Origin of the sequence: Kitasatospora sp. NPDC090091 (assembly GCF_044747365.1) — a bacterium.
Classification (GTDB): Bacteria; Actinomycetota; Actinomycetes; order Streptomycetales; family Streptomycetaceae; genus Kitasatospora.
The window spans coordinates 358,603-416,273 of record NZ_JBIVDY010000006.1; the positions used below are offsets into that span (position 1 = coordinate 358,603).

Here is a 57,671-nt window from a genome sequence, read left to right on the forward strand (position 1 = left end):
TGGGGCCGGGACACCGACGAGCACGAGGCCGCCGAGCAGCTCTTGGGGTTCGGCGGGGGCGGGGGCGGGGGGGGCGGCGGCGCGGGCGGGGGGGGGGGGGGGGGGGGGGGGGGGGGGGGGGGGGGCGGGGCGCGGGGCCCGCCCCCCCCCCCCCGGCCGGTGGCCGGCGGACCGTCAGTCGAAGATCCGCTCGTAGATGCCGGGCTCGCCGACCGTGTACCCGGTGTCCCGCGGCTTGGAGGAGACCACCAGGTTGATGCCCTCCTTGCTGACGCTCCAGCCTTCGAGGCCGAGCTGGTCCAGCAGCTCGCGCATCTCGTCGGTGGAGTAGGAGGCCCGCAGCGAGCGCATGAACTGGTTGGCGTCGCCGCCCGCGTACTGCAGGACGAAGGAGACCATGCCCTCGTCGGCGTCACGCGCCAGGTCGTACAGCAGCACGGTGCCGCCGGGGCGGCAGACCCGGTTCAGCTCGGGCAGGATGCGGGCCGGCTTGTCCCACCGGTTGATCGCGCAGAAGCTGAACACCACGTCGAAGCTGTCGTCCTCGAACGGCAGCCGGGTGTACCGGGCCCAGTCGCAGGCGAAGTCGCCGCCGTAGGAGACCAGGTTGGCGAAGATGGTGTTCTCCCGGGCCACCTCCAGGAAGGCGTCGTTGCTGTCCAGCCCGGTGAAGGTGGAGTCGGGGTGCTGGGCGGCCAGGCGCAGCGACAGCAGACCGCTGGCGCAGCCGATCTCCAGCACCTCCTTGTCCGGACCGCAGTCCGGCCCGATCAGCTTCATCATGTGCTGCATCGGGATGATCATGGAGGTGCGCACGCTCCGGTCGTACGCGCGGCACTCGTCGGTGTCCTCGAACGGGTCGCCCTGCGGGGTGCGCTCGGCGAGGTCGAAGATCCGGCCCCGGCGGGTCCGGCGGGTGGTCTCAGAGCTGGACAATGGGGAGTCCCTTCCGGCCGTCGGTGCGGTCGATCTGCCACTTCAGGATCTCGGTGCTCGCCGAGGTCGGCTGCGGGAGCCGGTAGTTGGCGTCCGAGTAGAAGCTCTTGGAGATGTTGTCGATGTAGTACCAGCCCTTCGGGTAGGTCACCTGGATCGCCTCGTCGTCGACCTCCAGGAGCCCCTTGGCGACCAGGTCGTCGACCTTGTCCTTGAAGTACTCGTACGGGTCGACGCCGTGCCGCTCGCGGTAGACCGAGCGCTTCACCCGCAGCAGCTTCAGGCCGAGGACGAGGCTGCGGCAGCGCTGCTCGTGCTCGTCGGTGTAGGCGCCCATGACGACCGGGAGCTGACCTTCGTTGCAGCGGCTGATGTACGCCTCGATGTCCGGCTCGTTGAGGTACATGTGGTTGTTCAGGTACCCGTAGGCACCGGAGCCGATGGCCACCATGTCCCCGCACCGGCCCCAGATCTGGGACAGGTGGTCGGTCAGGTAGAAGGTGTCCGTCTCCAGGCCGCGGTACGGCTTGCTGCCGTCCTTCAGCACCGGGTAGGTCTTGACGCCGGCCGCCTCCCACTCGGGCCGCATCGGCTCGATGAAGTCGTTGTAGGTCAGCGCCAGGTAGCCCGCGTCCATCAGCGTGGTGTGCAGGTACTGGTACATCTCGTCGGCCTCGCGGGTGCTCGGGCACGGCGGGGTGGCGCCGCTCTGCAGCGCGAAGAACACCTCCGAGCCGGGCATGACCGCGTAGTTGTAGACCGAGAACGACGTCACCGGCAGGTCCATCAGGGTGCGGATGTCCTGCGCCCAGAGGTCGGCGGTCTGACCGGGGATGCCGATCATGTAGTCGATGCAGAGGTTCTCCAGGCCGCTGCGGTCGATCAGCTCGATCGTCTTGGTGGCCGACTCGCCGGTGTGCGCGCGGGCCCGGCCGAGGTAGCGCAGCAGCGGGTCGTGGAAGGTCTGCACGCCCAGGCTCATCCGGTTGACGCCGTGCTTGAGCAGCACGTCCAGCTTCTGCTGGTCGACGTCGACCGGGGTGGACTCGATGGTGATCGAGCAGTCCGGGCTGAAGTTGAGCCGCTGCTTCATGAAGCCGAGCAGGTCGTCGAGCTCCTCGGCGCGCAGCGTGGTCGGCGTGCCGCCCCCGAAGTAGCCGGAGGTGAACACGGTGTCCCGGACGTGCGGCAGCTGCGAGTACAGGTCGATCTCGTTCTTCAGCGCCCGGATGTAGCGCTGCACCAGGGTGTTGCGGGTGGAGAACTTGTTGTACGGGCAGCTGGTGCAGACCTGGTTGCAGAACGGGATGTGCACGTAGAACGACGTGGTCTTGGGGAACTTCTCCCGCGTGGCGTAGATCTGGTCCGCCGTCAGGGGCTTGACGTCGCAGGGGTACCAGCGGACGAACTCGATGTCCCGCTCCGGGTAGTCCCGCCAGAAGCTCGGGGTGTCGAGGAAGTTCCGGGTGATCGCTTCTTGGGTCATCTGCCTCTCCGGTCGTCAGGGTGCGCGGTGGTGCTCGACGGTGAGTGCCATCGGGCCGTCCGGGTCGACCACCCAGTCGGCCATCTCCGCGGCGTCGAGCCGTGCGCGCAGTTCGGCGCAGGTCCAGGCGCCGCGGAGGGAGTCCAGGTAGGTGCGCAAGCGGTACTGGCCGTCGGCCGAGTCGTCGGCGGCCATCTCGCGCAGGGTGTATTCGAGGATGAACGGGTCGGGGTCCCGGCGCAGGTCGTTGACCAGCAGCCGGCCGCCGGGGGCCAGGGCCCCGGCGAAGCCCCGCAGCAGCTCGGCGGGTTCGGTGCACTCGCCGAGCGCGTGGACGCTGTAGACCAGCGGGTACCTGCCGGCCAGGCCGTCCGGCAGCGGGCCGCCGGGCCGCCAGTGGCCGACCGGCACCGCCTCGCCGAGCCGCTCGCGCAGCGGGGCGACGGCGTTCGGGTCGGTGCACAGGACCCGCAGGTCCACCGGGCGGCGGGCCAGCAGGAGGCCGGCGAACCCGCCGTAGCCGGGTCCGACCTCCAGCACCGGGCCGTCCGAGCAGGCGGCCTCCAGCAGGTCGAGGAACTCCTCCTTGTACTGGTTGCGGGCGGCCACGTACCGGTCGTAGGCGAGCCGGTCCGCCTCGTCGGCGAGCCGATGGCGGGTCGGCGTCCGGACGTCCGGCAGCAGGCCGGTGGACATGCTGCTCACACCTCCCTCAGCAGGGCGTACAGCTCCCGCTCGGTCTCGGCGACGGCCCGCAGGGCCTCCCGCAGCTCCCCGGCGAGGCGTTCGCGGACCGGGCCGAGCCCGTCCGCCGCGGCGGCCCGCAGCCGGGGCAGCCGCTCGCCGAGCAGGGCGGCCCGGGCGAGGGCGGCGGCGCCGCCGTCCAGCAGCTCCGCCTCCCGTGCCCGGTAGGCCGCGCCGAGCTCGGCGAAGTCGTCGGTCCAGTCGGGCAGCAGCAGCTTGATCACCCGCGCCCACTGCCCGGCGCTGTCGGCGCAGAGCAGCGCCGCGTCGGCCAGCCGGTGGTCGCCGGTGAGCTGCGCCGCCTCGGTCAGGAACTCCTGGAAGAGGTTGCGGAAGGCGTTCCCGCCGGTGCCGGCCAGCTCGAAGTCGACGAAGGCGCCGGCCAGTTCCTCGACCACCGAGAGCGCGGGGGCGTCGCTGCGCAGCAGGTGCTGCAGCCCGGCCCCGTAGGAGTCGAGGCCGCGCAGCCCGAAGGTGGGCACCGGCGGGTGCAGCATCGCCCGGCAGGAGTACCGGATGCCCTGGCGGACGTCCTCCTCGGTGGGCTGCCGGGCCGTCTTCCAGTCGGCCCGCAGCAGCGCGTGCCGGGGCGGGAACGGCTGGTGGGCCGAGGCCCGGGCGGTGGCCAGCTCGGCCGTGGTCAGGGTCTGCGGCCGGGCGGGCCGGTCCGAGACGGTGACGGTGCCGGCCTGCGGGTCGTGCCCGAGCACCACGATCGCGTGGGCGCCGAAGTGCCGGGTGGCCTGGAAGTACGGCAGGTGGAAGAGGTCCACGTAGATCACGGCCGGGCGGCCCTGGTCGAGCTCGTCCCGCAGCTCCGTCCAGGCCCGGTCCGGGTCGTCGTCGACGGCGACGTCCACGTCCAGGCCCACGCCGGCGGCCATCCGCCGGGTGAACTCCGGGAACGGGCCGTTGCGGCCGCCGGTGAAGCCGCGTCCGCCGGGCGGCGGCGGCAGGTGCATGAAGCTGATGCCGCCGGCCAGGCCGAACAGCATCGCCTCGCTGACCGGCAGGCCGTGCGCGGCCAGCTGCTTGCGCAGCGAGGCGGTCTCGCAGTGCGCGCCGCCGTACAGCGGCTCCGGGGCGGTGGTGCTCATGCGACTCCTCCCGGGGAGACGGGCCGCTCGGCCCAGGCGGCCCAGGCGAGCGCCTCCGGGGGGACGGCGCCGGCCGGTGCCGCCTCGGCGGCCTTCGCCTCGGCGGCGATCTCGTCCAGGACCGAGCGGGTGTAGGGGTTGGCGTCCGAGGGCGGGTAGTCCAGCGCCGTCCCGACCAGGACGTTGCGGATCGCCGCCCGCACGATGTCGGTGGGCAGCCCGCGCCCGGCCAGCTCGGCGGCCAGCTCGGCGCAGGCCTTGAGGGCGACCTTGGTGGCGGCCCGGTTGGCGGGGCCGACGACCTTCTCCGGCCCGAGCACCACCTCGCCGAGGTCGGCCGCGAGCGTCCGCAGCAGCCCGATCCGGCGCGGCGCGGAGGTCACCAGGACGGTTTTGAGGCCGAGCGCCACGGCGGTGAACTGGCAGACCGGCTTGAGCCCGACGACCTCGACGTTCAGCTCCGGCAGCTGGTCGGTCGGCACGCTGGTCGCCAGGTTGACGAAGAGCGGCCGGCGGCCGACCTCCTCGGTCAGCGCGGCGAGCCGGCGCAGTGCGGCCTCGGTCTCCTGCGGCGGCACGCAGATCAGCACGGTGTCGGCGGCCGACAGGATCTCGCGCTGGTCCATGTCGGGCAGCGAGAGGGCGGCGGCCACCCGCCGGGCGACCGCGGGGTCGTTGTCGTTGAGCAGGACCGGGAAGCGCTCGGCCAGCCGGTCGGCCAGCACCGCACCGAGCCGGCCGAGGCCGACGACGGCGATCGTGCCGGGGTCGTTGTGCCGGGGTTCCGCCGGATTGCCGGGGCGCAGACCGAGTGTCACGAAACCGCCTCCAGGTCCTCGATGGTGAGACTGCCGGGCTTGAGCATCCGGTCCATCGCCCGGCGGACCTGGGCCCGGTCGATCGGTGCAACGTGCGCCGGCACCCCGAACTCCGCGGTGACCCGCTCGGCGACGGCCGCGCAGAGCGCCTCCGGGTCGCCGCCGACGGCCTCGACCCGGATCTCCACCTGCTCCCCGGCCGGGCCGGCCGCCCAGTACAGGCCCGCGCCCTCGGTGGAGAGCACGGTCTGCTCCAGCGCCAGCTTGTTGATCCGCCGCCCGCCGACGATCAGCTGCTCGCTGACCCGCCCGTGGTGGGCGAGCACCCGGCGCGGGCTGCCGCAGGCGCAGGGTTCGGTGGAGACGGTGACGAAGTCCCCGCTGCGGTAGCGCAGCAGCGGCATGGCCCGGCCGGCCAGCGCGGTGATGACCAGCTCCCCGGCGGTGCCGTCCGGCACCGGCTCGGTGGTCTCCGGGTCGATCACCTCGAACAGGTGCCGGTCCTCCGTCAGGTGCAGGCTGCCCCGCTCGCAGACCAGCCCGAGCGAGTTGGTCTCGGTGGAGCCGTAGGCGTTGGACAGCTGCACGCCCCAGAGCGCGGCGATCTTCTCCAGCTTGGCCGGCGAGCAGGTCTCGCCCACGTACAGGAAGGTCTTGAGCCCGATCTCCGCCGGGTCACGGCCGGTGTCCTTGAGCATGTCGTACAGCCGCAGCGCCCGGCTCGGCGTGCAGATCAGCGCGGTCGGCCGGACGGTCCACATCATCTCGACCATCCGCTCGAACGGGCAGACCAGGCTGAGCGTGCCCACCGGGACCACCGCGGCGCCGACCTGCTCCAGCGCCCGGTCCAGGTCGTACGAGGCGAAGGCCAGCTCGTACGGGATGGCGATGAAGGCGAGGTCGCCGGGGCCGAGCACGTGGCCGACGGACTGCTCGACCGCCACGTTGCCGCGGATCCAGTCCTCGTAGGTGATCATCGAGGAGGTCGGGCTGCCGGTGGTCCCGGTGGACTCGCCGTAGCGGATCAGCTCCTCGCGGCCCACCGCGAGCAGGCCGAACGGGTAGGAGCCGCGCAGCTCCGCCTTGGTGGTGAACGGCAGCGCCCGCAGCCCGGCGGCGTCGGTCGGCCGCACCGAGCCGAACTCCCCGGCCCACTTCTCCCGGTAGAACGGCGAGTTGGCGAAGGCATGGTCCAACTGGCGGCGCAGCAGCGCGAACTGGTGGTCCGGCACCTGGTCCGGGCTGAGCTTCTCGAACGCCGCCAGGTCGGCCAGCGCGGCCTCGCGGATCTCCGGATAGCGCAGGTGCGGCGGTCGGTCGGCGGTGGTCACCGGGCATCCTCTCCAAACATCAGCTGGGTCTTGATCCGGGTGCGGGGGTCGAGCCCGAAGGCCTCCTCCGCCCGTTCGGCCGGCAGCCGGTGGGTGACCAGCAGCCCGGCCTCCTCGCGGTGCCCGGCCAGGAACTCCTGCGCCCGGGCGAAGCCGCCGGTGCCGCCGATCGAGCCGACCAGGGTCAGGGCGTTGGCCACCAGCAGGTCGGTGCGCAGCGCCGCGCTGCGGCGCAGCCCGAAGCAGAGCACCCGGCCGCGCGGTACGGCGCAGGCCAGCGCGGTGGCGAGGCCGTCGGCGCCGCTGGAGCAGTCCACCGTGAGGTCGTAGCGGGCGGCGGCGGTGAGGGCGGCGTAGCCGCCGGCCGACCGGGCGGCCTCGTCCGGCTCGGGGGCCTCGGTGCGCACCCGGGCGCTCGGCAGCAGCTCGGCGACGGCCGCGGCCTTCACCGGGTCCGCCTCCAGCAGCTCGACGTCCCCGGTCCCGTAGGCGCCGGTGAGCAGCAGGTAGGAGGCCAGGCCGAGGGCTCCGGCCCCGATCACCAGGACCCGCTCGTCGGGGCGCGGGGCGACCCGGTGCAGGCCCTGGGCGGCGACCGCGAAGAACTCGGAGAGCGCCAGCAGTCCGGGCCCCAGGCCGTGCCGGTCGGGGTAGAGGTAGCGGCGGTCGACCGTCCGCAGCCGGGTGGAGAAGCCGTCCACGGTGAGGCCGAACTTCTCGATCCGGGCGCAGACGTTGCGGTCGGTGCCGCACCGCGGGCAGTCGCCGCACCAGCGTGAGCAGTCGCCGGTGACCCACTGCCCGAGCAGGTCCCGGGCGTCCCGGCCGGTGTCGACCACCCGGCCGGCCCACTCGTGACCGAAGCGCAGCGGATAGCTGCTCGGCCCGCCGTAGGTGCCGTCGTACAGCGCCTGGTCGCTGCCGCACAGGGTGACCCGGTCGACCTCGACCAGCACCTCGTCCGGGCCGAGCGGCGCGGTCGGCGGCTTGGCCTCCTCGACCTCGATCCGCCCGGGGGCGGTGAGCCGCAGGTCCGGTCCGGCGCTCATCGCGCACCTCCGGCGGGCGGCTCCTGACGCGGCGGCAGGTGCTCGTTGAGCTCGGCCTCGATCCGCTCGCTCTCGGCCCGCGCCATGGTGATGCGGTCGCGCAGGCTGATCGAGTTGAGGCCCCACCACAGGTACCAGTTGTCATTGCCGAGGACGCGGGTCTGGATCTCGTCCAGGAGCGCGTCGTCCTCGATGACCGCGCGGGACGCGTAGTACTTGGGCACGATGAATCGCTCCGTTCCGGTGATCATTCCCTCGGCGACGGCGGTGGCGTGCAGGGCGGTGCCCCGGCACACCCGCAGTCCGAGGGTCCAGAAGGCGTGCACGTCGGGCGTGGCCGGCGGGACGAGCTGCTCCATCACGTCGAAGGTCTCGCGGACGGAGTCCCGGTCGTCGCCGGGGCTGCCGATGAACAGGCAGTGCTCGACCCGGATGCCGGCCTCCACGAAGCGGCGGTGGGAGTCGACGATCTGCCGCTGCCGGAAGTTCTTCTTCAGGCCGCGCAGGATCCGGTCACAGGCCGAGTCGGTGCCGAACTCCACGTAGTAGCAGCCGGTCCGGGCCATCAGGTCGACCAGCTCGGCGGTGACGTTGCCCGGGTTCACCATGCAGGACCACGGCATCTCGATGCCGCGCCGGACGAACTCGCGCAGCACCTCCAGCGAGTAGTTCAACGGCAGGTTGAACACCCCGTCGACGATCTCCAGGACCTCCAGGCCCTCGTCGCGCAGCCGCTCCACCTCGTCGGCCACCCGGGAGACCTCGTCGAACTTCACCCCCGTGCCGTCGACCAGGAAGTTGCTGCAGAAGACGCACTCCAGCACGCAGCCCTTCTTGGTCTGGATGGTCGCCGGCACCTTGAGGCTGCGGTCGTGCGTCTCGTACGAGTAGCTGAAGTAGCGCTGGTCGTAGAGTGCCGGGTCGGGGCGTTCCGCCTTGCGGTAGTCGATCCGGAAGACCGGGTCGCGCCGGTGGTAGCCGCCGTCCGGCAGCGGGCGGATCACCCCGGGCACGTCCAGCGGCTCCTCGCCGCGGGCCAGGTGGTCCAGCAGCGGCTGGACCGACTCCTCGGCGAAGCCGGTGATCCCGTAGTCGGCCTGGACGAAGTCCATCAGGTCCTCCGGCACGGTGGAGAACCCGGGACCGCCCAGGAGCACGGTGACGCCAGGCAGTTCGTCGCGCGACCAGTCGGCGACCTCGCGGGCGAGCGGGGTGTAGACGACCGGCTCCAGCATGCTCTGCGAGTCGACGTTGCGGATCGAGATCCCCACCACGTCCGGCTTGAAGGACCGCACCGCGGCCCGCACCACCGGCTCGTCCTCCTCCTCCCACATCAGGTCCAGCGTCTCGACCTGGTGCCCGGCCTCCCGGGCCTGGGTGGCGATGGTGACCATGCCGATCGGCAGCACCGGCCGGAAGGACTTCAGCTTGTTGATCGACACGAAGAGCACCTTCACGGCCGGCCTCCGTCGACCTCGGCGAGCACGGCCACCAGGCAGCGCAGCTGCTGCTCGCTCTGGTGCCAGTGCACGACCAGCCGCAGCAGGCCGAGCCGGCGGGCGACCGAGGCGATCAGGCCGCGCTCCTCCAGGGCGTCCACCAGCTTCTCCGGGCTCTGGTGGCGCACCGTCACCACGGTGAGCTCGGGCTCGGGGGCGACCTGGAAGCCGGCCCCGGTCAGCAGCCGCACCAGCAGCGCCCGGCGCTCCCAGAGCCCGGCCACCGCGGCCCGGTAGCCGCTGCGGCCCTGGGCGCGCAGCGCCGCCCAGGTGGCCAGCACGGCGCCGCCCGGCCGGGTGCCGAGCAGGGCCTGGTGGTCGAAGGTGCCCCGGTAGTGCGAGGAGGTGCGCAGCGCCGCGCCGTCCTGGGCGTCGCGGAACAGCACGTGCCCGGCGGGGATCGGCGCCCCGCCGTACTTGTGCGGGTCCAGGGTGACGGAGGTGACGCCGGGCACGGAGAACCCGATCGGCGGCAGCGGCTCGCCGAGCTCGCGGGCGAACGGCACCAGGAACCCGCCGGTGGCGGCGTCCACGTGGACCGGGACGCCGAGCTGCGCGGCGTGCGCGGCGATCGCCGGCACGTCGTCCACGGCGCCCGACTCGGAGCTGCCGGCGGTGGCCACCACCAGGGCGGTCTCCGGGGTGACGAGCGGCAGCAGCCGGTCGAGGTCGACCCGCAGCCGCTCGTCCGAGGGGACGCGCACGACCTCCACCGGGAGCAGCGCGGCGATCTTGTCGAAGGAGAAGTGCGCGCTGTCGCCCAGCAGGATCCGGGCCGGCACGTCCGCCCCGAACCGTGCCCGGTGGCGCCGGACGGCCGCCTGCACCGCCAGCAGGTTGGCCTCGGTGCCGCCCGAGGTGGACACGCCGGTCGCCCCGGGGCCGTCCATCAGGTCGGCCAGCATGGCCGTCACCTCGCCCTCGGCGCGGGCCAGCGACGGGAAGATCCGGTTGTCGCCGAGGTTGGCCTGCTGGTGGGCGGCGAAGACCTGCTCGGCCACCGGGAGCGGGGTCGAGCAGATCGAGTTGAAGACGGTGCCGTCCCGGTAGTCGTGGTCGTCCGCACAGAGCCCGGCGACCTCGGCCAGCACCTGCTCGACGGGGGTGCCCCGGTCGGGCAGCCCGCCGGCGGGCTCACCCGGCGGCGGGGACCCGGTGGGGGACGGCGAAGAACTGGGCAGCGTTGCCATGAGCGAGAGCCCTCACGATCTGCTCGGGGACACCATGGAGTCGGAGCCGGTGCACCGTCCGGGCCAGACCCAGCGGGTCGGCCGAGCCGAAGTGCAGGCCGGTGTTGAGCATCAGCCGCTCCGGGCCGAACCGTTCCAGCAGCCGCAGCACCTCGCGGTGCGACTGCTTCTCGCGGACCTGGAACAGCGCGTCCTGGCGCGGGGCGACCGCGATCCCGTACCCGCCGAGTCCGCGCAGCGCCGGGTGCTCGGCGAGCAGGTCGATCCGCTGCTCGTCGAGGTCGAGCAGGGCGATCGAGGCGGGGTCGATGCCGGCCCGCTCCACCGCGCCCGCCAGCGGCGCCAGCATCTCCCGGAACGGCGCGAGCGCGGGCGGCGACTCGACCAGCACCGGCACACCGCGTGCCGAGGCCAGCTTCAGCTGCCGCTCCAGCACCTCCACCTCGTCCGGGCCGCCGCTGCGCAGCGACAGCTCTCCCAGCGCCCGGACCCTCGGGTGGTCCAGGTACTCCTCCAGCGCCTCGATCCCGGCCAGCGCCCCGGACAGCCCCGCCATGTCGGCCGCGTGCACCGCGAGCGCCACGTGCAGGTCGATCCCGTACGCGGCGGCCCGCGAGGTCTCGGCCACCGCGAGCCGTTCGAACCGGGCGGCGAAGGCGCTGCCGGTGTCCCGGGCCTCCAGCGAGGCGGAGCACGGGGCGAGTGCCGTGAGCACCCCGCTGACGGCCATCAGCTCGTAGTCGTCGGCGTTGCGCAGGTCGCTGTGGATGTGGTGGTCGAACAGCGGCGTCAGGCCGGTGCCGTCCAGCGCCCGAGGGGCGAGCGGGGGCGGGGGCGGCGGCGGTCCGGGGGCGCGGCCGGCGGGCACGGCGGCCTCAGCCCCGGAGACCGTCGGCGGCGGCGATGGCGGTGGTCAGCACCTCGCGGCTGCGGCGCAGCGCGTGCTCGTACTGGTCGGCGTGGTTGTACAGCTCCACGCTGACGAAACCGTCGTAGCCGCCGCGGCCGAGCACCGAGAAGAAGCCGGCGAAGTCGATGTCGCCGTCCCCGGGGATCTCGTGGTGGTGCACCCGGCCCTTGATGTCCTCGACCTGGATGATCCGGGTGTACGGCAGGTTCCGCTCGACCGAGCCGAGGTAGTCCTCCTCCACCACCCGGCAGTGGCCGAGGTCCTGGGCGAGCGCGAAGCGGTCGGAGGCCAGCTTGTCGGCGAGCCGGGCCACCCCGTCGTTGGTCTCCAGGAAGAACTCCGGCTCGGGCTCCATCGCCAGCACCGCGCTGCCCGGGCCCTCCAGCACCTGCTGGATGCCCTCCTCCAGCCACTGCCGGGCCTGCTCCTCGGAGACCTCGGCCTTGCGCTTGCCGGTGGCGAAGTTGACGTAGGGGATGCCGAGTTCGTCGGCGATCCGGACGGACCGCCGCACCAGGTCGACCCGGCGGGCCCGGCCCTCGGCGGTGGGGTGGATCAGCGAGGGCTCGAACCGCTCCTCGCCCAGCAGGTTGTCCGCGCCGGCGGCCAGGCAGCAGGCGGTCAGGCCGGAGCGCTCCAGCGCCTTGCGGATCGGCGCGGCCTCGGCGGGGCCGAAGGCGAACGGGTCCAGGTGGGCCGGGTGGAGCGAGAGCTCGATCCCCTCGTAGCCGGCGTCGGCGACCGCCTCGATCGCCCGCTCCACCGAGATCGTCCGCAGGCCGTTGGCGTTGTAGGCAAGCTTGACCACAGCAGTACTCCTTGTCTCGGCCGGCGCTGACCGGCCGTCGGGTCCGGTGGGCTCACACCGGCGGATGGGTCACTTCTCGGCGGTGGCGTGCACGTGGAAGTCGTGCCAGGTCCGCAGCTCGATCCGGTGGAAGCCGGCGGCGCGCAGCATCTCCTCCAATTCGCCCAGGGAGAAGCGCAGGTGCACCTCCTCCGGGCCGGCGCCGTCGGGCTGCCGGGCGTACCAGGCCTCGATCTCCCGGTTGCGCTCCTTGTCGGCGGTCTTGCGGTAGTCGGCCAGCGCCACCCGCCCGCCGGGGCGCAGCACCCGGTGCATCTCGGCGATGGCGGCCGGCGCGTCGTCGGCCAGCTCGTGCAGGACGTAGGTGGAGATGACCAGGTCGGCGCTGTCGTCGGCGGCGGGCAGCGGCACCACGGAGCCCACGGTGCGGGTGACCCGGTCGGCCACCCCCTCCCGGGCGGCCCGGGAGGCGAGCACGTCCAGCAGCTCCGGGCTGCCGTCCACGCAGTGCACCGAGCCCTGCGGCCCGACCGCCCGGGCGGCCGGGACGGCCGCGTAGCCGGTGCCCGCGCCGACGTCGATCACCTGCTGGCCGGGCGCGGCGCCGACGGCGCGCAGCAGGTCCTGTACCTCGCCGAGCGCCCAGCGCAGCGGACCGTCGAGCCGGTAGACCGTCTCGGCGATCTCCGGGGAATGCGCGGTGTTCATGGCATGACTCCTTCGGGGGCCGAACGGGCCGTCCGGCCCTGCTGGTTCGGCGGGTCGGGGGGCCGGCGGGTCGGGGCGTGCTCGGGGGCGTGCGCGTCGCGCGCACGGCGCGATCGGGCACAGGGGGCGCCCCTGGGGGCGCCCGCGGGGCTCAGGCGTCGGCGAGGACGCTCTTCAGCAGGGGCTCGGGCACCGGCGTCTCGTGGTCGCCGTCCACGGTGTGCACCCGGCCGATCTCGGGCACCAGCACGAACCGCACCGCGCTGCCGGCCCGGCGCTTGTTGTCGCTGAGGATGACCTCGACGATCCGCTCCGGCGTGAACTCCTCCGGCACCGAGGTCGGGCTGCCCATCAGGGTGCCGAGCACGTGCTCCTGGCGCTCCAGCACCTCCGGGTCGGTGACCCCGAGGCGGATGCCCAGCCGGGCCGCGGCGCACATCCCGATGCCGACCGCCTCGCCGTGCAGCAGCCGGCCGCCGGAGAGGAACTCCACGGCGTGGCCGACCGTGTGGCCGTACTCCAGGATGATGCCGGTGCCGCGCTCACCCGGGTCCAGCTCCAGGATGCCCAGCTTGCTGCGGACCACCTCGTGGCAGACCCCGAGCAGGTCGTCCCGGATGCCGCCGACCCCGTCGGCCAGCAGGCCCTCCAGCCGGTCGAACCAGGCGGCGTCGTTGACCAGGCCGTTCTTCAGCGCCTCGACCAGCGCGCTGCGGTGCTGGCGCTCCGGCTCGGTGCGCAGCATCGCCACGTCGGCCCAGATGAAGATCGGCGCGTGGTAGACGCCGAACTGGTTCTTGCCGAGCGCGCCGTTGATGGCCTGCTTGTTGCTGAGGGTGCCGTCGGTGAGGTTGAGCATGGTGGTCGGGATCTCGACGAAGCGCAGGCCCCGGTAGACCATGGCGGCCGCCAGCCCGGCGAGGTTGCTGATCATGCCGCCGCCGAGGGCGCCGACGATCGAGTCCTTGGTGGCGCCGGCGGCGACCAGCCGCTCGCACAGGGCGGTCAGCTGCGGCCAGCCCTTGACCTGCTCGCCCTCGGCCACGGTGATCAGGTTGACCGCGACGCCGGCCCGGCCGAGCTTGTTGGCCAGGTCCCGGCCGAAGCGCTCGTACAGCGGCTCGCTGGTGACCAGGTAGAACTCGTCGAAGTCGTAGCGTCCCAGGTACTCGGGCAGGCGGTCGCCGGTCCCGTCGCCGAGATAGAAGGGGCAGCTCGGCTTGGTCCCGCTGGACAGCTCGATGATGGTTCCGTCGGACACGTCGGTCCTTTCGTGCAGGGTGTCGGAACGGGGGTGTCGGAACGGGTGGTGCGGGAACGCGGGTGGTTCCGGGTGCGCCCCCGCGCGCCCGCGCGCGACCGGCGCGCGGGCTGCGGAGCGTGTGGTCGGTGGGGTGGGTGGTGGTCGGTGCTGCGCCGGCGCTGCGTCGCCGGCGATGCCCGGCCGGCCGGTGCCGGGGTGGCGCTTCGCGGTGCGGCGCGGGTGCGGTGCCGGCGCGGACGCTCAGCGGTGCGCGAGGTAGCCGTCGAGGTCGAGCAGCCCGTTCCCGCTGACGCAGGCCACGATCACCTCGGACCGCCCGGTCTCGCGGGCCAGCACGGCCCGCTCCACCGCGGCGCGCAGGGCGTGGCAGGACTCCGGGGCGATCAGCATCCCCTCGGTGGAGAGCACCAGCCGCCCGGTCTCGAAGGCGTCCGCCTCCTCGTAGGCGGTCGCGTCGAGCAGCCCCTCGCCGCGCAGCACGCCGATCAGCGGCGAGCCGCTGTGCTGGCGCAGACCGCCGACGTGCGTCTCCGGGAGCTCGTAGTCCCGGCCCAGGGTGTACGACTTGCTGAGCGGGGTGACGCCCTCGGGGTCGGCGTGGTCGTAGCGCAGCGTGCCCCGGGTGAGCCGCGGGGCGCTCGCCGACTCGGCGCCGAGCAGCAGCAGCCCGTCCCCGCGCTCCGCCTTCTCGGCCAGGAACGGGCCCATGAAGCCGCCGAGGTTGCTGCCGCCGCCGACGCAGGCGATCAGCGCGTCCGGCTGCTCGCCGAGGGCGGCCAGCTGCGCCTTGGTCTCCTGGCCGATGACGGTCTGGTGGATCAGCACGTGCGCCAGGTTGCTGCCGGAGATGTAGCGGGTCTCCGGGTGCAGCGCGGCGTGGCTGATCGCCTCGCCGATCGCGGTGCCGAGCGAGCCGAGCAGGTGCCGGCCGTCACGCAGCAGGGCCTTGCCGACCGGGGTCTGCTCGCTCGGGGACGGGTACACCTCGGCGCCGAGCATCTCGATCAGCGCGTTCCGGCCGGGCTTCTGCCGGGCCGACACGCCGGCCCAGTAGATGACGGCCTTCAGGCCGAAGCGGCGGGCGGCCCAGGCCACCGCGTGGCCCCACTGGCCGGCGCCGGTCTCGGTGACCAGCGTCCCGACGCCCTGCTCGGCCGCGTAGTGGGCCTGGGCGATCGCCGAGTTGAGCTTGAAGCTGCCGGTCGGCAGGACGTCCTCGCGCTTGAGGTAGATCCGGGCCGGGGTGTCCAGGTAGCGCTCCAGGGCGCGGGCGCGCAGCAGCGGGGTCGGCCGCCCGATCGAGGCGAGCTCCTCGCGCACCCGCTCCGGGATCTCCAGGAAGGGCTCGGTGGCGGCGTCCTGGGCGCGGACGGCGTCGAGCCGGATCCGCTGCTGCAGGGCGATCCGCGAGCCCCAGTCGTCCTGCTCGGCGCCTTCGGGCTCGCGCGGCGGCGGCACGGCGCCCGGCAGGCTGGGGACGAGGTTGAACCAGTGCGACGGGACCGAACGGGGGTCCGCCGCGGCAGGCACCGGTACGGGGGTCCACGGGGCGGCTGGAGTCACGATGCATCCCTCTCGTCATCCGGATGGGGGAACCGTGCACGTCAGTCTCCGCAGCCGGAGGACCGGGTGAGAAGCGGATCGAGCGTTGTTGACCGGCTCAGTCAAGCTTCGGATCGGTTGCCCGGGTCGGACTTGACCGGAACGGTGGGAAAGCGGTCCCCGGCCCCGGATCCACCGGTTTCCGGGGCCCGGACCGCGCGGCCGGCAGCGCGGTGACCGATTCCGCGTCGCCTCGTTCCCCCCTCCGGGGGCCTGCGGCCGCAGTGACCCGCTGGCGCCCCAAGCGCCTCGAACCAGCAGCCGTACGGGAGTTCGGAACCATGAGTACCACCGGCAGGGCAGAGAAGACCGACCACCGCAAGCTCGGCGGCGCGCTGTACAGCGCGAAGGCGGTCCCCCAGGTCGTCGACGTCCCCGAGTTCGCCTTCCTCGCCGTCGACGGCGTCGGCGACCCCCAGCAGAGCCCCGGCTTCGGGCCGGCCATCGCGGCGTTGTACGCCACCTCCTACGCCCTCAAGTTCGCCGTCCGGGCCGAGACCGGCCTGGACTACGCGGTGATGCCGCTCGAAGGGCTCTGGCACAGCAGCGACCCGCACTTCGACGCGGTCTCCGCCGACTCCTACGGCCCCGGCGCCCGGGCCGGCTGGGAGTGGACCCTGCTGATCCGCCAGCCCGTGCCGTACACCGACGCGCAGCTGGCCGCCGCGCTCGCCAAGGCGGAGGCCAAGGCCGAGGGCGGGGCCGGCACCGAGGCGGTCGGCCGGGTGCGCCGGGAGTCCTTCGCCGAGGGCCGCTGCATCCAGGTGCTGCACAAGGGGCCGTACGAGACCGAGCCGCGCACCGTGAAGCTGCTGCACGACTACCTGCACACCGAGCGGCTCGCCGAGGCCGGCCGGCACCACGAGATCTACCTCTCCGACCCGACCAGGACCGCGCCCGAGCGGCGGCGCACCATCCTCCGGCAGCCGGTGTCCTGACCCCTTGGGACGTTCGGACCCGGACGGTGCCCCCGTGGCCGCCGTGGCGCGCACCCGTGCACCGTCCGAGTACCGCAGGTGCTACCGGTGGGCCCGCTGGACAGCCCCGGAGGGCCCCCCTAGCATCGGGAGAATCCCCGCCCGGGTCGGTTGCCCGCCGGGGTCCGTCTTCGCCCGGTTTCGGGCCTGCCCCCGGGGTGGTGTCCGCACGGACCCGCCCCGGGGCGACGACGACTAGGGACGTCCGACCCTGGCGCGCACGGGGGGTGATCGCGCAGGTTTTGCAGTGATGTGCGATCGATCGGCGTGCGTGTCAGCGACCCGTCCGTCGCCAGGTGTCGGCCCCGCAGGCCCGGACTCGGCTCCGGTGGCAGGACCGTGCGACGGACCCGAGAACCGGAGGGCTTCAGTCCGCTATGAAGATCGACACGCTCAGCAGCCACGACGAGCGACTGCGCCGGGCCATCCCGCACATCGTGGCCCAGGTCAGGGACGGTGAGGCGGCCGTCTCCCTGGAAGAGCTCGCGATGGCCACCAACACCTCTCCCGACTACCTGCGCCGGGTGTTCCGGCACCAGGTCGGTGAACCCATTCACCGGTACGTGCGCAGACTCAGACTCTCCCTCGCGGCCTACCGGCTGGTGTACGGGGACCGCACGATCATCGACATCGCGGTGAGCGCCGGGTACAACTCGCACGCGGCGTTCACCCGCGCGTTCCGGTCCGCGTACGGGATCTGTCCCACCGACCTGCGGACCAACCCGCAGAACACCACCTGGAACACCGCCGGCGCGGCCGGCACGGACATCCGCCCGGCGGCCATCCCGCAGCGCCGGGTCGCCTTCTACTCCCACCTCGGCCCGATCGACAGCGCCAACACCGCGTGGGAACGGCTGCGCGGCTGGCTCACCACCCAGGGGCACTGCCCCGCCCGCTCCAAGGCGCTGGGCGTCTCCTACGACGACCCGGACTTCTTCATCGGTGCCCGGACCAGGCACGACATCTGCGTCCCGGTCTCCGACCGCTTCGACCCGCAGGCCCGCGACGGCATGGGGGTCCAGGTGGTGCCCGCCTCGACCGGGCTGGCGATGCGCCACGTCGGCCCGCCCGAACTGATTCCGTTCACCTATATGCACCTGGCGGTCAGCGCCGCCACCAAGGGCATGCAGCGCACCGAACGCCCGCCCCTCCCTTATTACTTGGAGTTCTCCTCGTTCCCGTCCGCCCACCCCGAGCGCCAGGTCGCGGTGGACGTCTACCTGATGCCGCACGCCCGCCGGGCCTGATCCGCGGCGGTCCGGTGCCCGGGCAGTGGGCGCCGTGCCGTCGGCGGCAGACCGGCCGCCGACCGGGCCGGGACGGCGGGAGCACCCTGCGCGTCCCCCACCCCAGGGCGCCTCCGACGGTTCGCAGCCGATGCGATCCGAAGGAGGCGCCCTGGGCCGTCCGGGTGACATAGTGGCCCGCGGACACGGCATGGTGCCGCGTCAGATCGCGGCACGGGCAAGGTCGTACGGGGGGATTCCCGCAGGTCGTCGCCCGGTCGCCCGGCAACCAAGCAAAGGATGGTTACCCGTGCGGTCCGAGAAGGCTTCGGCCACCTCCGCACCTGTGGCCGCCAGTCAGTCACTGACGCTGGCGGGTATGCTCTTCGCCGTCTCGATGACCTTCATCGACCAGACGATCATCTCCATCGCCGCCCCGGACATCATCCGTGAGCTGCAGCTCTCCTCCATGGGCATGCAGTGGGTGGTCAACGCCTACCTGCTCGCGCTGGCGGCCTTCTTCGCCCTGGGCGGACGGCTCGCGGACGTCCTCGGCCACAAGCGGATGATGGTCGTCGGCACGCTGACCTTCGTCATCGCCTCGGCCCTCTGCGGTGCGGTGCCCTCGGGCGGCGCGGCGCAGACCTGGCTGATCGCCTTCCGCGCGCTCCAGGGGGTCGGCGCCGCGTTCATGTTCCCGGCCGCGCTCGCGGTCGTGGTCGAGGTCTTCCCGGTGGCGCGGCGCGGCCGCGCGCTGGCGCTCTTCTTCGGCGTGGCCGGCGGCCTGACCGCGATCGGCCCGATCCTCGGCGGCTGGCTCACCAGCTGGACCTGGCGGGCGATCTTCTGGGTCAACGTGCCGGTCGCCGTCGTCGCGCTGGCCCTGACCGCCATGGCGAAGATCCGCAACACCCCGCGCAGCGAGCCGATCGACTGGGTCGGCGCGGCCCTGGCGGCGCTCGGCATGGGCCTGAGCGTGTGCGGCCTCCAGCAGGCCGCGACCTGGGGCTGGGACAGCCCGGCGACCTGGCTCTGCATCGGCGGCGGCCTCGCCGTGCTGGTCGTCTTCGTCCTGGTCGAACTGCGCAGCGCGGACCCGCTGATCAAGCTGCGGGTGTTCGCCGACCGCGCGTTCGCCGCCGACAACGCGGTGCTCTTCTTCGCGATGATCGCCTTCGTCCCGGTGTTCTTCTTCGCCTCGGTCTACGCGCAGGTGGCCCTCGACCAGTCGGCCAACGACGCCGGCCTGTACCTGCTGATCTTCTTCGCGGGCTTCGGCCCCGCCTCGCAGATCGGCGGCCGGCTGCTGGACCGCCGCGGCGCCAAGCTGCCGATGATGCTGGGCACCGCGCTCTCCGCCGCCGGCTTCGCGCTCTGGGCCGGGAAGATCACCGACCTTTCGCTCGGCGCGCAGTGGCCGTACATCGTGATGGCCGGCGCCGGCATCGGCCTGTTGCTCACGGCCGCCTCGACCGACGCCGTCAACCGCGCCATCGGCGCCTCCTACGGCGAGGTCACCGGCATCACCCAGACGGTGCGCAACTACTCGGCCAGCCTGGGTCTCGCCGTCCTCGGCACGGTCCTGCTCAACAGCACCACCGCCAACATCGAGAAGACCCTGCAGGGCCAGGGCCTCCCGGTGGACGCCGCGCACAGCACGGCCGAGATGATCACCAAGAGCATCACCGGTCACGGGGAGGCGGGCAGCGCCCCGTCCGACGCCCCGGCGGCGCTCATGAACGCCATCCGCCACGACTTCGCCGCGGCCAACGGGCCGGTGCTGTACGGCATGGCGGTGGCGCTCGCGGTCGCGTTCGTCTGCGCGCTGTTCCACCCCGGCACCCGGGTGACCGCCGAGACGGCCCAGCCCGAGAAGGCCGCTGCCGAGGCAGCGGCCTGACGTACGGCCAGGGCTGATGGGTCGTCGGGTCGCAGGACCCGGCGGCCCCTCGGTGTTCCTCCTCTCCATTCCTCTCGTCCTCTCCGGCGGCAACCCGGAACTCGCCGTTCGCTCGTACGGATTGATCTGCCGGGCGGCGCGGTTGCCCGGGCCGGGATGCGTGCATCAGCCGTCCGGGTCGGACGGATCCGGGACGAACGGAGTTGCGCATGGTGAACCCCACCGCCACGGCGGCGTGTGTGACGGAGGTCGGTGCGGCAGTGGTCGGTTCGATTGCGGCCGGTGCGGCAGCGGTCGGTGCGACGGAGGTCGGTGCGAAGCCGACCGGTGCGGCGGCTGATGCCGGCCGGGAGTCGGGACGGCCGGAGCGCCCCCGCCTGCGGCTCTTCGGTGGCTTCGACCTCTGCTGCGGCCCGGAGCGGCTGGCGCTCCCGCTGAACAGCCAGCGCCTGGTCGCCCTGCTCGCGCTCCGGGTGACGACCAGCCGGAGCCAGGCCGCCGGCATCCTCTGGCCCGAGGTGTCCGAGCGCCAGGCGAGCGGCCGGCTCCGTACCACCCTGTGGCGGCTCCAGCGCACCGACCGGACGATCCTGGACTGCCGGGGCCGCCTCGCCCTCGCCGCCGGCGTCGAGGTGGACGTCACCACCTGGGCCCGCGGCGCCCGCCGGCTGCTCGACGACCCGGACGCCGCCGCCGGCACCGCCCTCCCCGCCCTCCGGCCGGTGGGCGACCTGCTCCCCGGCTGGTACGAGGACTGGGTGCTCGCGGAGCGCGAGCGCCTCCGGCAGCTCCAGCTGCACACCCTGGAGACGCTCTCCGGCCGGCTGCTCGACCAGGGGCGCCCCGCCGAGGCCCTGGACACCGCGCTGCGGGTGGTCCAGCTGGATCCGACCCGGGAGAGCGCCCACCGGGCCGCGATCCGGGTCCACCTCGCCGAGGGGAACTTCGGTGAGGTCGTCCGCCAGTTCGACGCCTGCCGGACGGTCCTCCGGCGCGAGCTCGGCGTCGGTCCGTCACCGCTGCTCCTGGCCCTGCTGGGCGCGGGAGCCGCCGGTCCGGAACGCGACGATTAGGCCCCGGTCTGCGACGGTATGGGTAGCAGGACGGCGCCACCGCGCGCGTCCGCACCACCGAGAGGCGGCGATCACATGGGCCGGGCGACTCACCAGGTGACCCGCGGGCCCGGCCGGGCCCGGCACGCCGAGCAGGCCCCGCCGCTGCCGCGTACCCCCTCCGTCCGGCCCGCTCCGCCGCCGTCGCCGCACGGCTCACCGGCAGGGCTGCCGCCGGGCCTGCTCGGCAGCGACTTCGCCGGCGTCCGGGTGCACACCGACCCGGCCGCCGTCCGCTCCGCCCGGTCCATCGGTGCGCTCGCCTACGCCCACGGCAACGACATCGTCGGCGAGCCCCGGCTGCTCGACCCCACCCCCGCCGGACGCGCCCTGCTCGCGCACGAGCTCGCCCACGTCGCCGAGCAGCGCCGCAGCGGGCGGGCCGTGGTGCAGCGCCGCTCGCGCGCCGCCGAGACCGGTGACCTGCTGGAGTGGTGGGACTTCGCCTCCGACGCCGTGCGGGCGCTCGGCCTGCTGGAGTCGATGACGCCCGCCGACTTCGACGACACGCTCGGCGACATGCTCGCCGGGCACCAGGTCACCAGGCTGCTCGGCCGGCTGCCCGGCCGGGCCGAGGTGGTGCGGTTCCTCCGGCTGGTCGGCGAGCGCGCGAGCGACGCCCACAAGGAGGCCGTGATGGCCGGCTACCCGTTCGCCAACATGACCCCGGAGAGCCAACTCATCGTCTTCGGCCGGAAGTTCGAGGCCGGCCGGGGCGCCCGGCCGGCCGCGCCGGATCCCGCGCTGCGCCGCCTGGTCTCCGCGGACCCGAGCGCCCCGTTCACCGGCAGCGGGGCGACCGGGACGGTCTCCGCCGACGCGCCGATGTCGATCGGGGAGATGTGGTCCATGCGCGGCCAGGCCAAAGAGGCCGAGGATCGCGGGATCGAGGTCGAGGACGCCAAGTACGCCAGGATCCCCGGCCTGGAGATGTTCTACGACTGGTCCAACCCCGCCAAGGGTGCCCTGACCGGCCCGGGGAGCTGGCTCGAAGGCGTAGGCGCCGCCGACCGGAAGGGCCAGGCGGACCTGCTCCTGCGGCAGCCGATCGCCACCCGGTACCGGGGCGCCTACGCCGGCGCCCTGCCCACCCGGGCGGAGGTGATCAGGTCGGCCGCCCGCGCCCACCGGCTCAGCCCCGAGCTGGTGTCCGGCATCATCCTGGCCGAGCAGCGCGACCAGTCCAAGCGGGAGGACGCGGTCGACTACCGGAGCACGGTGTGGACCGGCCGGACCTCCTCGATCGGCCTCGGGCAGGTGGAGGTGAAGACCGCCCGCGAGAAGAACCTGTTCGCCGACCAGGTCTCGCGCTCGATGCAGACCTGGCTGGCCGGCAACACCAAGACGTCCAACCATGCGATCGCCGACATGCTGGCCTCCGACGAGCTCAACATCTTCGCCGTCGCGCGCTACCTCCGGTGGGTCGCCGACGCCGGCGCCCTGCACTCCGCGGTCTCCCTGTCCAAGACGGCTGCCAGGTTCCCCGGCCTCGACTTCGCCCGCTTCGCAGCGGACGCCTCGACCTGGACCGAGGACCACGTCCGGCTGATCGGGTCCGAGTACAACTCCAAGCCCTGGGACGACGTGGTGTCCGGCTGGGGCCGGTTCGTGCTGGAGGCCTACCGCGATGTGAAGGCCGCCGGCGTCTTCTGACCGGTGCCGGGGTCCGGCTGTACTCAAACCGCCCGATCGGGCGACACCGATCCGGCCCTGCGTGACGCGGCGGTGACGCGACCGTGACGGCCCTCCTGTCACGCTGTGCCCGACCCGCTGTCAGGGACGGCACAGAGGAGGGGCGATGGGCGCACAGCTCAGCTATCCGGGCGTCTACGTCGAGGAGATCCCGAGCGGCGTACGGACGATCACCGGCGTCCCCACGGCCGTCACCGCCTTCATCGGCCGGACCCGGCGAGGCGTGCCGAACACCCCCACCACGGTCTTCGGCTTCGAGGAGTTCACCCGCCTCTTCGGCGGGCTCTGGGCCGAGAGCCCGCTCGGCTACGCCGTCCAGGACTTCTTCGCCAACGGCGGCGGCCGGGCGGAGATCGTCCGCCTGGTCTCCGCCGGGACGACCTCGGCCAGGCTGGACATCGGCGGCCTCACCCTGGAGGCGGTCGAGCCCGGCCGCTGGGGGGTCGCGCTCCGGGCGGAGGTCTCCACCCAGGACACCGACCAGCAGGTCGCCGACGAACTCGGCGTCGACAAGGCCGCGTTGTTCCACCTGACGATCCGGGAGGCCACGCCCTCCGGGCGGACGGAGACCTTCCACAACCTCTCCACCGCGGCGAACGCGCGGAACGTGAAGGCGGTGCTGGAGGCCGGCTCGGCCCTGGTCCGGGTGCTCGGGGACCCGTCCGCCGCCCACCCCGGGAACGGCGACCTCGACGTGCTGGGCGCGGCCGAGGAGACCGTCCGGAAGGCCCGCAGTCAGTACCAGAAGGACGGGAACCGGGCACCGCTCGACGCCGCCGAGCTCGCCCTGCGCAAGGCCGTCGACACCGCCCTCCTCGCGATCAGGGACGGCGACCCGCTCACCGCCGCGGACTTCCTGCCCGCCGACGGCGAGACCGCCCACACCGGCCTCCACGCGCTCGACCGCCTCGACCTGTTCAACCTGCTCTGCATCCCCCCGCACAGGCGCGAGCACGGCGACCTGGAACCGGGCCTGATCTCCGCGGCCCTGGTCTACTGCCGGAGCCGCCGCGCCGTCCTGCTCGTCGATCCCCGCGAGGACTGGACGTTCGCCACGAAGCCCGAGACGTGGCTGGAGTCGATCGACGGGCCGCGAGAGAACGCCGCGGCCTACTTCCCCCGGCTGCGCCGGCCGGACCCGGAACAGGGCGGCCGGATCGCCGACTTCGTGCCGTGTGGGGCGGTGGCGGGGGTGTTGGCGCGGGTGGACGGTGCGCGGGGGGTGTGGAAGGCGGGGGCGGGTTTGGAGGCGGGTCTGGTGGGGGTGCCGGATTTGTCGGTGCGGGTTTCGGACGGTGGGAATGGTTTGTTGAATCCGTTGGGGGTGAATTGTCTGCGGTCGTTTCCGGTGGTGGGTCGGGTGGTGTGGGGGGCGCGGACGTTGGCGGGGGCGGATGTGTTGGCGTCGGAGTGGAAGTATCTGCCGGTTCGGCGGTTGGCGTTGTTCGTGGAGGAGTCGTTGTTCCGGGGGACGCAGTGGGTGGTCTTCGAGCCGAACGGTGAGGCGTTGTGGGCGGAGGTGCGGTTGAACGTGGGGGCGTTCATGCAGCAGTTGTTCCGTCAGGGGGCTTTGCAGGGGCGTTCGCCGCGTGAGGCGTATTTCGTGAAGTGTGACGGGGAGACGACGACGCAGGCGGATCGGGATCGGGGGGTGGTGAACGTTCGGGTGGGGTTCGCGCCGTTGAAGCCGGCGGAGTTCGTGGTGGTGCAGGTGCAGCAGCTGTCGGAGCAACTCCCGGCCTGACCGGCCGGGCGGACCAGCGGAACAGGAGAGGGCCGTGCCTGAGCAGCTCGCCCAGCCGGGCGTCTACATCGAGGAGATCCCGAGCGGCGTCCACACCATCACCGGCGTGGCCACGTCCGTCACCGCCTTCGTCGGCCGGACCGCCCGGGGCAGCGTCGAGCGCCCCGTCACCATCACCGGACTCGACGGTTTCGTCCGCGAGTTCGGCGGGCTCTGGTCCGGCAGCCTGCTGGGCTTCGCCGTGCGTGACTTCTTCCTCAACGGCGGTGGCCAGGCGGTGATCTGCCGGCTCTACCGCGAGCCCGCGACGCCCTCGAAGGGGTACGCCGAGTTGGCCTTCGGCACCGGCGACCAGCGGGTCGCCCTGAAGGCGGCCTCGCCCGGAGCCTGGGGCAACGGCCTGCGCGCACGGGTGGAGGCCACCGGGACGGGTGAGCTCTTCACCCTCGTGGTCCTGGACCGGGGCACCAACCAGTCCGAACGGCACGCCGGGGTCTCCCTCTACGCCGATCACCCCCGCTGCGTCGGCACCGTGCTCGAACGCGAATCCGCCCTGGTGCGCTGGACGATCCCCGCGCTCGCGCCGGCCCCGGCCGCGGCGCGGGTCCGCCCGGTGCCCGGGGCGTCCACGACGGCCTGGCAGGACCCGGCCGGCGAGGCGGATGCCGAGGCGGCCGAGGCGGAGGTCCGGCTGAAGACCACCGCCGCCGACCTCGCCCGCGCCCGCGACGCCAAGAGCGCCGCCGACACCGAGGCTGCCCGCGCCAAGGACGAGCACACCACCGCCGAGGCGGCCGAACAGGCCGCCGCCGACGCGGACGCCGAGGCCAAGACGGACCGGACCGCGGCCGACGACGCCGCGAAGGCCGCCGGCAAGGAGGTCGACGACGCCAAGAAGCTCGACCAGAGCGTCCCGGCCAACCAGCAGAAGCTCGCCGACGCCCAGGCGAAGCTCGACCAGGCCCAGGCCGCGGCCGCCGGGGCCAAGCAGGCCGCCGACCGGGCCGCGGACGTACGGGCGCGGCGGACCACCGAGGCGGCCGCCGCGGCAGCCCGGGAGACCGCCACGGCCAAGGCCGCCGCCGACGCCGGCGCCGCCCTGCCGTCCCTCAAGAGCGCGGCGGACGACGCCGGCCCCGCCCTCGCCACCGCCAAGGCCGCCGCTGCCGACGCCGCCGACCAGCTCGGCGGCGCGGACAGCGCGGACCTGACCGACGCCGAGGAGGTCCGCGGGCAGTACGAGCGGCTGCTCGACCAGGTCGACCTGTTCAACCTGCTCTGCATCCCCCCGTACCGGCAGAGCGGCGCCGACGTGGAGCCCGTCCTCTACGACCAGGCCGCCGCCTACTGCAAGCGCCGCCGCGCGATCCTGCTGGTCGACCCGCCGTCCGGCTGGAACACGGTCGACAAGGCGGTCACGGGTTTCCGCGACGCGGTCGACCGGCTCGGCGGGCGCGGCCCCGACGCGGCGGTCTACTTCCCGAGGCTGCGCCGGCCCAACCCGTTCAAGAGCGACGTCCTGGAGGACTTCGTGCCGTGTGGGGCGGTGGCGGGGGTGTTGGCGCGGGTGGACGGTGCGCGGGGGGTGTGGAAGGCGGGGGCGGGTTTGGAGGCGGGTCTGGTGGGGGTGCCGGATTTGTCGGTGCGGGTTTCGGACGGTGGGAACGGTTTGTTGAATCCGTTGGGGGTGAATTGTCTGCGGTCGTTTCCGGTGGTGGGTCGGGTGGTGTGGGGGGCGCGGACGTTGGCGGGGGCGGATGTGTTGGCGTCGGAGTGGAAGTATCTGCCGGTTCGGCGGTTGGCGTTGTTCGTGGAGGAGTCGTTGTTCCGGGGGACGCAGTGGGTGGTTTTCGAGCCGAACGGTGAGGCGTTGTGGGCGGAGGTGCGGTTGAACGTGGGGGCGTTCATGCAGCAGTTGTTCCGTCAGGGGGCTTTGCAGGGGCGTTCGCCGCGTGAGGCGTATTTCGTGAAGTGTGACGGGGAGACGACGACGCAGGCGGATCGGGATCGGGGGGTGGTGAACGTTCGGGTGGGGTTCGCGCCGTTGAAGCCGGCGGAGTTCGTGGTGGTGCAGGTGCAGCAGCTGTCGGAGCAACTCCCGGCCTGACCGGCCGGGGCGAGCCACCCCGGGCGGCACGACCGGGACGAGACCAGGAAGCGCAGACGAAATGGCCCAGTTCACCGTCAACACCCAGCGGTTCGACCCCTACAAGAACTTCAAGTTCCGTGTGCGCTGGGACGGTCGGTACGTCCTCGGCGTCAGCAAGGTCGGCGGCCTGAAGCGGACCACCGAGGTGGTCCGGCACCGCGAGGGTGGCGACCCGTCGAGCAGCCGGAAGTCGCCCGGCCGCACCGAGTACGAGGCCATCACCCTGGAGCGGGGCGTCACCCACGACCCCGAGTTCGAGCAGTGGGCCGACAAGGTGTGGAACTACGGCTCCGTCGGCGCCGAGTCCGCCCTCAAGAGCTTCCGCAAGGACGTCACGATCGAGCTGTACAACGAGGCCGGACAACTCGTCATCGCCTACAAGGTCTACCGCTGCTGGGTCTCCGAGTACCAGGCCCTCCCGGACCTCGACGCCAACGCCAACGCGGTGGCCATCCAGCACATCAAGCTGGAGAACGAGGGCTGGGAGCGGGACTCCGAGGTCCCCGAGCCGCAGGAGCAGGGGTGAGGGCATGACCGACCCCGGAACGGCGTGGGCGGGCGCCGCGGCTCTGCGTCCGCCGACGGACCGGTTGCTGCTCGACACCTGGGAGCGGGCCGCGGAGCTCACCCCGGCCGCCCGTCCGCTCGCGCTGCTGGCCGCGGCCTGTCCGCAGTACAGCTGGGAGCAACTGGCCGCCGCGCCGCTCGGCCGGCTGGCCGGCCTGCTCGCCGCGCTGCGCCGCGCGCTGGTCGGCGACGCGGTGGAGGCGGTGGCCTCCTGCCCGGCCTGCAACGGCCTGGTCGAGGTGGGCTTCGCGCTCAGCGGGCTGTACGCGCCGGGTGGGCCAGGCTCGGTGGACACCACCGCGGAGCTCACGGTCACCGCGGAGCTCACGGTCACCGCGGAGGGTCATGAGATCCGCTGCCGGCCCGTCACCACCGCGGACCTCCTCGCCGTCCGGGGCACGGCCGATCCCGCCGCGGCCCTGCTCTCCCGCTGTGTCACGGCGGTCGCCCGGGTGGCCGGGCCGGAAGGCGATGGAGCGGGCGATGGAGCGGGCGGGGGCGCGGGCGGCGGTGATCCGCTGCCCGCCGGTGACCTGCCCGCCGGTGCGCGGGCCGCGGTCGAGGCGGCCCTGGCGGCCGCCGACCCCCAGGCCGAGGCGTTGCTCGGCCTCGACTGCCCAGGCTGCGGCACGCACTGGTGGGAGCCGTTCGATCTGGGCGCCTTCCTCTGGGCCGACCTCGAACGACTCGCCCTGCACACGCTGGCCGAGGTGGACACCCTGGCCCGGGCGTACGGCTGGCGGGAGGCGGACATCCTGGCGCTGGGCCGGCGCCGGCGCCGCCGCTACCTGGACCTGGTGACGGCATGACCGGGCAGCCGGGGCGGGCCGGGCCCTCGACCACAGCCGCCGCCCCGGGGGCCGGCTCCGGCGGCTTCCTGACGCGGATCGCCGCGCGCGCCGCGGGGGCGGGCGGGGCGGGCCGGCTGCGCCCGCGCCCCCTCTCGCGGTTCGAGCCCGTTCCGGACGGCGGGGGAGCGGAGCTCGACACCTTCCCGGCAGGAGCGGCGTTCGACCTGGCGACGTCCTGGACGACGTCCCTGGTGACCGAGCCCGCGGGCCCCTCGTCCGGGTTCGGCCTGGCGGCGGCGGCCGGCGTCCCGTCGGTCACACGGCCGGGCCGGGGCCCGTGGCCGGTGCACCCGGCGAGCGGGCCCGCGGATGCCCTCCCGCTCGGCACCGGCCGCCCGGTCGAAACGGACCCGGCTCCGGCGGAGGCCTGGGCTGCGGCCCGGCCCTGGTGGGTGGAGGCTCCGGCCGAGGCGTGGTCCGGTCGCGCCGGTGCCCAGGACGAGCCGCTGGTGTTCCCCGCCCCTGCGGGGGAGGCCGCGCCGCCCACCGGCGACGGCGCGGCGGGTCCGGCCGCAGCGGGACGGCCGGCTCCGTCCGCCGACGCCCGGCGGTCGGCCGGCGGCGGTCGGGACGCCGGAGCGTCCGCGGCGGGGCCGGCGGCCCGCCCCGGACGCACGGGAGGCTTCCCGGCTGCGGCCACCGCCGGCGGCGCGTTCGACGAACGCGGACCGGCGGGCGCAGCAGGCCCGGCACTCCCCGAACCTGCCGAGCCGACCGGCCGCCGCGAGCGGTGGGCGCCCCCGGGCCGCCGGCAGTCGCCCGCCCCGGCTCCGGTCGTGCACGTCACCATCGGCCGCGTCGAGGTGCGGGCCGTCGCGGCTTCCGCCACCCCGGTGGAGCGCGTCCGCCCCGAGGAGCCGGCCGTGGCCACTCTCGACCAGTACCTGCGCAACCGGGCCAGGAGCCGCGGATGAGCACCGGACGCGCCATCGAAGCCGTCACCCAGACCCTGCGGTCCGTGCTGGGGCCGGTGACCGCGCTGGTCACCGCACGCCCGCCGGACCAGGCCCGGGCCGTGAGCACAGCGGGGGACCAGCTCAACCTCTTCCTCTACGACGTCGCGCCGAACGCGGCCTGGCGCAACCTCGAACCGCCCGCGCGGTCCGGCGGGGGCGGTCTGCGCCCACCGCTCGCCCTCGACCTGCACTACCTGCTCACCGCCTACGCCGACCACCAGGACGAGACCACCGCGCACCGCCTGCTCGGCCAGGCCATGCAGGTGCTGCACGACGGAGCGGTGCTCACCCGGGCGAAGCTCGGCGGTGTCCTCGGCGACGCGGGCGTCCACCTGCAACCGGAACGGGTCCGGCTGACGCCGGTCCACCTCGGCCTGGACGAGCAGTCCAAGCTCTGGTCGGGCTTCCAGACCCCGTACCGGCTCTCGGTGGCCTACCAGGCGTCGGTGGTGCTGATCGACACCGGTACACCGTCCGAGGCGCCGCTGCCGGTGCTCAAGCGCGGCCGCGGCCCGCTCGACGCGCTGGGCCAGGACGAGGGAGTGCCCGCCTCCGCCGGTGGCGCCGCGCCCCGGCTCGACCGGATCACCGTGGCCGCGTGGCGGGGCAACGCCTCGCTCCCCGCCCGCACCGGTGACCACCTGCTGCTCGACGGCGCCGGGCTGGCCGGCGGAGCGGCCGGCGGACCGGTCCGCGCGAGGTTCGACCACCCCCGGCTCGCCGAGCCGGTCTGGGCGGCGGCCGGCCCCAGCTCCACGGCCGAGCAGGTCCGGGTGCCGCTGCCGGGCGCACTGCCGGCCGGCGTCGCCACCGTCACGGTGGCCGTCGGACCGGCTGCCGGGCCGTCACTCACCAGCAATGCGCTGCCGCTGCCGGTTGCGGTCCGGCTGGGCCGGCCCGTTCTCGGCGCGGCGGGGGTGAGGGACGTCCTGGTTACCGTGCCCTGCGACCGGCTCCAGGAGGGCCAGTCCGTCCTGCTGCTCGCCGGCGGGGACCAGCTGGCGCCGGTCCAGCCCGCCCGGGCCGGCGTCGCGCCCTCCTTCCGGGTGCCGCGTCCGGCCTCCGGCGGAGCACGGCTGACGCTGCGGCTGAGGGTGGACGGGATCGACTCGATCCCGCTCGCGGATCCGGACCCGGACCCGGCCAAGCCCCTGCCCACGGTCTTCGACCCCGCCCAACAGGTGGTGCTGCCATGACCGGGATCGACGGACCTGACGCGCTCGACGGAGCCGACGTGACGGACGACGGAGCCGATGTGATGATCGACGGAGCCGACGGGAGGCTGACGACGGGCGGGCCGGGCGGGACGGCCGCGGCCCGGTGGGCCGGGGCGCCGGAGGATCCGGCCGCCTTCGCCGCGGAGTGGGAGCAGGGCAACAACGCCTACCTGGCGGCGTCCCTGCACTGGCTGCGCCTGCGGCTGCAGGCCCTGGCCGCCGGGGAGCTCCCCGTCGTCGAGGCTGCGCCGGGGACGTCTGCTGTGTCGGGCACTCCGGCCGCACCCGACGCCCCGGTGAGCGGGAGCGACGGGCGCGGCCACGGCTGGCCGTTCCGCCGCCGCACCCGCCCCGAACAGCCGGCGGCCATCACACCCGCGCCACCACCGGCCGCGACGCCCGACCCCGCCGGGCCGCACCCCGCCGAGGACGCCCCCGCCGAGCCGCGTCCGGCCGGGTCCGACCTCGCGGAGGCCGTGGCCCGGGCCGCCGCGGCGCGGGAGGCGGCGGCCGCGGCCGTCCACCCGGCGCACGTCGAACTCGCCGACCGGCTCGGCCTGACCGCCTTCGAGCGCGACGTCCTGCTGCTCGCCGCGGCACGCGAGTTCGACCCCTCGCTGGACGCGCTGTGCGTCGCCGCCGGTGCCCTCGGCCGCGAGCCCGGTCCGACCTTCGGCCTCGCCCTGCGCCTGTTCGAGCAACCGGCCTGGGACGCACTCTCCCCGGAGCGGCCGTTGCGCCGGCTGCACCTGCTGGAGCCGGAGGGCGCCGGCGGCCTGACCGCCCGCGTGCTGCGGGCGGACGAGCGGATCGTCAACTACCTCAAGGGCCTCGGGCACCTGGACGCCCGGCTGGCCGAGACGGTCGTCCCGCTCGACGACCCGGACGGCCTAGCGGAGTTGACGGCGTCGCAGCTCGCGGCGGCGAGCAGGCTGCGGGCCGGTCTGCGCCGCGCGGCCGCCGACGGCCGGCCGCCCGCCGTCAACCTGGTCGGTCCGGACCAGGTGAGCAAGCAGCTGCTGGCCGCCCGGGTCGCGGCCGAGCTGGGCCGGCTGCTGGTGCGGGTCCCGGTGGGCGCGCTCCCGGTGCAGCCCGACGCCGCGGCCCTGACCGCCCGGCTCTGGGAGCGCGAGACGCTGCTGGCGCCGCTCGCCCTGTACCTGGACGCGGGCGAGGACGGCGCCGAGCACGGCCCGGAGCGGGCGGCGGCCGTGGGGCGCCTGTTTGCCCGGGTGCACGGTCCGGTCTTCCTGGACAGCCGCGAGGTCTGGCCGCAGCTGGGGCCGGGCGCCCTGGTGGTCGACGTGGCCGGTCCGACCACCGGCGAGCAGCGGGCGGTCTGGGCCGAGGCGCTCGGGCCCGGCGGGGAGGGGCTGGCCGGCGAGCTCGCCGCGCAGTTCGACCTCGACCCGGTGGCCGTCGCGCTGGCCGCCCGGGCGGTGGCCGGCGGCGGTCCGGACGAGCCGCCGGAGGAGCTGCGCGCACGGGTGTGGGGAGCCTGCCTCGCGGTGACCAGACCGCGGCTCGACCGGCTGGCCCAGCGGCTGGAGATCCGCGCCCGCCGCGAGGACCTCGTGCTGCCGGCGGCGCTCGCCGAGCAGCTGGACCGGATCCGCGACCAGGTGCGGCACCGCGCCGTGGTCTACGAGGACTGGGGCGTGGCCCGCCGGACCTCCCGGGGGCTCGGGATCACCGCGCTCTTCGCGGGGGAGAGCGGCACCGGCAAGACCACCGCGGCCGAGGTGCTCGCCCGCGAACTCCACCTGGACCTCTACCGGATCGACCTCTCGGCCGTGATGAGCAAGTACATCGGAGAGACCGAGAAGAACCTGCGCCGTCTCTTCGACGCGGCCGAGCGCGGCGGCGCGATCCTCCTCTTCGACGAGGCCGAGGCGCTCTACGGCCGCCGCAGCGAGGTGAAGGACAGCCACGACCGGTACGCCAACGTCCAGGTCGGCTACCTGCTGCAGCGGATGGAGTCGTACCGGGGCCTGGCGATCCTGGCGACGAACATGAAGGGCGCGCTGGACCAGGCGTTCACCCGGCGGCTGCGGTTCGTGCTGGACTTCCCCTTCCCCGGCCCGGCCGAGCGCGAGGAGATCTGGCGGCGGGCCTTCGCACCGGGTGTGGCCACCGACCTCGACCACGCCCGGCTGGCCGGGTTCGGGCTGGCGGGCGGCAGCATCCACACCGTCGCGATGAACGCCACCTTCGCGGCCGCCGCGGACGGCCTGGTCGCCGACATGCCCACGGTGCTGGCCGCGCTGCGGATGGAGTGCCGCAAGCTCGGGCTCGTCGTGGACGAGGGCGAATTCGCCCGGGCCACGGGCACGGCCGCGGGCGCAAGCACGGGCGCGGACGGCAGCGCGGACGGCAGCGCCGGCGTCACGGCCGAGCGGGACGGGAGCGGGCCATGGAGGTGACGGTGCACATCGAACGCTTGGTGGTCGAGGGCGTCCTGCTCGGCCCCGGCGGCGCCGACCGGCTGCGGGCCGAGCTCGCCCGGGCGCTGGCCGCCGCACTGGCACAGCCACCGGACGGCCGTCCCGCCGAGGCGCATCCCGCCGACGCGGGCCCCGGGTCCTCGTCGTCGGCGTCCCCGGGCGCGTCGGTGGTCGTGCTGCCGACGGCCGGTCCCGCCGGCGGCCCGCTCGGCCCGGGGCAGGCGGCCGCCCTCGGTCGCGGCACCGGCCGGGCACTCGCCACCGCGCCCGCCTTCGCCCCCGTCCTCGCCGCGGCGCTCCGTGCCGCCGGTCCGCCCGCGGCCGGGCCCGGTGTCGCCGCCGTGCCTGCCGTCAGCGCCGTGCCCGGTGTCGCCGCCGTGCCCGGCGTCAGCGCCACTCCCGCCCCCACCGCCCGGGGAGGTGTCCGATGACCGGCTTCCCGCGGTCCCCGCGCCTGATGCGCGGCGGCATCGTCCAGCTCGACCAGGCGTCCGGCGCCGTCCTGCGGATGATCGCCCTGCAGTACAACCCGGACAGCCTGAGCCGCAGCTTCCAGGTGCAGGACACCGGGGAGGAGCGCCACCAGCGCTCCCGTCCGATCCGCTTCACGGCGCCGCCGGTGGAGACCGTCAAGGTCGAGGCCGAGCTGGACGCCGCCGACCAGTTGGAGTTCCCCGACTCCTACCCGGACGCCGGCCAGGTCGGGGTGCATCCGCAGCTCGCCGCGCTCGAACTGCTGGTCTACCCGCGGGTGGACCAGCTGGTCGCGGCCGACCGTTCGGCCGCGGCCGGCTCGCTGGAGATCCTCCCGATGGAGGCGCCGGTCACCGTCTTCGTCTGGAGCCCCAGCCGGATCGTGCCGGTGCGGATCACCGAACTGTCGGTCACCGAGGAGGCCTTCGACCCGGCGCTCAACCCGCTGCGGGCCAAGGTCCAGCTCGGCATGCGGGTGCTCACGGTCAACGACGTCGGCTTCGTCCACCGGGCCGGCGGGCTCTACCTCGCCCACCAGCGCCGGCTGGAGGCACTGGCCGCCCGGGCCGGCACGGCCGGCTTCGCGGCGTTCGGAATCGGAGGCATCACATGACGGTCCCCGAGCTCTTCCCGGCCGGTCTGCCGCAGGCACCGGAGGCCCCGGCGTTCCCGCCGACCAGCCGGTACAGCGGGCTGCCGCTGCTCACCGCCGAGCTGGACGGCCGTCAGGTGCGCTGCGTGAGCCGCCGGTTCGTGCCCCCGCCGGAGCGGTTCGCCCTGCTGCGCGAGCACCTGGTGGCGGACGGGGAGCGGCCGGACACCCTGGCCGCCGCCGAACTGGGCGACCCCGAACGGTTCTGGCTGCTCTGCGACGCCAACGGCGTGCTGGACCCGGCCGAACTGACCGCCGCCGTCGGCCGGCGGCTGCGGATCACCCTGCCCGAGGGCGTCCCGGGGGCCGCCGATGCCTAGCGGGCCGGTCCACCTCACCCTGCTGGTCGGCCCGGCCGTGCCGCTGCCGGTGCCGCGGTTCGTCCTGGACGCACTGACCGGCGTCACCGTGCACAGCACCGCCGAGCCGGGCCGGCAGAGCGCGTTCGAGCTGACCTTCGAGGTCGAGAAGGACTCCCTGCTGCCCACCGTCTTCCTGCTGGTCGGCGGCGCCCTGCCGCCGGTGCTGCGGGTGGTGGTCGCGGTCACCGTGGGCAGCGTGACCGAGGTGCTGATCGACGGCGTGATGACCTCCACCGGCCTCACCCCGGGCACGGGCGGCGCGCCCTCGGTGCTGACCGTCCACGGCATGGACCTCACCGCCCTGATGGAGAAGATCGACGGCACCGGAACGCCCTTCCCGGCCATGCCGGTCGCGGCCCGGGTGCTCACCGTGCTCGCCAAGTACGCCGTCCTCGGGGTCGTCCCGGCGGTGGTGCCGGCCCTGGTCGCCGACGTGCCCAACCCGCTGGAGCGGATCCCGGTCCAGCACGGCACCGACCTCGCCTACCTGCGCCGGCTGGCCGCCCGCTCCGGCTACGTCTTCACCCACATCCCGGGGCCGGTGCCCGGCGCCAGCATCGCCTACTGGGGACCGCAGGCGAAGCTCGGCCTGCCGCAGCCGGCGCTGAACGTCGACATGGACGTGCAGACCAACGTCGAGTCGATCGCCTTCGGCTTCGACGCCGAGGCCGCCACCCAGCCGGTGATCTTCGTGCACCACCCGGAGACCAAGGCGGTCATCCCGGTGCCGATCCCGGACGTGTCCCCGCTCAACCCGCCGCTCGGCCTGCTCCAGCCGGCCCCGCACAAGATCCGCTACATCCGAGAGACGGCGAAGCTCGGGGTGGCCGAGGCCGTCCTGCTCGGTATGGCCAAGGCCTCCTCGGCGGCCGACGTGGTCAAGGCCCGGGGCAGCCTCGACGTCCAGCGGTACGGGCACGTGCTGCGCCCCCGCGCGCTGGTGGGCGTGCGCGGCGCGGGTACCGCGTTCGACGGCCTCTACTTCGTCCAGTCGGTCGACCACCGGCTCGAACGCGGCTCCTTCACCCAGCAGTTCACCCTGGTCCGGAACGGACTCATCTCGACCCTCCCGGTGGTGCCGGTATGACGACGACCGACGACAGCGACTACCTGGTCCCGCTCGGCGGGACCACCGAGGACCAGGACGGCGGCCCGCGCTTCTACGGCAAGTACCGCGGGACGGTGGTCAACAACGTCGACCCGCTCGGGATCGGCCGGATCCAGGCCTTCGTCCCCGACGTCTCCGCGGTGCTGCCGTCCTCCTGGGCGATGCCCTGCGTGCCGGTCGCCGGACCGCAGTGCGGGGTGTTCAACGTGCCGCCGGTCGGGGCCGGGGTCTGGATGGAGTTCGAACAGGGCGACCCGGACCACCCGGTCTGGACCGGCGGCTTCTGGGGCAGCCGGGCCGAGGTGCCCGCCCTGGCGCAGGCCGGCGTCCCGGCGAGTCCGAGCATCGTCCTGCAGACCCTCGGACAGAACACGCTGGCGATCTCGGACGCGCCCGGACCGGCCGGCGGCATCCTGCTCAAGGCCCGCAGCGGCGCCTCGATCAGCGTCAACGACCAGGGCATCGTCATCCAGAACGGCCGGGGGGCCAGCCTCGTGCTCACCGACAACCAGGTCCTCGTCAACGTCAACGCGCTGATCGTGCAATGAGTACGAGTACGAGTTCCTGTTCCACTCCCGGTGCCGGCGCGCCCCCGCGACCGCGGCCGCACCGGCGCCGCCCCTGAGGCCACTGAGACCCCTGAGACGACCGAGAACCCCGAGACCAGCGACGCCGGCGAGACCAGCGAGAGCAGCGAGACCAGAGAAGTGGGGGACCAGCCGATGCCGGGACCGATCCTGCACCAGGGCGCCGTCGTCCAGTGCGCGCACGGCGGCCGCGCCGTGCCAGCCAGCACCTATCCGCGGGTGCTGGTGAACAACCTGCCCGTCTGCGTCCAGCAGGTGCAGCACCTGGTGGCGGGCTGCCCGCTGCCGCCGCCGCCCGCCGCCAACGGCCCCTGCGTGACCGCGGCCTGGACGACCGGGTCGCTGCGGGTGCTGGCCGGCGGGGTGATGCCGCTGGTGCTCCTCGACAGCCGGGCCACGGCCGCGCCGAGCGGCACGCCGCTGGTGGCCGTCTCGGCGCAGCAGCGGGTGGTGGCGGTATGAGCAGCCCGGTGGCCGGGCTCGGTCGGGTCGACCTCGCCTTCCCGTTCGGCTTCGACGCGCGGGGGCGCACCGCCGCGCCCGCCGGCTACCCGCAGCACGTCCGCGAGTTGCTGGAGCAGCTGCTGTTCACCTCGCCCGGCGAGCGGGTCAACCGGCCGGACTTCGGCTGCGGCCTGCTCCAGCTGCTCTTCAACCCCAACAGCCCCGAACTCGCCGCCACCGTCGAGTACACCGCCCGCGCGGCCGTCCAGCGCTGGCTCGGCGACGTGCTCGACCTCCTCGAACTGCGCGCCACCGCCCACGAGTCGGTGCTGACCGTGGACGTCCGGTACGTGGTCCGGCGCACCGGTCAGGAGACCGAGGCCCGCTTCGTCCGCGAGGTGCCCCGATGACAGCCGAACCCGACCTCCACCGCGCCACCGACCTCCACCGCGCCACCGACCTCCGCCGCGCCACCGATCTGCACTGTGCCACCGACCACCGCCGGGAGCTGCTGGTCCGCCGGGGCCTCAACGGGATCGACGCCGTCGAGGTGGCCGATCCCGACCCCGCGGACGGCACGGTCGCCCTCTGCGTCAGCCTGCTCGGGCCGGTCCCGGACGGACTGACGACCGATCACCTGAGGATCGACGCGGTCCCCGGCGCCCGCCGTCTCCACGTGCTCGCCGTACGGGCGAGGCCGCCGCACGACGAGGACGAGGACGGCTGCCTGGAGGTCACCCTCGACCGGGCCGGCGACGGCACCACCTACCACCTCGCCCTGGTGGAACCCGGCCCGCACGGCCACCCGGGCCGGCGGCCGTTGCACGGTTTCGACGTCCGCCGCCACCGGGCGCCGTTCGGCTTCTGCGCCGGCCGCGCCGCCGACACCGACTGCCCGCCCGGTCCGGACTGCCCGCCGGCTCCGCCGCCCGCCCCCGCGCTCGACTACCTCGCCAAGGACTACGCCTCGTTCCGGCGGCTGATCCTCGACCGGCTCGGCCTACTGGTGCCGGGCTGGACCGAGCGCCACCTGCCCGACCTCGGCGTCACCCTGGCCGAACTGCTCGCCCACACCGCCGACCTGCTGAGCTACCACCAGGACGCGGTGGCCACCGAGGCCTACCTCGGGACCGCCCGCCGCCGGATCTCGGTGCGCCGTCACGCCCGGCTGGTCGACTACCTGCTGCACGAGGGCTGCAACGCCCGCGCCTTCGTCCACGTCCGGGTCGAGGCCGAGCCGCACCCGCCGTGGCGGGCCGGTGACGTCGCCCTGTTCACCGCCTTCGACGGCGCACCGCCGCCCGGCCACCCGCTGCGCTGGGAGGAGCTGCCGCCGCAGGCCCTCGACGGCACGCACGGCTTCGAACCGCTCACCGACGACCCGGACCGCCCGCTGCGGCTCTTCCCCGCCCACAACGAGATCCGCATCCACGACTGGGGCGACGGAGAGTGCTGCCTGCCGGCCGGCTCGACCGCGGTCACCCTCGTCGACGCCCCGCCGGGCCCGCACCGGCTGCGCCTGCGACCGGGCGACCTGCTCCTGCTGGAGGAGGTGCGCGGCCCGCGCACCGGCCTCCCGGCGGACGCCGACCCGACGCACCGGCACGTCGTCCGCCTCACCTGGACGGAGCCCGGGTACGACGAGGTCTGCCGCACCCACGTGCTGGACGTCGGCTGGGGCGATCCGGACGCCCTGCCCTTCCCGCTCTGCGTCTCCACCCTCGGCCCGGCCCCGGACTGCCGCCCGCTCACCGGGGTGAGCACGGCCCGCGGGAACGTCGTGCCGGTCGACCACGGCACCCGGGTCGAGGAGCCGCTCGGCCCGGTGCCGGGTGCCGAGGAGGCGCCGCGCTGCGCGGGCGAGTGCCGCCCGGCCGAACAGGCGCCCGCCGCAGGCCGGTTCCGCCCCCGGTTGGCCCGGCCCGACGTCACCCACGCCGAGCCGCTTCCCGAGCTCCCCGGCCCCGGCCCGGGCACCAGTCCCAGTCCCAGTCCCGGCTCCGGCGGCTGCGCCTGCCCGCCGTCCGCCGCCGACCTGCTCCGCCGCGACCCGCGCGCCGCCGCCCCCGCCGTCCGGCTGACCGAGACCGTCGGCGGAGCGGTCTGGCTGCCCGCCCAGGACCTGCTGGCCGCCGGGCCCGAGGACCGGCTCTTCGTCGCCGAGACCGACGACGAGCGGGTCACCCGGCTCCGGTTCGGCGACGGCCGCACCGGGCGACGGCCGGACCCGGGGGCCTCGTTCACCGCCCGCTACCGCATCGGTGCGGGCCCGGCCGGGAACGTCGGGGCCGAGGCCATCACCCACCTGGCGCTGCGGCGCGGTGTCGGCGGGCACGACCTCGTGGTCCGCCCGCGCAACCCGCTGCCGGCGGTCGGCGGAACCGCGCCCGAGACGCCCGCCGCAGCGCGGCCGGCCGTCCCGCAGGCCTTCCGGGCCTTCCGCGAACGGGCCGTCGTCCCCGAGGACTACGCCGAGCTGGCCCGCCGGGCCGGCGGCGACCGCCTGCAAGGCGCCGCGGCCGACCTGGTCTGGACCGGCAGCTGGTACGAGGCCGACGTCGCGCTCGACCCGCGGCTCGGCGCCGCCGTCGCCCGCTGCGGCTGCGCGCCGGCCGGGGGCGGCGGGGACGAGGAGTGCACCCGGGCGCGGATCACCGCTGCTCTGGAGCGCGCCCGCCGACTCGGCCACGACCTGCGGGTCACCCCCGCCACCGGGGTGCCGGTGGAGCTCGAACTCACCGTCTGTGTCGAGCCGTTCCACGTCCGGGCACAGGTCGCCCAGGCGCTGCGGGAGGAGTTCTCGGCCGGGGTGCTGCCGGACGGGCGGCTCGGCTGGTTCCATCCGGACCGGTGGACGTTCGGCGAGGGCGTGTACGTCGGCCGGGCGCTCGCCGCGGCCCAGGCGGTGCCCGGGGTCGCCGCCGCCGAGATCACCGTGCTGCGGCGCCAGGGCGAACCGGACCGGGGCGCGCTCGACCGCGGCGTGCTCCCGATCGGCCCGCGCGAGATCGCGGTACTGGACACCACCCGGCCGCACGGCGGCCGGTTCACCGTCGTCGCAGGAGGCGGCCGATGACCGAACGGACCTGCGGCTGCTGCGAACGCACCGGCGGCCCGCCCCCCGGCCCGGTGGCCAACCCGCCCGGGCTGCCCGCCCTGCGCCTTCGCGTGGGAACCCACCCGACCTTCCTGGCCGCGATGCTCGACCGGCTCGCCACCGCCGACCTGCCGGGCCTCGCCGGCCTGACCACCCGTGCGGCCGACGACCCGGCCGTCGCGCTCTGCGACGCCTGGGCCGCCGTCGCCGATGTGCTGACCTTCTACCAGGAGCTGCGCGGCAACGAGGGCTACCTGCGCACCGCGCGCGAGGACCGCTCGGTGCACGAGCTCACCCGGCTGATCGGCTACCGCCCCCGCCCGGGCGTCGCGGCCGGTACCCACCTGGCGTTCACGCTGGAGGCCGGGCACCGGGAGCTGATCCCGGCCGGAACCAAGGTGCAGAGCCTGCCCGGCCCCGGCGAACTGCCCCAGGCGTACGAGACGAGCGCACCGCTGCCGGCGCTCGCCGCCGCCAACCGGCTGCAGATCCGCACCACCAGGCCACAGGTGATCACCGTGCGGCGGGCCGATGACGTGCCGGAGCTCTGGCTCGACGGCATCGCCACCCGGTTGAAGGCCAACGACCTGCTGGTCCTGCGGATCGCGACCGCCGCGGGCGCGGTGTACAAGCCGCGGCGGGTCGGTGCCGTGGAGGAGGACCAGGAGCACAGGCGCACCCGGGTCGTGCTGGCCGGCGGCGCTGTGTCGGAGCCACCGGTGCCGGATCCGCTCAGCGGTCTGGGCGACCTGGTCGGGCGGCTGGTGAACGCCTCTCAGGAGGAGGTGCCCCTCGGAGTCACGGCGACGGCGACGGTGCGCGACGACAAGCTGCGGCTCGCCGAACTCCTCCACCCCGAGCTCGCCGGATCTCTGCACACCGCGTGGGCCGGAACCACCGTCAGCGCACCACCGGCCACACAGGTTTACGCCCTGCGCGTGACCGCCCCGCTGTTCGGGCACAACGCCCCCCTCAAGCCGGGATTCCAGAACGAGCGGCCTACGCCCATGGAGGAGTGGACAGACTGGGACGTCGAGGAGACGTCGACGGTCATCCACCTCGACAACGCCTACCGGGAGATCCGCTCCGGCACCGTCGCCGTGGTGGAGGTGGCGCCGTCGAGCCGGTCGGACGGGCACCAGGACCGCCGCGGCCGCCTGGAAACGGCGGACACCGAGCAGTTCACCGTGGTCGGCGACGAAGCGCCCTTCACCGTCGACTCGGTGTCCCGGGCGGAGTACGGACTGTCGACCCGGACCACCCGGATCACCCTCGGAGGGAAGGACAGGTGGCCGGTACCGGGCACGATGAAGCAGCTGCGGGCGGTCACCGTCCACGCCGCCCCCGAGCTGCTCCCGCTGGCCGAACTCCCGATCACCGAACCGGTGCGCGGCAGCATGGTGGAGCTCGCCGGGCTGGTTGAGAGCCTGGAGCCCGGACGCCTGCTGGTGGTCTCCGGCGAACGCGCCGACCTGCTCGGCGTCACCGGCGTCGCCGCCGCCGAACTCGTCAAGGTTTCCGCGGTGAGCCATGGCCCGGCCCCGAACGACGACCCCGCCGCCCCGATCGGCAGCCCCGCGCCCGGCGAGCGCAACCACACCTTCCTGCTGCTGGAGCGCCCACTCGCGCACCGCTACCGGCGTGACACCGTGGTCGTCCACGGCAACGTCGTGCACGCCACCCACGGCGAGACCCGCGCCGAGGTGCTCGGCAGCGGTGACGCCTCCGTCGCCGGTCAGCGCTTCGCCCTGCGCAGCGGCCCGCTCACCCACGTCTCCGCCCCAACCCCGACCGGTACCGCGAGCACCCTGGAGGTGACCGTCGACGCCGTCCGCTGGCCGGAGCGGCCCCGATTCCTCGGCCTCGGTCCGGACGACCGCGGGTACGTCACCGAGACCGACGAACGCGACGCCACCACCGTGGTCTTCCCGGACGGGACGGCCGGCCGACGCCCGCCGACCGGCACCGAGAACATCCGCGCCCGCTACCGCACCGGCATCGGCGCCGCCGGCAACACCGCGGCCGGCCGGATCACCCTGCTCGCCACCAAACCGCTCGGCGTCCGGGACGTCGTCAACCCGGTGCCCGCCACCGGCGGCACCGACTCGGAACGGCCGGACCAGGCCCGGGTCAACGCCCTGCTCCCGCTGAAGACCTTCGACCGGCTGGTCTCGCTGACCGACTACGCCGACTTCGCTCGGGCCTTCGCCGGCGTCGGCAAGGCTGCCGCCGACCGGCTCTCCGACGGACGGGGCGGGCTCGTCGTGGTCACCGTCACCGGCGCCGACGGCGCCGTCCTGGACCGGGACTCCGACGTGGTCGCCGACCTGCGCACCGCGCTGCGCCGTTACGGCGACCCGTCGGTCCGGATCCAGGTGCTGCCCGCCGAGCGGCTGGTGCTGGGGGTGAGAGCGTCGGTGGGGCTGCTGCCCGACCACGAGTGGAGCACCGTCGAACCGCGGCTGCGGGCGGCCCTGCTGGACGCCTTCGACCCGACCCGCCGTGAGCTTGCCCAACAGCTCACGGGCTCTGAAGTGGTGGCCGTGCTGCAGGCCGTCCCTGGCGTGCGGTTCAGCCGGTTCCTGAGGCTACGCGCCGTCGGGGCCCACGGCTCGACCGGTGCCCTGGGCGGTCCACCCGGCCCCTGGCTCCCGGCCCTCGGCGCCCGCCGCGGCGAGGGCTACGACCTGTTGCCTGCCCAGCACCTGTGCGCCGCCGCCGAGCTGCCCGAACTCCTCGACCTCAAGGAGGACGCCGCATGACGCCGCGAATCCCGCACACCGCCGCCGACCGCCTGTTCGACCTGCTGCCGCTGGTGCACCGGATGCGCGACGAGGCGGCCGGCCACCCGCTGCGCGACCTGCTGCGGGTGATCGCCGAGCAGATGCAGGTGATCGAGGAGGACATCGCCCGGCAGTACGAGAACTGGTTCGTGGAGACCGCCGAGGACTGGGTGGTGCCCTACCTCGCCGACCTGGTCGGCTGGACGCCCGTCCCGGACGCCGGCTGGACGGCCGCCGGGCTCACCGGCCGCGATCTGGCCCGGCGTTCGGCCCTGGCACCGCGCCAGGACATCGCCAACACGCTGCGCCACCGGCGCCGCAAGGGCACCCGGGCGCTGCTGGAGGACCTCGCCCTGGACGTCGCCGGGTTGCCCGGCCACGCCGTCGAGGCCTACCGGCTGCTCGCCCGGCACCAGCAGCTCAACCACCCGCAGCCCGACCGCGGCCGGACCGCAGACCTGCGCGCGGGCACGCTGCTCGACCGCCTCGGCGGGCCGTTCGACGCCCTGGCGCACACCGTGGACGTCCGGCGGCCGGGCTCGCACCGCACCACCGGGCTGCACAACATCCCCGGAGTGGGCCTCTACGTCTCGCGGCTGCGCGCCTACCCGGTGACGCACAGCCAGGCCGGGCAGGTCGAGCGGGTCGGGCGGTGGGCGTTCACCTTCGACCCCGCAGGGTTCCCGCTCCAGCTGTTCGGCCGCGGCGCGGGTCCGGGCACCGGCACAGGTGCGGGTACAGGAACGGGCCCAGGCGCGGGAACGGGCGCGCCGGGAGCCGGACCGGACGGTGACCGCAGGCGTCACCCGCTGGAGCCGGCCGACCTGCCCGCCCCGATCGACCGGCGCGCCCTCGGGCGGCTGGGCCGGGCCGACCCGCGGTACTACGGCGAGGGCCGGTCCCTGGTGATCCACGCGCCGGACTGGCCGCGGCGCGGCGAGGGCAGCCCGGTGCCGGCCGACCGGGTGATCCCGGCGGACCTCGGCGACTGGGACGCCTACCGCCCGCTGCCCGGCACCGTCGCCGTCGACCCGGTGCTCGGCCGGATGCTCTTCCCCCGGCGCAACCCGCCGCGCCACGTCCGGGTCGGCTACCACTACGGCCGGGCCGCCGACCTCGGCGGCGGGGAGTACTTGCGGCCGCTGCCGGAGCCGCCCGAGGCCGACACCTACCGGGTCCGGGCAGCCGACCTCGCCGACCCGGCCGCCCTGCTGGCGGCGGTCCGGGCGGGCGACCGGCCGGAGGCGGAGCTGATCCGGCGCCACTGGTCGGGCGGGGACACCCCCGAGGTGCTCACCGAGGCGCTCACCGAGGCGCTCAACGCCGCGCTCGCCGACGAGGAACTGTTCACCCTGGCCCACCCGGACCGGCCGGCGCCCGCCGGAGGCCCGCTGCTGGTGGCCAACCGCGGGCACCTGGAGGAGCTCTGGCCGGCGCTGATCCGGCCCGCCCGCTGGTACCGGGGCGTCGCCACGGCGGCGGAGTTCCAGGCCGCCCTGCACGACTGGAAGCGGGACCGGCCGAGATTCGCGGTCGTCGAGATCACCCGGTCCGAGGTGCTCGGCGTGACCGCGGAGCTGTCCCTCGGGCGGCACCAGCACCTGCTGATCCGCGCCGCCCGGCGCACCCGGCCGGTGCTCTGGCTGGCCGACCGGCACGCCGACGGGCCGGACTCGCTGGCGGTCCGACTGGCCCCGGGTAGCCGGTTCACCCTGGACGGGCTGCTGGTCGGCGGCCGGTCGGTCCACGTCGCCGGCCGCCGACCGGAGCACCACGGCCACGGGAACCCCAACGGCCCCGGCCACCACGACCACAACGGCCACAACGGCCACAACGACCACGGCCACGGCGACCACAACGACCACGGCCATGGTGACCACAACGGCCACGGCCATGGTGATCGCGACGGCCGGGGCGACGGTCCCGGCAGTCCCCGCACCTCCTGCGGGGACTGCGGCTGCGGCTGCGCCGGCGAGTGCTGCCCGCCCACCCGGGTGGTGATCCGGCACTGCACGCTCGTCCCCGGCTGGGCCCCCGGCGTGCCGTGCGACGACGACCGGCCCGCCCCGCCCTCGCTGGAGCTGTCCGCCCTGCCCGGCGCCGAGGTCGAGATCAGCCACTCCGTCCTCGGACCGGTGCAGGTCGAAGCCGCCCCCGGCCCCGACCGCGGCGAACCGCTCCGGCTGACCGTGGCCGACTCCGTCCTCGACGCCACCCACCGGGACCAGGAGGCCGTCGGCGCCGGCGGCCCCGCCCCGGCCCGCGCGGTGCTGGACATCGCCCGGACGACCGTCCTGGGCACCGTCCAGGTCCAGGCGGTCGAGCGCGGCGAGAACACCGTCTTCACCGGTCGGGTCAAGGCCGCCCGGCGCTCCCGCGGCTGCCTGCGCTTCTGCTGGGTGCCGACCGGCTCCCGGACACCCCGGCGCTTCCACTGCCAGCCGGACACCGCGCTCGCCGCCCTCGGCGACGCACCGGCACCCGACCTCGTGGCCGCGACCGAGCGCCGACTGCGCCCGCGCTTCACCTCCGTCCGCTACCCCGACGCCGGCTATGCCCAGCTCGCCGCCGACTGCGCCGAGGAGATCCGCGCCGGCGCCGACGACGGCTCCGAACTCGGCGTCCACCACGACCTCTTCCTGCCCCAGCGACTGGCCGCGCTGCGCACCCGGCTGGCCGAGTACGTCCCGGCCGGCCTGGACGCCGCCGTCCTCCTCGCCGACTGACCGCACGGGTCCGCGCGGGCCTCCGCGCGCGGCCCGCCCACCGCCCCACCGACGCCCCTTGTGAAGTGAGGACCCGAATGCACGCCGACGTCGAGCGGTTCAGCTTCGACCCGCGCCGGCACTTCCTGCGCGTGATCCAGCAGCAGGGCCGGGTGACGCTGCCGGCCGACGGCAACGAGCAGGTCGCCATCCTGCTGCACCACCTCCAGGCCCTCGCCGAGGACCTGATCGGCCCGCACGGCACCGCCTCGCCCGACGGGACGGCCCGCGGCTCCGCCTTCCTGATCGGCACGGTCGGCGAGGCGGCCGGTGCGTTGCGGATCGGCCGGGGCCGCTACTGGGTCCGCGGCCGGGCCTGCGAGAACGAGACCGATCTGCTCTACACGGCCCAGCCGGACCTCCCGGACCTCGGCGCGCCGCCGGACGGCGACCACCTGGCCTACCTCGACGTCTGGGAGCGGCACCTCTCCGCCGCCGAGGACGACTCCATCCGCGAGGTCGCCCTCGGCGGCCCCGACACCTGCAGCCGCACCCGGCTGGTCTGGCAGGTCCGGCTGACCCGGACGCCTCCGCCGGGCCGGAAGCTGGATGCGGCCGACATCGCCGCGCACTGGCCCGAGTGGGAGGCCTTCCTCCAGCCACCCGACCGGGGCGGGCTCACCGTCCGGGCCGACCGCGGCGCCGGCCCGGTGGAGCCCTGCGCGGCCGATCCGGCGGCCGGCTACCTCGGGCCCGAGAACCAGCTCTACCGCGTCCAGATCCACCGCGGCACCGGCGACGCCGGCCCGCCGACCTTCACCTGGTCCCGTGACAACGGCTCGATCACCCACCCGCTGCTGAACGCCGCGGGCACCACCGCCGTCCTGCGCGACCCGCCGCGCGACAAGCGCACCGCGCCCGGCGTCGGCACCCTGGTGGAGGTCGTCGACGACCACACCACCCTGCACGGCCTCCCGGGTCACCTGGCCCGGGTGGTGGACGTCGACGACGAGGGCGAGGACTACGTCGTCCACCTCGACACCGCGCTCGACGAGCCCCTCGGCGCCGACCGCCACCCGCTGCTGCGCCTCTGGGACCACCCCGAGACGCCCGGCGGACCGGACATCCCGCGCCCGGCCAACGACGGAGCTCTGCCCATCCCCTTGTCGGGCACCGGCTGGCTGACCCTGGAGGACGGCATCCGGATCCGGTTCCGCCCGCCGACCGAGCCGAACGTCCGCTACCGCACCGGCGACTACTGGACGTTCCCCGCCCGGACGGCGATCGGCGACGTCCTCTGGCCCCGGGATGCGGACGGCGAACCCGCCGAGGCCGCCCCGCACGGCACCGACCACGTCTACGCCCCGCTCGCCCTCGTCCGCGTCACCGCCGGCCAGGTCGCCAAGGTGGACGACCTCCGCCTCGCCTTCAAACCGACCCGCGTCGCCCCCTGACCCCCCGGTGCGCCGCCACCTCACAACCGCTGCCACCCACCCCCACCGCCCGAGCGGGACCGCCGGGCGGTGGGGGTACGGCTACCTGCCCAGGAAGGATCCGAACCTCGCCTCGATCGCGGCCCGGGCGAGCCTGTCGGCGTCACGGAGGGCCTCGGCGATCGCCGGCGGCAGCGGGCGGCCGTCGGCGGCGCGGCGGGCGATCCACTCGTTGACCGTCCAGTCGCTCTTCGAGAGGTTCGCCTGCTTGCTCATCGGGAGGTAGTTCTCCGGCACGTCCAGCAGCATCGCGTCCTGCTGGAGAGGGGAGAGCCGGGCGAAGCGCGGGTCCCGGGCGATCTCCGCTCGCGGCATCAGATGATCGACCTCCCAACCCCCGTTGATGGGTTGACCGGTGGTGACGTCGACAGGTGCACCGTTCACCGGCCGGAGCGGCGTCGGGAGCGTCTCCGCATTGCGGAGTGCGGGCGCCCGCCCGGCCCGGCCCGGTGCCGCGGCCGCCACCCGATCGGCCACGCTTCGCCGCAAGCCCTGGACTTCGGCGGCCAAATCCCGCTCCACCGAGCCGAGTTCGGCCGTGAGTCGACGATACTCGGCGCCGGCCGGGCTTCCCGTCGAGGGCACCACGCCGGCCTTGCGCCCGGCGCGCACCTGCTCGGGGGTGAACCCCTGCGGCGGGTTGAGCTCGGCGGTGATCTCCCGGGTGAGTCGGGCTCTGGCGGTCTCCAGGCGAACGATTTTGGTCTGCGCCTGGGCGGCTGCCGTGGCCTCGGCACGCGCGGTCGCCTCGCCGGCCGTCAGCCGGGCGAGTCGGTTCTCCGCCCGTCGCAGGGCGTCCTGCGCCTGTCGGACCGTCGGCCCACCGGGCCGTCGTCCGGCCTGTGCGGCCCGGAACTCGCCGGTGGCCGTGGCCACCTCCGCGCGGGCCAGCGCGGTCTCCCGCGCGGCGGCGGTGAGTGCCTGCTGCGTCTCGGCCACTCGGACACCGGCGGCCGTGGTCTTCGGTGTGACGGGGGCCGGAGCGGGCGGCAGGGCGGGCGCGCCTGCGGTGGGCGCGGCGGAGGGTCTGACGGTCGGACCCGGTTCGGTCGGCGGCGCGGGTCTGCCTCCCGGTGCGGAAGGCCCGGTGTGCGGGGGCAGCGCGGGCGGGCGGTCGGCGGCGGCTCCCGGCACGCCGGGAGCCGCCGGCTTCGTACCCCCGGCCTCCGCGCCCGCGACGGTGCCCGGCGGGCGAAGCGGTCGCCAGGCCCGCGACGCCGGGTCGTAGACCAGTTCGATCGCTGTGGAGGGTGGTGGGGCCGGTGGCGGGGTGCGCAGCCCCGCCACCGGCTCCAGCACCACCTGCCCCTCCGGGGTGATGGCCACGATCCGCAGGTCCTCCCCGTACGAGGTGGTGACGGTCGAGCCGATCAACTTCTCGTTGCCCAGTCGTACGGCCCGGGCACCCGCGGCAGCTCCGAGCACGATGCCGAGCGGGATCGCGAGCGCCCACTCCGTTCCGGAGGGCATGCCCCGCTGCCAGATCGCGCGGCCGGCGGGGCTTGCGAAGTGGCTCTGGAGCGCGGTGGTCAGGACGGCCTGGGCGCCCAGGGTGGCTGCCGCGGCGGTGCCGCCGGCCACCCCGCCCGAGAGCAGCCCGGCTCCCACCGTCCGCGGGGCCAACCCGGCCACGCGGGTCGCGGCTGCGCCGAGCCTGCTGGTCGCGGCCCCGGCGCCGCGGGTGATGGCCGCCGTCAGGACCGCGCGCCAGGCGGCGCTCCAGAGGATGCTCTCGCCCTCGTTCCAGGAGATGTCGCCCTGGGTGTAGGCCTTGGAGACGGCGGTCGCCGCGTCGTGGTACCCGAAGGAGAGCAGCTGCTCGCCGGCGTCGACCAGGGCGATGCCGCCGGCCCCGACGAAGGCGGCGACACCCCTGAGGTAGTACCAGCCGCCACGGTCCCAGTCCGCCAGGGCCGTGCCGGCCAGCGAGGTGCCCAGGGCCTCGTTCCGCATGCCGAGGCTCTGGCCGGCCGGATTGGCGGTGTGCCACTGCTCGGCCTGCGCGGCCACGGGCGTGAGCCGGTCCACCAGCCGCTGCACCCGGGCGGCTGCTGCCTGCGCCGCAGGTGTCGTCGCGCCCCCCTGGGCGGCGAACTGCCGGATGAAGTCCCGGTCCCCCTGCGCCCTCCTGAGGACGCCGCGGACGGTGTTCAGTGCATGGTCACGCGGGTGGACGGGAGCGTCCGCGATGATGTGGAGCGCCAGCGGTTCGAGCTGGACGAGCTCCGACTCGACTGCGGCCAGCGTCTCGTAGGCCAGGGGAGGGGTGGGCTGCACCTCGTCCGCAGCGGAGCGCCGCGCGCCGGCGAGTGCGGTGAAGCGCTGGAGCAGCCAGGTGTGCTCCCGGCCGAGCTCCTCCCGGTACGCCTCGGAGATGACGAACGTCGAGGCCTCCCGCTCGTTCTCGGTGATGCGGGCGGTGACCTGCGGCAGCAGCAGGACCGCGATCTCCGCCTTCGACAGGGGAGAGGCCTGGAGACCGACCGATGCGGGCGGCCCGGTGCGTACGGCGCGGCCGTGCACCGGCCCGCCGCTCACCGCGGCCAGGGCGGCGGCGTCGGCTGCGGCTTCGTGTGCGGGGGAGACGGGCCCGGCCGCTGCGGCGGCGCTCTGCTGGACGGCGTGAGCCAGCTCGTGGGCGAGCAGCCCGCGGCCCGCCCAGGAGTCGGGGCGGTAGTGGCCGTCGTTGAAGACGATGTCCCGGCCGACGGTGAGTGCCCGGGCGAGGTGGCGTGTGGCCAGCCGGTGTGCGGCGGCGTTGTCGTGCACCCGCACGTCGTCCAGCGGGACGCCGAACCGGGTCTCCTCCTCGCTGCGCACGGCGGCGGGCAGCGGCGTCCCGCCCCCGAGCAGGGCGCGCACTCCGCAGGTGGGCGCGTGCGTCGGGACCAGCGTCAGGTCACCGCCGAGCCCGGCGCCGAGGCGGGCCGCGGTTTCCAGGGCGGCGGCCCGGAAGTCGGCGTGCCGCTCGGCCGGCACGGGTGACGGGCCGGTGGCCGCCCGGACCGGTCGTGCAGGGACGTGGACGTGGGTGGCGTTCGGAGCGGTCACGGTCCCTCCAGGAACAGCGGTGGGTGCCCGCGAGGCTATCCGGGCGACGTCACCGTGGCGTCACCACTTGGTCACCTGCGGCACCGGGCACGCCGCGGTGAGCCGGGCACGCCGCGGGAGCCGGGGCTGCTGCTCCCGGCCTGCTCGCCGTCCCCGGGCGCCCGGCGGGCCGACGCGGCCGGGGAGCGTCCTACGCCAGGAAGCCCCGGAGGAGGGCGGCCGTGGCGGCGAGGTGTTCGTCGGTGGCGCGGCGGGCGGCCTCGCCGTCGCCGGCGAGGATCGCCCGGGCCATCGCGCGGTGCTGCTCGGCGGCGTGCTCGATGTTCCGCTCCAGCATCGGGATCGCGTTGAGCAGGTCGTTCAGGCGCATCCGGGCCTCGGCGATGCCGGCGGCCAGCGTGGGGGAGCCGGTGAGCTCGGCGATGGCGAGGTGGAAGCGCGAGTCCAGCTGCCGGTACTGCTCCGCCGGGGCGTCCTCCAGGTCGGTCAGGCGGCTCTCCAGGTAGGCCTGCTGCTCGGGCGAGAAGGCCCGCCGCGCGGCGGCCTCGGCGGCGCCGGTCTCCAGCACCTGCCGGTAGGTCAGCGCGTCCTCCAGCTCGCTGCCGAGGTCGCGGGCGGCCCGCCGCAGCTCGGCGACGTCCGGCGCGGGCATCCGATAGGTGACGAAGGTGCCGCCGTAGCGGCCGCGGCGGGACTCCACGCACTCGGCCTGCTGGAGGGTGCGCAGCGCCTCGCGCAGGGTCTCGCGGCTGACGCCCAGCCGGGCGGCGAGCTCGCGCTCGGCCGGCAGCCGGTCGCCGAAGTCGAAGACACCGAGCTTGATCGCCTGGAGCAGCCGCTCGACGGTCTCCTCGAAGGCGTTGCCGGTCCGCACCGGGCGGAAGATCGCCCCGGCCTGCCAGTCCAGGCGCGCCCGTGCGCGTGCTTCGTCGACGTCCACGCCGGAATCGTACCCACGGGCGACGCGGGCGGACCGGCCCCGTCCGTTCTCCGCCCAGCTCTTGACGCGGGCCGAGCGCGGGGTGAACGATGCTGCCCACCACCCCAATGGTCTGGTTCCAGTCCATTGCAGAGCCGTCCGATCGTCGATCCCCGCCGGGAGCGGCGCGCCACACCGTCGTGGCCGCGCGCCCCCTCCGGCACACCACACCTCAACCCCCAGGGGTGCCCATGACTGACGCACGCTCACCCGACCACCCTGCCCCGTCGGTGTTTCCGGCGAACACCGCGACCGTTTCCGCCGACGAACAACGGCTCCGCGAACTGGGCTACACCCAGGAGCTGGCCCGCTCGATGTCGGGCTTCTCCAACTTCGCCGTCTCCTTCTCCATCGTCTCGATCCTCTCCGGCTGCCTCACCCTGTACGGGACGGGGATGAACAACGGCGGCCCCGCGATGATCATCTGGGGCTGGCCGGTGGTCGGCCTGCTCACGCTCTGCGTGGGGCTGGCCATGGCCGAGATCTGCTCCAGCTACCCCACCGCCGGCGGGCTCTACTACTGGTCCGCCAAGCTGGCCCGCAGCCGCGGACCGGCCTGGAGCTGGTTCACCGGCTGGTTCAACTTCCTGGGACAGGTCGCCGTCACCGCCGGCGTCGACTACGGGGCGGCGTTCTTCACCAACGCCTTCCTCTCGCTCCAGTTCGGCTTCGAGGCGACCCCCGCGCACACCGTGGAGATCTTCGCCGCCATCCTGCTGATCCACGGCCTGCTCAACACCCGGGGCGTGAAGCTCGTCGCCCTCCTCAACAACGTCTCCGTCTGGTGGCACCTGGTCGGCGTCGCGGTCATCGTCGGAGCGCTCGCCCTGCTCCCGGACCGGCACGCCTCCGCCTCCTTCGTGTTCACCGAGTTCGTCGACAACACCGGCTTCCACAACCAGCTCTACGTGGCCATGCTCGGCCTGCTGCTCGCCCAGTACACCCTCACCGGCTACGACGCCTCCGCGCACATGACCGAGGAGACCCACGACGCCGCCCGCTCCGGCCCGCGCGGCATCGTCAACGCCATCACCGTCTCCCTGGGGGCCGGCTGGATCCTGCTGCTCGGCCTCACCTTCGCGATCCGCGACTACGACGGAGCCCTCGCCAGCGACACCGGCGTCGCCCCCGCCCAGATCTTCATCGACGCCATCGGCACCGGCGGCGCGGAGTTCCTGCTGCTGATCGTGATCGGCGCCCAGTTCTTCTGCGGGATGGCCTCCGTCACCGCCAACTCCCGCATGATCTACGCCTTCTCCCGTGACGGCGCGCTGCCCGGCTCCGCCCTCTGGCACCGCATCGACCCGCGCACCCAGACCCCGACCAACGCGGTCTGGCTGGCCACCGGCGGCGCCCTGCTGCTCGGCCTGCCCGCGCTCTGGAACACCACCGCCTACACCGCCGTCACCTCGATCTCCGTGATCGGCCTGTACATCTCCTACGTCATCCCGGTCTACCTCCGGCTTCGGCAGGGCGACGACTTCCCGCGCGGCCCCTGGCACCTGGGCCGCTGGAGCCGCCCGATCGGCGTGATCGCCGTCGGCTGGACCGCGTTCATCAGCATCGTGTTCATGCTCCCCACGGTCAGCCCGATCACCGCCGAGTCCTTCAACTACACCCCCGTCGCCGTCCTGGCGGTGGTCGGCTTCGCCGGCCTCTGGTGGCTGGCCTCGGCCCGGCACTGGTTCACCGGCCCGATCCTCGCCGCCCCCGCCCCCGCCGCCGACGCGGCACCGGACGGACCCACCGCACCGGACCCCGAGATGGAGACCCGTTGAACAGCGCCCGGCTCACCCTCGACGAGCTGCGCACCCGCGTGGCCGACGGCTCCGTCGACACCGTCGTCCTGGCCATGACCGACATGCAGGGCCGCCTCCAGGGCAAGCGCGTCGCCGCCGAGTACTTCCTCACCGACGTCGTCCCCAACGCCGCCGAGGGCTGCGGCTACCTGCTCGCCGTCGACGTCGACATGAACACCGTCGACGGCTACGAGGTCTCCTCCTGGGAGAGCGGCTACGGCGACCTGGTGCTCCGCCCCGACCTCGACACCCTGCGCGCGGTGCCCTGGCACCCCGCCACCGCGATGGTCCAGTGCGACGTCGCCCACCACGACGGCCGCCCGGTCGCCGTCTCCCCGCGCCAGATCCTGCGGCGCCAGCTGGAGCGCCTCGCCGCCCGGGGCTGGCACGCCTACGCCGCCACCGAGCTGGAGTTCATCGTCTTCCGGGACAGCTACGAGCAGGCCTGGGACAAGGACTACAGCCGGCTCACCCCGGCCAACCAGTACAACGTCGACTACTCCATCCTCGGCACCGGCCGGATCGAACCGCTGCTGCGCCGGCTGCGCAACGGCATGGCCGGCGCCGGCCTCACCGTCGAGTCCGCCAAGGGCGAGTGCAACCTCGGCCAGCACGAGATCGCCTTCAAGTACGCCGACGCCCTCACCACCTGCGACGACCACTCCGTCTACAAGACCGGCGCCAAGGAGATCGCCGCCCAGGAGGGCTGCAGCCTCACCTTCATGGCGAAGTACGACGAGCGCGAGGGCAACTCCTGCCACGTCCACCTCAGCCTGCGCGACGCCGAGGGCGCACCGGTCTTCGCCGGTGACCGGCCGCACGGCTTCTCCCGCACCATGGAGCACTTCCTGGCCGGCCAGCTCGCCTGTCTGGCCGACTTCGCCCTGCTGCTGGCCCCCACCGTCAACTCCTACAAGCGCTACGTGTCGGGCAGCTTCGCGCCCACCGCCATCGCCTGGGGCCGCGACAACCGCACCTGCGCCCTGCGGGTGGTCGGCCACGGTCCCTCGCTGCGCTTCGAGAACCGCGTCCCCGGCGGCGACGTCAACCCGTACCTCGCGATCGCCGCCCTGATCGCGGCCGGCCTGCACGGCGTCGAGCAGCAGCTCGAACTCGAACCGGAGTTCACCGGCAACGCCTACGCCTCCGACGCACCCCGGGTGCCCGCCACGCTGCGCGACGCGGTCGAGGCCTTCGAACGCAGCGCCGCCGCGACCGAGGCCTTCGGCAAGGACGTGGTCCGCCACTACGCCCACGCCGGACGCACCGAACTCGCGGCCTACGACCGGGCGGTGACCGACTGGGAGCGTCGCCGCGGATTCGAGCGGCTCTGAGGAAGGCTCCACCCATGACCCGCGAACCGCACCCGACCCGCGAACCGCACCCGACCGGTGAACCGCACCGCCGCCCCCTGATCGGCATCACCAGCTACCAGGACGAGGCCGCCTGGTCCGTCTGGCACCAGCGCGCCTCCCTGCTCCCGCAGACCTACGTCGACGCCGTCGTCCGGGCCGGCGGCACCCCCGTCCTGCTGCCGCCCCAGCCCGGCGGCGCGGAGCACCTGGCCGAGGCGCTGGACGGGCTCGTCCTGGCCGGAGGCCCGGACGTCGACCCGGCCCGCTACGGCGCGGCCGCCGATCCGCGCACCGGCCCGCCCCACCCGGCCCGCGACGATTGGGAGAACCGGCTGCTGGAGGCCGCGCTCGCCCGTGACCTGCCCCTGCTCGGCGTCTGCCGCGGCATGCAGCTGCTCAACGTCGCCCTCGGCGGCACCCTGCTCCAGCACCTGCCGGAGCGGAGCCACCAGATCGTCCCGGCCGGCTTCGTCCGCCACCCGGTCGCGGTCGAGGACGGCAGCCGGCTCGCCGGCGTCCTCGGCACCGCCGCCGCCGTCTCCTGCTACCACCACCAGGCCGTCGACCGGATCGGCCGCGGACTCCAGGTGACCGCCCGGAGTGCCGATGGAACCGTCGAGGCGCTCGAACTGCCCGGCCACCGCTTCGTGCTGGGCGTCCAGTGGCACCCCGAGACCGACCCCGACGACGACCGCCTGTTCCACGCGTTCCTGACCGCCAGCCAGCCCAGGGAGACCACCCGATGACCGAACCGGACCTCTACGAGGTCGTCAACCCCGCCACCGAGGAGGTGATCACCACCGTCGAGCTGGCCGGAACCGCCGAGACGGACGCCGCCGTCGCCCGCGCCCGCGCCGCCTTCGACACCTGGCGCCGGGTCGCCCCCGCCGACCGGGCCCGGCTGCTGCGCGCCTTCGCCGCCGCCGTCGACGCCGACCGCGAGCACCTCGCCGCCCTGGAGGTCGCCAACGCCGGCCACACCATCGGCAACGCCCGCTGGGAGGCCGGCAACGCCCGCGACGTCATCGAGTACTACGCCGCCGCCCCCGAGCGGCTCTTCGGCCGCCAGATCCCGGTGGCCGGCGGCCTCGACGTCACCTTCCAGGAACCGCTCGGCGTGGTCGGCGTCATCGTGCCGTGGAACTTCCCCATGCCGATCGCCGCCTGGGCCCTCGCCCCCGCCCTCGCCGCCGGCAACACCGTGATCGTCAAGCCGGCCGAGCTCACCCCGCTCACCGCGCTGCGCCTCGGTGAACTCGCGCTGCAGGCGGGCATCCCGGAGGGCGTGCTGCAGATCCTGCCCGGACGCGGCACGGTGGTCGGACAGCGCTTCGTCACCCACCCGGACGTGGCCAAGGTGGTGTTCACCGGCTCCACCCGGGTGGGCAAGGAGATCATGGCCGGCTGCGCCGCTCGGGTGAAGCCGGTCACCCTCGAACTCGGCGGCAAGAGCGCCAACATCGTCTTCGCCGACGCCGACCTCGCCAAGGCCGCCGCCACCGCCCCCTACGCCGTCTTCGACAACGCCGGCCAGGACTGCTGCGCCCGCTCCCGGATCCTGATCGAGGCCTCCGTCCACGACGAGTTCATGGCGCTGCTGGAGCCCGCCGTCCGCGGGGTGCGGGTCGGCGACCCGGCCGACGAGAAGACCGAGATGGGCCCGCTGATCTCCGCCGCCCACCGGGCCAGGGTCGCCTCCTACGTCCCCGACGCCGCGGCCGTCGCCTTCCGCGGCACCGCCCCGGACGGGCCGGGCTTCTGGTTCCCGCCGACCGTGCTGGCCCCGGTGCGCCACGACGACCCGGCCTTCACCGAGGAGATCTTCGGCCCGGTGGTCGCCGTCGTCCCGTTCCGCGACGAGGAGGACGCCGTGCGCATCGCCAACGCGACCGACTACGGCCTCTCCGGCTCGATCTGGACCCGCGACGTGGGCCGCGCCCTGCGGGTCTCCCGCGCCGTCGAGGCCGGCAACCTCTCCGTCAACTCGCACTCCTCGGTGCGCTACACCACCCCGTTCGGGGGCTTCAAGCAGTCCGGCCTCGGCCGCGAGCTCGGCCCGGACGCCCTCGACGCCTTCACCCAGACCAAGAACGTCTTCATCTCCACGGAGGAGTGATCAGCATGACTCAGCGACTCGACGGCCGGGTGGCCGTCATCACCGGCGCGGGCAGCGGCATCGGCCTGGCCACCGCCCGCCGGTTCGCCCAGGAGGGCGCCAAGGTGGTCTGCGCCGACCTCGACCCGGAGAACGGCGCCAAGGCCGCCAACGAGGTGGGCGGCCTCTTCGTGGAGGTCGACGTCACCGACGAGCGGGCGGTGGAGGCCCTCTTCCAGAAGGCCGTCGACACCTACGGCCGGGTGGACATCGCCTTCAACAACGCCGGCATCTCCCCGCCCGACGACGACTCCATCCTCACCACCGGCCTGGAGGCCTGGAAGCGCGTCCAGGAGGTCAACCTGACCTCGGTCTACCTCTGCTGCAAGTACGCGATCCCGCACATGCAGCGCCAGGGCAAGGGCTCGATCATCAACACCGCGTCCTTCGTGGCCGTGATGGGCGCCGCCACCTCGCAGATCTCCTACAGCGCCTCCAAGGGCGGCGTGCTGGCGATGTCGCGCGAGCTGGGCGTGCAGTTCGCCCGCGAGGGCATCCGGGTCAACGCGCTCTGCCCCGGCCCGGTGAACACCCCGCTGCTCCAGGAGCTGTTCGCCAAGGACCCGGAGCGGGCCGCCCGCCGCCTGGTGCACATCCCGCTCGGCCGGTTCGCCGAGCCGGAGGAGATCGCCGCCGCGGTGGCCTTCCTCGCCTCCGACGACTCCTCCTTCATGACCGCCAACACCTTCCTGGTGGACGGCGGCATCTCCGGCGCGTACGTCACCCCGCAGTAGCCGGGAGCCGGTGCAGCGGCCGGGCGGACCCTCGGGACCGCCCGGCCGCTGCCGTGCGCGGCGGCGCGGTGGGGATCCCCGCGAACCCGTCGGGCGGGAGCACGGCATCCGGCGTGTTGCGGAGGGTCGCAGCGCTAGCCTGGGGACGGAAACACCCCCAGCACGGCAGGGGACGGCCGGGGCCCGGCGCCCCGGAGGTTCCACCGCTCGCGTTCTAGAACACCGTGATCCGCCTGGTACGGAAGGATTCCCATGTCTGAGAACCACGATGCAAAGGTCGTAGCGGCGGAGGAGGCCGGCGGCTGCCCGGTCGCGCACGGGCGCGCCCCGCACCCGACCCAGGGCGGTGGGAACACCCAGTGGTGGCCGGAGCGGCTCAATCTGAAGATCCTCGCCAAGAATCCCGCCGTGGCCAATCCGCTCGGAGAGTCGTTCGACTACGCCGAGGCGTTCCGCGGCCTCGACCTGCCGACCGTGAAGCGGGACATCGAGGAGGCGCTGACCACCTCCCACGACTGGTGGCCGGCCGACTACGGCCACTACGGCCCGTTCGTCATCCGCATGGCGTGGCACAGCGCCGGCACCTACCGGATCAGCGACGGCCGCGGCGGCGCCGGGGCCGGCCAGCAGCGCTTCGCCCCGATCGACAGCTGGCCGGACAACGCCAACCTCGACAAGGCCCGCCGGCTGCTCTGGCCGGTGAAGAAGAAGTACGGCCGCAGCCTCTCCTGGGCCGACCTGATGATCCTGGCCGGCAACGTCGCCCTGGAGTCGATGGGCTTCCGGACCTTCGGCTTCGGCGGCGGCCGGGCGGACACCTGGGAGCCGGAGGAGGACGTCTACTGGGGCCCGGAGACCACCTGGCTGGGCGACGAGCGCTACACCGGCGACCGCGAGCTGGAGAACCCGCTGGGCGCGGTCCAGATGGGCCTGATCTACGTCAACCCGGAGGGTCCGAACGGCACCCCGGACCCGCTGGCCGCGGCCCGCGACATCCGCGAGACCTTTCGCCGGATGGCGATGAACGACGAGGAGACCGTCGCCCTGATCGCCGGCGGCCACACCTTCGGCAAGACCCACGGGGCGGGGCCGGCGGAGAACGTCGGCGCCGAGCCGGCGGCCGCGCCGCTGGAGCAGCAGGGCCTCGGCTGGAAGAGCGCCTTCCGCACCGGCAAGGGCGGCGACGCGATCACCAGCGGCCTGGAGGGCGCCTGGACGCCCACCCCGGTGACCTGGGACAACAGCTTCTTCGAGACGCTGTTCGGCTACGAGTGGGAGCTGACGAAGAGCCCCGCCGGTGCGTACCAGTGGAAGCCGAAGGACGGCGCCGGCGCCGGCACCGTGCCCGACGCCCACGACCCGGCCGCCGCCCACGCCCCGACGATGCTCACGACCGACCTCTCGCTCCGCCTGGACCCGGTCTACGAGCCGATCTCGCGGCGCTTCCTGGAGAACCCCGAGGAGCTGGCGGACGCCTTCGCCCGGGCCTGGTTCAAGCTCACCCACCGCGACATGGGCCCGGTCGTGCGTTACCTCGGCCCCGAGGTCCCGACCGAGCAGCTGCTCTGGCAGGACCCGCTGCCGCCGGTGACCCACCCGCTGGTCGACGCCGCGGA

Annotated in this window: 45 protein-coding genes (1 of these 45 running past the window's edge); 29 read left to right on the forward strand and 16 right to left on the reverse strand. The window is 74.4% G+C overall.

Features of this window, described 5'->3' with window-relative positions:
- Positions 1-174: 174 nt before the first annotated feature.
- The 14 genes from ACIPSC_RS13355 to ACIPSC_RS13420 form a co-directional block, all read right to left on the reverse strand.
- Complete coding sequence (locus ACIPSC_RS13355; protein WP_400825410.1) at positions 175-936, reverse strand: class I SAM-dependent methyltransferase; 762 nt, start codon at positions 934-936, stop codon at positions 175-177.
- Positions 923-2,422, reverse strand: a complete 1,500-nt coding sequence (locus tag ACIPSC_RS13360; protein WP_400825412.1) for a coproporphyrinogen-III oxidase family protein — start codon at positions 2,420-2,422, stop codon at positions 923-925. Before ACIPSC_RS13360 ends, ACIPSC_RS13355 begins: the two co-directional genes overlap by 14 nt.
- Before the next feature lie 15 nt (positions 2,423-2,437).
- Entirely contained in the window at positions 2,438-3,118 is a 681-nt protein-coding gene (locus ACIPSC_RS13365) for a class I SAM-dependent methyltransferase (protein WP_400825535.1), read from the reverse strand.
- A gap of 5 nt (positions 3,119-3,123) precedes the next feature.
- Positions 3,124-4,263, reverse strand: a complete 1,140-nt coding sequence (locus ACIPSC_RS13370) for a BtrH N-terminal domain-containing protein (RefSeq protein WP_400825414.1) — start codon at positions 4,261-4,263, stop codon at positions 3,124-3,126.
- A complete protein-coding gene (locus ACIPSC_RS13375; RefSeq protein ID WP_400825415.1) occupies positions 4,260-5,081 on the reverse strand; it encodes an NAD(P)-binding domain-containing protein in 822 nt (273 codons plus the stop codon). The genes ACIPSC_RS13370 and ACIPSC_RS13375 overlap by 4 nt, the downstream gene beginning before the upstream one ends.
- Entirely contained in the window at positions 5,078-6,412 is a 1,335-nt protein-coding gene (locus ACIPSC_RS13380) for a phenylacetate--CoA ligase family protein (RefSeq protein WP_400825416.1), read from the reverse strand. The genes ACIPSC_RS13375 and ACIPSC_RS13380 overlap by 4 nt, the downstream gene beginning before the upstream one ends.
- Entirely contained in the window at positions 6,409-7,461 is a 1,053-nt protein-coding gene (locus ACIPSC_RS13385) for a zinc-binding dehydrogenase (RefSeq protein WP_400825417.1), read from the reverse strand. Before ACIPSC_RS13385 ends, ACIPSC_RS13380 begins: the two co-directional genes overlap by 4 nt.
- Positions 7,458-8,918: a B12-binding domain-containing radical SAM protein gene (locus tag ACIPSC_RS13390; protein ID WP_400825420.1), complete on the reverse strand. Its 1,461-nt coding sequence runs from the start codon at positions 8,916-8,918 to the stop codon at positions 7,458-7,460. The genes ACIPSC_RS13385 and ACIPSC_RS13390 overlap by 4 nt, the downstream gene beginning before the upstream one ends.
- Entirely contained in the window at positions 8,915-10,150 is a 1,236-nt protein-coding gene (gene mfnA, locus ACIPSC_RS13395) for a tyrosine decarboxylase MfnA (RefSeq protein WP_400825422.1), read from the reverse strand. The genes ACIPSC_RS13390 and mfnA overlap by 4 nt, the downstream gene beginning before the upstream one ends.
- On the reverse strand, positions 10,095-11,018 hold the full coding sequence (locus ACIPSC_RS13400) for a deoxyribonuclease (RefSeq protein WP_400825423.1): 924 nt from the start codon (positions 11,016-11,018) through the stop codon (positions 10,095-10,097). Before ACIPSC_RS13400 ends, mfnA begins: the two co-directional genes overlap by 56 nt.
- A 7-nt stretch (positions 11,019-11,025) precedes the next feature.
- Positions 11,026-11,868, reverse strand: a complete 843-nt coding sequence (locus tag ACIPSC_RS13405; RefSeq protein WP_400825425.1) for a sugar phosphate isomerase/epimerase family protein — start codon at positions 11,866-11,868, stop codon at positions 11,026-11,028.
- 69 nt (positions 11,869-11,937) lie between these two features.
- Positions 11,938-12,576: a class I SAM-dependent methyltransferase gene (locus tag ACIPSC_RS13410; protein ID WP_400825428.1), complete on the reverse strand. Its 639-nt coding sequence runs from the start codon at positions 12,574-12,576 to the stop codon at positions 11,938-11,940.
- Between the two features lie 151 nt (positions 12,577-12,727).
- A complete protein-coding gene (locus ACIPSC_RS13415) occupies positions 12,728-13,837 on the reverse strand; it encodes a 2-deoxy-scyllo-inosose synthase (RefSeq protein WP_400825430.1) in 1,110 nt (369 codons plus the stop codon).
- Positions 13,838-14,080: 243 nt separating this feature from the next.
- On the reverse strand, positions 14,081-15,403 hold the full coding sequence (locus ACIPSC_RS13420) for a TrpB-like pyridoxal phosphate-dependent enzyme (protein WP_400825432.1): 1,323 nt from the start codon (positions 15,401-15,403) through the stop codon (positions 14,081-14,083).
- A gap of 320 nt (positions 15,404-15,723) precedes the next feature.
- Here ACIPSC_RS13420 and ACIPSC_RS13425 point away from each other — a divergent pair, with 320 nt between their 5' ends.
- From ACIPSC_RS13425 to ACIPSC_RS13535, 23 genes are all read left to right on the forward strand, one after another.
- Complete coding sequence (locus tag ACIPSC_RS13425) at positions 15,724-16,380, forward strand: GyrI-like domain-containing protein (protein ID WP_400825433.1); 657 nt, start codon at positions 15,724-15,726, stop codon at positions 16,378-16,380.
- A gap of 416 nt (positions 16,381-16,796) precedes the next feature.
- Complete coding sequence (locus ACIPSC_RS13430; RefSeq protein ID WP_313762489.1) at positions 16,797-17,666, forward strand: helix-turn-helix domain-containing protein; 870 nt, start codon at positions 16,797-16,799, stop codon at positions 17,664-17,666.
- Between the two features lie 289 nt (positions 17,667-17,955).
- Positions 17,956-19,545, forward strand: a complete 1,590-nt coding sequence (locus tag ACIPSC_RS13435) for an MFS transporter (RefSeq protein WP_400825435.1) — start codon at positions 17,956-17,958, stop codon at positions 19,543-19,545.
- Between the two features lie 209 nt (positions 19,546-19,754).
- The gene (locus ACIPSC_RS13440; RefSeq protein WP_400825437.1) at positions 19,755-20,618 is read left to right on the forward strand and encodes a BTAD domain-containing putative transcriptional regulator; all 864 of its coding nucleotides are present in this window, start codon (positions 19,755-19,757) and stop codon (positions 20,616-20,618) included.
- A 96-nt stretch (positions 20,619-20,714) separates the two neighbouring features.
- Complete coding sequence (locus ACIPSC_RS13445) at positions 20,715-22,310, forward strand: DUF4157 domain-containing protein (RefSeq protein ID WP_400825439.1); 1,596 nt, start codon at positions 20,715-20,717, stop codon at positions 22,308-22,310.
- Between the two features lie 145 nt (positions 22,311-22,455).
- Positions 22,456-24,093, forward strand: coding sequence for a phage tail sheath family protein (locus ACIPSC_RS13450; protein ID WP_400825441.1), 1,638 nt, complete (start codon positions 22,456-22,458; stop codon positions 24,091-24,093).
- A gap of 34 nt (positions 24,094-24,127) precedes the next feature.
- Complete coding sequence (locus ACIPSC_RS13455) at positions 24,128-26,200, forward strand: phage tail sheath family protein (RefSeq protein ID WP_400825443.1); 2,073 nt, start codon at positions 24,128-24,130, stop codon at positions 26,198-26,200.
- A gap of 61 nt (positions 26,201-26,261) precedes the next feature.
- A complete protein-coding gene (locus tag ACIPSC_RS13460; protein WP_400825444.1) occupies positions 26,262-26,768 on the forward strand; it encodes a phage tail protein in 507 nt (168 codons plus the stop codon).
- Between the two features lie 4 nt (positions 26,769-26,772).
- Positions 26,773-27,618, forward strand: a complete 846-nt coding sequence (locus ACIPSC_RS13465) for a hypothetical protein (protein ID WP_400825446.1) — start codon at positions 26,773-26,775, stop codon at positions 27,616-27,618.
- Positions 27,615-28,574, forward strand: a complete 960-nt coding sequence (locus ACIPSC_RS13470) for a hypothetical protein (protein ID WP_400825447.1) — start codon at positions 27,615-27,617, stop codon at positions 28,572-28,574. The genes ACIPSC_RS13465 and ACIPSC_RS13470 overlap by 4 nt, the downstream gene beginning before the upstream one ends.
- Positions 28,571-29,812 (forward strand): DUF4255 domain-containing protein, encoded by a 1,242-nt coding sequence (locus ACIPSC_RS13475; protein WP_400825449.1) that lies wholly within the window; start codon positions 28,571-28,573, stop codon positions 29,810-29,812. Before ACIPSC_RS13470 ends, ACIPSC_RS13475 begins: the two co-directional genes overlap by 4 nt.
- Complete coding sequence (locus tag ACIPSC_RS13480; RefSeq protein ID WP_400825450.1) at positions 29,809-32,256, forward strand: ATP-binding protein; 2,448 nt, start codon at positions 29,809-29,811, stop codon at positions 32,254-32,256. Before ACIPSC_RS13475 ends, ACIPSC_RS13480 begins: the two co-directional genes overlap by 4 nt.
- 2 nt (positions 32,257-32,258) lie before the next feature.
- Positions 32,259-32,708: a hypothetical protein gene (locus ACIPSC_RS13485; protein ID WP_400825452.1), complete on the forward strand. Its 450-nt coding sequence runs from the start codon at positions 32,259-32,261 to the stop codon at positions 32,706-32,708.
- Positions 32,705-33,364 (forward strand): hypothetical protein, encoded by a 660-nt coding sequence (locus tag ACIPSC_RS13490; protein WP_400825453.1) that lies wholly within the window; start codon positions 32,705-32,707, stop codon positions 33,362-33,364. Before ACIPSC_RS13485 ends, ACIPSC_RS13490 begins: the two co-directional genes overlap by 4 nt.
- Positions 33,361-33,723: a LysM domain-containing protein gene (locus ACIPSC_RS13495; protein ID WP_400825455.1), complete on the forward strand. Its 363-nt coding sequence runs from the start codon at positions 33,361-33,363 to the stop codon at positions 33,721-33,723. The genes ACIPSC_RS13490 and ACIPSC_RS13495 overlap by 4 nt, the downstream gene beginning before the upstream one ends.
- A complete protein-coding gene (locus tag ACIPSC_RS13500; protein WP_400825457.1) occupies positions 33,716-34,852 on the forward strand; it encodes a hypothetical protein in 1,137 nt (378 codons plus the stop codon). The genes ACIPSC_RS13495 and ACIPSC_RS13500 overlap by 8 nt, the downstream gene beginning before the upstream one ends.
- Positions 34,849-35,421: a phage baseplate assembly protein V gene (locus tag ACIPSC_RS13505; protein WP_400825458.1), complete on the forward strand. Its 573-nt coding sequence runs from the start codon at positions 34,849-34,851 to the stop codon at positions 35,419-35,421. The genes ACIPSC_RS13500 and ACIPSC_RS13505 overlap by 4 nt, the downstream gene beginning before the upstream one ends.
- Positions 35,422-35,595: 174 nt before the next feature.
- Entirely contained in the window at positions 35,596-35,922 is a 327-nt protein-coding gene (locus ACIPSC_RS13510; RefSeq protein ID WP_400825459.1) for a hypothetical protein, read from the forward strand.
- Positions 35,919-36,314, forward strand: coding sequence for a GPW/gp25 family protein (locus ACIPSC_RS13515; RefSeq protein ID WP_400825460.1), 396 nt, complete (start codon positions 35,919-35,921; stop codon positions 36,312-36,314). The genes ACIPSC_RS13510 and ACIPSC_RS13515 overlap by 4 nt, the downstream gene beginning before the upstream one ends.
- Positions 36,311-38,980, forward strand: a complete 2,670-nt coding sequence (locus ACIPSC_RS13520; RefSeq protein ID WP_400825462.1) for a putative baseplate assembly protein — start codon at positions 36,311-36,313, stop codon at positions 38,978-38,980. The genes ACIPSC_RS13515 and ACIPSC_RS13520 overlap by 4 nt, the downstream gene beginning before the upstream one ends.
- On the forward strand, positions 38,977-41,763 hold the full coding sequence (locus tag ACIPSC_RS13525; RefSeq protein WP_400825463.1) for a putative baseplate assembly protein: 2,787 nt from the start codon (positions 38,977-38,979) through the stop codon (positions 41,761-41,763). Before ACIPSC_RS13520 ends, ACIPSC_RS13525 begins: the two co-directional genes overlap by 4 nt.
- A complete protein-coding gene (locus ACIPSC_RS13530; RefSeq protein ID WP_400825465.1) occupies positions 41,760-44,510 on the forward strand; it encodes a hypothetical protein in 2,751 nt (916 codons plus the stop codon). Before ACIPSC_RS13525 ends, ACIPSC_RS13530 begins: the two co-directional genes overlap by 4 nt.
- Before the next feature lie 77 nt (positions 44,511-44,587).
- A complete protein-coding gene (locus ACIPSC_RS13535; RefSeq protein ID WP_400825466.1) occupies positions 44,588-45,943 on the forward strand; it encodes a DUF6519 domain-containing protein in 1,356 nt (451 codons plus the stop codon).
- An 81-nt stretch (positions 45,944-46,024) separates the two neighbouring features.
- Here ACIPSC_RS13535 and ACIPSC_RS13540 read toward each other — a convergent pair whose 3' ends face one another.
- Positions 46,025-49,033, reverse strand: coding sequence for a DUF4157 domain-containing protein (locus ACIPSC_RS13540; protein ID WP_400825467.1), 3,009 nt, complete (start codon positions 49,031-49,033; stop codon positions 46,025-46,027).
- A 190-nt stretch (positions 49,034-49,223) separates the two neighbouring features.
- A complete protein-coding gene (locus tag ACIPSC_RS13545) occupies positions 49,224-49,973 on the reverse strand; it encodes a FadR/GntR family transcriptional regulator (RefSeq protein WP_400825469.1) in 750 nt (249 codons plus the stop codon).
- A gap of 353 nt (positions 49,974-50,326) precedes the next feature.
- Here ACIPSC_RS13545 and ACIPSC_RS13550 point away from each other — a divergent pair, with 353 nt between their 5' ends.
- From ACIPSC_RS13550 to katG, 6 genes are all read left to right on the forward strand, one after another.
- Entirely contained in the window at positions 50,327-51,790 is a 1,464-nt protein-coding gene (locus tag ACIPSC_RS13550; RefSeq protein WP_400825536.1) for an amino acid permease, read from the forward strand.
- Complete coding sequence (locus ACIPSC_RS13555; RefSeq protein ID WP_400825471.1) at positions 51,787-53,145, forward strand: glutamine synthetase family protein; 1,359 nt, start codon at positions 51,787-51,789, stop codon at positions 53,143-53,145. The genes ACIPSC_RS13550 and ACIPSC_RS13555 overlap by 4 nt, the downstream gene beginning before the upstream one ends.
- Before the next feature lie 14 nt (positions 53,146-53,159).
- Entirely contained in the window at positions 53,160-53,912 is a 753-nt protein-coding gene (locus ACIPSC_RS13560) for a gamma-glutamyl-gamma-aminobutyrate hydrolase family protein (RefSeq protein ID WP_400825472.1), read from the forward strand.
- Positions 53,909-55,282 (forward strand): aldehyde dehydrogenase family protein, encoded by a 1,374-nt coding sequence (locus ACIPSC_RS13565; protein ID WP_400825473.1) that lies wholly within the window; start codon positions 53,909-53,911, stop codon positions 55,280-55,282. Before ACIPSC_RS13560 ends, ACIPSC_RS13565 begins: the two co-directional genes overlap by 4 nt.
- A gap of 5 nt (positions 55,283-55,287) precedes the next feature.
- Positions 55,288-56,055: a 3-oxoacyl-ACP reductase gene (locus ACIPSC_RS13570; RefSeq protein WP_400825475.1), complete on the forward strand. Its 768-nt coding sequence runs from the start codon at positions 55,288-55,290 to the stop codon at positions 56,053-56,055.
- Between the two features lie 252 nt (positions 56,056-56,307).
- Positions 56,308-57,671: the 5' portion of a catalase/peroxidase HPI gene (gene katG, locus ACIPSC_RS13575; RefSeq protein ID WP_400825477.1), read on the forward strand. It continues 862 nt past the right edge of the window; the window shows 1,364 of its 2,226 coding nt (coding positions 1-1,364); the start codon lies at positions 56,308-56,310; its stop codon lies off the right edge, out of view.

Excerpts from the sequence above, each read along its gene's own strand:
- ACIPSC_RS13550 (WP_400825536.1), top strand. The coding sequence starts at position 50,327 with ATGTCGGGCTTCTCCAACTTCGCCGTCTCCTTCTCCATCGTCTCGATC.
- ACIPSC_RS13530 (WP_400825465.1), top strand. The coding sequence starts at position 41,760 with ATGACGCCGCGAATCCCGCACACCGCCGCCGACCGCCTGTTCGACCTG.
- ACIPSC_RS13505 (WP_400825458.1), top strand. The coding sequence starts at position 34,849 with ATGACGACGACCGACGACAGCGACTACCTGGTCCCGCTCGGCGGGACC.
- ACIPSC_RS13525 (WP_400825463.1), top strand. The coding sequence starts at position 38,977 with ATGACCGAACGGACCTGCGGCTGCTGCGAACGCACCGGCGGCCCGCCC.
- ACIPSC_RS13425 (WP_400825433.1), top strand. The coding sequence starts at position 15,724 with ATGAGTACCACCGGCAGGGCAGAGAAGACCGACCACCGCAAGCTCGGC.
- ACIPSC_RS13370 (WP_400825414.1), bottom strand. The coding sequence starts at position 4,263 with ATGAGCACCACCGCCCCGGAGCCGCTGTACGGCGGCGCGCACTGCGAG.
- ACIPSC_RS13430 (WP_313762489.1), top strand. The coding sequence starts at position 16,797 with ATGAAGATCGACACGCTCAGCAGCCACGACGAGCGACTGCGCCGGGCC.
- ACIPSC_RS13385 (WP_400825417.1), bottom strand. The coding sequence starts at position 7,461 with ATGAGCGCCGGACCGGACCTGCGGCTCACCGCCCCCGGGCGGATCGAG.
- ACIPSC_RS13360 (WP_400825412.1), bottom strand. The coding sequence starts at position 2,422 with ATGACCCAAGAAGCGATCACCCGGAACTTCCTCGACACCCCGAGCTTC.
- ACIPSC_RS13565 (WP_400825473.1), top strand. The coding sequence starts at position 53,909 with ATGACCGAACCGGACCTCTACGAGGTCGTCAACCCCGCCACCGAGGAG.
- ACIPSC_RS13515 (WP_400825460.1), top strand. The coding sequence starts at position 35,919 with ATGAGCAGCCCGGTGGCCGGGCTCGGTCGGGTCGACCTCGCCTTCCCG.
- ACIPSC_RS13440 (WP_400825437.1), top strand. The coding sequence starts at position 19,755 with ATGGTGAACCCCACCGCCACGGCGGCGTGTGTGACGGAGGTCGGTGCG.
- ACIPSC_RS13560 (WP_400825472.1), top strand. The coding sequence starts at position 53,160 with ATGACCCGCGAACCGCACCCGACCCGCGAACCGCACCCGACCGGTGAA.
- ACIPSC_RS13410 (WP_400825428.1), bottom strand. The coding sequence starts at position 12,576 with ATGAACACCGCGCATTCCCCGGAGATCGCCGAGACGGTCTACCGGCTC.
- ACIPSC_RS13500 (WP_400825457.1), top strand. The coding sequence starts at position 33,716 with ATGCCTAGCGGGCCGGTCCACCTCACCCTGCTGGTCGGCCCGGCCGTG.
- ACIPSC_RS13520 (WP_400825462.1), top strand. The coding sequence starts at position 36,311 with ATGACAGCCGAACCCGACCTCCACCGCGCCACCGACCTCCACCGCGCC.
- ACIPSC_RS13475 (WP_400825449.1), top strand. The coding sequence starts at position 28,571 with ATGAGCACCGGACGCGCCATCGAAGCCGTCACCCAGACCCTGCGGTCC.
- ACIPSC_RS13495 (WP_400825455.1), top strand. The coding sequence starts at position 33,361 with ATGACGGTCCCCGAGCTCTTCCCGGCCGGTCTGCCGCAGGCACCGGAG.
- ACIPSC_RS13490 (WP_400825453.1), top strand. The coding sequence starts at position 32,705 with ATGACCGGCTTCCCGCGGTCCCCGCGCCTGATGCGCGGCGGCATCGTC.
- ACIPSC_RS13470 (WP_400825447.1), top strand. The coding sequence starts at position 27,615 with ATGACCGGGCAGCCGGGGCGGGCCGGGCCCTCGACCACAGCCGCCGCC.
- ACIPSC_RS13510 (WP_400825459.1), top strand. The coding sequence starts at position 35,596 with ATGCCGGGACCGATCCTGCACCAGGGCGCCGTCGTCCAGTGCGCGCAC.
- ACIPSC_RS13480 (WP_400825450.1), top strand. The coding sequence starts at position 29,809 with ATGACCGGGATCGACGGACCTGACGCGCTCGACGGAGCCGACGTGACG.
- ACIPSC_RS13365 (WP_400825535.1), bottom strand. The coding sequence starts at position 3,118 with ATGTCCACCGGCCTGCTGCCGGACGTCCGGACGCCGACCCGCCATCGG.
- ACIPSC_RS13570 (WP_400825475.1), top strand. The coding sequence starts at position 55,288 with ATGACTCAGCGACTCGACGGCCGGGTGGCCGTCATCACCGGCGCGGGC.
- ACIPSC_RS13535 (WP_400825466.1), top strand. The coding sequence starts at position 44,588 with ATGCACGCCGACGTCGAGCGGTTCAGCTTCGACCCGCGCCGGCACTTC.
- mfnA (WP_400825422.1), bottom strand. The coding sequence starts at position 10,150 with ATGGCAACGCTGCCCAGTTCTTCGCCGTCCCCCACCGGGTCCCCGCCG.
- ACIPSC_RS13460 (WP_400825444.1), top strand. The coding sequence starts at position 26,262 with ATGGCCCAGTTCACCGTCAACACCCAGCGGTTCGACCCCTACAAGAAC.
- ACIPSC_RS13465 (WP_400825446.1), top strand. The coding sequence starts at position 26,773 with ATGACCGACCCCGGAACGGCGTGGGCGGGCGCCGCGGCTCTGCGTCCG.
- ACIPSC_RS13450 (WP_400825441.1), top strand. The coding sequence starts at position 22,456 with ATGGGCGCACAGCTCAGCTATCCGGGCGTCTACGTCGAGGAGATCCCG.